54 protein-coding genes and 1 tRNA gene (2 of these 55 running past the window's edge) are annotated in these 57,671 nt (G+C 53.9%); 25 read left to right on the top strand and 30 right to left on the bottom strand.

All coding sequences use genetic code 11. The features are described from left to right. From larB to M0644_RS10970, 12 genes are all read right to left on the bottom strand, one after another. Positions 1-466, bottom strand: the 5' portion of a protein-coding gene (gene larB / locus M0644_RS11025; RefSeq protein WP_286625710.1) for a nickel pincer cofactor biosynthesis protein LarB. It extends 296 nt beyond the left edge of the window; only the first 466 of its 762 coding nucleotides appear in the window; the start codon lies at positions 464-466; its stop codon lies beyond the left edge, outside the window. Continuing rightward, entirely contained in the window at positions 467-1,933 is a 1,467-nt protein-coding gene (locus M0644_RS11020; RefSeq protein WP_286625709.1) for a site-2 protease family protein, read from the bottom strand. It lies immediately after the preceding gene. Positions 1,934-1,958: 25 nt separating this feature from the next. After that, complete coding sequence (gene htpG, locus M0644_RS11015) at positions 1,959-3,887, bottom strand: molecular chaperone HtpG (RefSeq protein ID WP_286625708.1); 1,929 nt, start codon at positions 3,885-3,887, stop codon at positions 1,959-1,961. Between the two features lie 37 nt (positions 3,888-3,924). Beyond that, positions 3,925-5,124: a radical SAM family heme chaperone HemW gene (gene hemW / locus M0644_RS11010; RefSeq protein ID WP_286625707.1), complete on the bottom strand. Its 1,200-nt coding sequence runs from the start codon at positions 5,122-5,124 to the stop codon at positions 3,925-3,927. Positions 5,125-5,131: 7 nt separating this feature from the next. Further along, the gene (locus M0644_RS11005) at positions 5,132-5,938 is read right to left on the bottom strand and encodes a hypothetical protein (protein ID WP_286625706.1); all 807 of its coding nucleotides are present in this window, start codon (positions 5,936-5,938) and stop codon (positions 5,132-5,134) included. A gap of 100 nt (positions 5,939-6,038) precedes the next feature. Continuing rightward, positions 6,039-7,121: a photosystem II q(b) protein gene (gene psbA / locus M0644_RS11000; protein WP_181495653.1), complete on the bottom strand. Its 1,083-nt coding sequence runs from the start codon at positions 7,119-7,121 to the stop codon at positions 6,039-6,041. 184 nt (positions 7,122-7,305) lie between these two features. Next, positions 7,306-8,568: a chloride channel protein gene (locus tag M0644_RS10995; protein ID WP_286625705.1), complete on the bottom strand. Its 1,263-nt coding sequence runs from the start codon at positions 8,566-8,568 to the stop codon at positions 7,306-7,308. A 10-nt stretch (positions 8,569-8,578) separates the two neighbouring features. After that, positions 8,579-10,120, bottom strand: coding sequence for a Gldg family protein (locus M0644_RS10990; protein ID WP_286625704.1), 1,542 nt, complete (start codon positions 10,118-10,120; stop codon positions 8,579-8,581). 12 nt (positions 10,121-10,132) lie between these two features. Next, positions 10,133-10,960, bottom strand: a complete 828-nt coding sequence (locus tag M0644_RS10985; protein WP_255521494.1) for an ABC transporter permease — start codon at positions 10,958-10,960, stop codon at positions 10,133-10,135. Beyond that, on the bottom strand, positions 10,953-11,912 hold the full coding sequence (locus M0644_RS10980; RefSeq protein ID WP_286625703.1) for an ABC transporter ATP-binding protein: 960 nt from the start codon (positions 11,910-11,912) through the stop codon (positions 10,953-10,955). The genes M0644_RS10985 and M0644_RS10980 overlap by 8 nt, the downstream gene beginning before the upstream one ends. 59 nt (positions 11,913-11,971) lie before the next feature. Beyond that, positions 11,972-12,721 carry an MBL fold metallo-hydrolase gene (locus tag M0644_RS10975; protein WP_190278075.1) on the bottom strand — a complete coding sequence of 250 codons (750 nt, stop codon included), beginning with the start codon at positions 12,719-12,721 and terminating at the stop codon, positions 11,972-11,974. 51 nt (positions 12,722-12,772) lie between these two features. Further along, entirely contained in the window at positions 12,773-13,375 is a 603-nt protein-coding gene (locus M0644_RS10970) for an aminodeoxychorismate/anthranilate synthase component II (RefSeq protein ID WP_286625701.1), read from the bottom strand. A gap of 66 nt (positions 13,376-13,441) precedes the next feature. Here M0644_RS10970 and M0644_RS10965 point away from each other — a divergent pair, with 66 nt between their 5' ends. After that, positions 13,442-14,185 carry an HAD family hydrolase gene (locus M0644_RS10965; RefSeq protein WP_286625700.1) on the top strand — a complete coding sequence of 248 codons (744 nt, stop codon included), beginning with the start codon at positions 13,442-13,444 and terminating at the stop codon, positions 14,183-14,185. Positions 14,186-14,229: 44 nt separating this feature from the next. On the opposite strand, the gene M0644_RS10960 is transcribed toward M0644_RS10965, so the two are convergent. Then, entirely contained in the window at positions 14,230-14,910 is a 681-nt protein-coding gene (locus tag M0644_RS10960; RefSeq protein ID WP_286625698.1) for a RibD family protein, read from the bottom strand. Further along, positions 14,907-15,263 (bottom strand): DUF1830 domain-containing protein, encoded by a 357-nt coding sequence (locus M0644_RS10955; protein ID WP_149820800.1) that lies wholly within the window; start codon positions 15,261-15,263, stop codon positions 14,907-14,909. Before M0644_RS10955 ends, M0644_RS10960 begins: the two co-directional genes overlap by 4 nt. A 213-nt stretch (positions 15,264-15,476) precedes the next feature. On the opposite strand from M0644_RS10955, the gene M0644_RS10950 reads away from it, so the two are divergent. The 6 genes from M0644_RS10950 (at position 15,477) to M0644_RS10925 (ending at position 21,856) form a co-directional block, all read left to right on the top strand. Then, positions 15,477-17,039 carry a photosystem II high light acclimation radical SAM protein gene (locus M0644_RS10950; RefSeq protein ID WP_286625696.1) on the top strand — a complete coding sequence of 521 codons (1,563 nt, stop codon included), beginning with the start codon at positions 15,477-15,479 and terminating at the stop codon, positions 17,037-17,039. 87 nt (positions 17,040-17,126) lie between these two features. Continuing rightward, on the top strand, positions 17,127-18,140 hold the full coding sequence (locus tag M0644_RS10945) for a type I glyceraldehyde-3-phosphate dehydrogenase (protein WP_149820796.1): 1,014 nt from the start codon (positions 17,127-17,129) through the stop codon (positions 18,138-18,140). Positions 18,141-18,174: 34 nt separating this feature from the next. Then, positions 18,175-19,329: an alanine--glyoxylate aminotransferase family protein gene (locus M0644_RS10940; RefSeq protein WP_149820794.1), complete on the top strand. Its 1,155-nt coding sequence runs from the start codon at positions 18,175-18,177 to the stop codon at positions 19,327-19,329. A gap of 3 nt (positions 19,330-19,332) precedes the next feature. After that, positions 19,333-19,797 carry an MEKHLA domain-containing protein gene (locus M0644_RS10935; protein WP_286625694.1) on the top strand — a complete coding sequence of 155 codons (465 nt, stop codon included), beginning with the start codon at positions 19,333-19,335 and terminating at the stop codon, positions 19,795-19,797. A gap of 45 nt (positions 19,798-19,842) precedes the next feature. Further along, the gene (locus M0644_RS10930; protein WP_286625693.1) at positions 19,843-20,853 is read left to right on the top strand and encodes a DUF389 domain-containing protein; all 1,011 of its coding nucleotides are present in this window, start codon (positions 19,843-19,845) and stop codon (positions 20,851-20,853) included. Between the two features lie 91 nt (positions 20,854-20,944). Beyond that, on the top strand, positions 20,945-21,856 hold the full coding sequence (locus tag M0644_RS10925) for a branched-chain amino acid transaminase (protein ID WP_149820790.1): 912 nt from the start codon (positions 20,945-20,947) through the stop codon (positions 21,854-21,856). Between the two features lie 20 nt (positions 21,857-21,876). Here the strand turns inward: M0644_RS10925 and M0644_RS10920 are convergent, their stop codons facing one another. The 3 genes from M0644_RS10920 to M0644_RS10910 all read right to left on the bottom strand — a co-directional run bounded on the left by M0644_RS10920 (position 21,877) and on the right by M0644_RS10910 (position 25,635). Further along, entirely contained in the window at positions 21,877-22,281 is a 405-nt protein-coding gene (locus M0644_RS10920) for an ATP-binding protein (RefSeq protein ID WP_226971953.1), read from the bottom strand. A 163-nt stretch (positions 22,282-22,444) separates the two neighbouring features. Next, complete coding sequence (locus M0644_RS10915; protein WP_286625691.1) at positions 22,445-25,063, bottom strand: AAA-like domain-containing protein; 2,619 nt, start codon at positions 25,061-25,063, stop codon at positions 22,445-22,447. A 188-nt stretch (positions 25,064-25,251) separates the two neighbouring features. Beyond that, complete coding sequence (locus M0644_RS10910; RefSeq protein WP_286625689.1) at positions 25,252-25,635, bottom strand: DUF4359 domain-containing protein; 384 nt, start codon at positions 25,633-25,635, stop codon at positions 25,252-25,254. A gap of 46 nt (positions 25,636-25,681) precedes the next feature. Here M0644_RS10910 and M0644_RS10905 point away from each other — a divergent pair. The 9 genes from M0644_RS10905 to M0644_RS10865 all read left to right on the top strand — a co-directional run bounded on the left by M0644_RS10905 (position 25,682) and on the right by M0644_RS10865 (position 33,291). Further along, positions 25,682-25,754: transfer RNA gene (locus M0644_RS10905), tRNA-His, on the top strand. A 14-nt stretch (positions 25,755-25,768) separates the two neighbouring features. Further along, the gene (locus M0644_RS10900; RefSeq protein WP_399373902.1) at positions 25,769-27,382 is read left to right on the top strand and encodes an ABC transporter substrate-binding protein; all 1,614 of its coding nucleotides are present in this window, start codon (positions 25,769-25,771) and stop codon (positions 27,380-27,382) included. Next, positions 27,379-28,173 (top strand): TlyA family RNA methyltransferase, encoded by a 795-nt coding sequence (locus tag M0644_RS10895; RefSeq protein WP_149820775.1) that lies wholly within the window; start codon positions 27,379-27,381, stop codon positions 28,171-28,173. The genes M0644_RS10900 and M0644_RS10895 overlap by 4 nt, the downstream gene beginning before the upstream one ends. A gap of 22 nt (positions 28,174-28,195) precedes the next feature. Beyond that, positions 28,196-29,041 carry an amino acid ABC transporter permease gene (locus tag M0644_RS10890; protein WP_149820773.1) on the top strand — a complete coding sequence of 282 codons (846 nt, stop codon included), beginning with the start codon at positions 28,196-28,198 and terminating at the stop codon, positions 29,039-29,041. A 95-nt stretch (positions 29,042-29,136) separates the two neighbouring features. Next, complete coding sequence (locus tag M0644_RS10885; protein ID WP_149820771.1) at positions 29,137-29,730, top strand: peroxiredoxin; 594 nt, start codon at positions 29,137-29,139, stop codon at positions 29,728-29,730. A gap of 131 nt (positions 29,731-29,861) precedes the next feature. After that, entirely contained in the window at positions 29,862-31,160 is a 1,299-nt protein-coding gene (locus M0644_RS10880) for a hypothetical protein (RefSeq protein WP_286625687.1), read from the top strand. Positions 31,161-31,163: 3 nt separating this feature from the next. Continuing rightward, positions 31,164-32,288, top strand: coding sequence for a hypothetical protein (locus M0644_RS10875; protein ID WP_286625686.1), 1,125 nt, complete (start codon positions 31,164-31,166; stop codon positions 32,286-32,288). An 80-nt stretch (positions 32,289-32,368) separates the two neighbouring features. Next, a complete protein-coding gene (bcp, locus tag M0644_RS10870; RefSeq protein ID WP_286625685.1) occupies positions 32,369-32,839 on the top strand; it encodes a thioredoxin-dependent thiol peroxidase in 471 nt (156 codons plus the stop codon). Then, positions 32,836-33,291 (top strand): NUDIX hydrolase, encoded by a 456-nt coding sequence (locus tag M0644_RS10865; RefSeq protein ID WP_286625684.1) that lies wholly within the window; start codon positions 32,836-32,838, stop codon positions 33,289-33,291. The genes bcp and M0644_RS10865 overlap by 4 nt, the downstream gene beginning before the upstream one ends. 435 nt (positions 33,292-33,726) lie before the next feature. Here M0644_RS10865 and M0644_RS10860 read toward each other — a convergent pair whose 3' ends face one another. From M0644_RS10860 to M0644_RS10830, 7 genes are read right to left on the bottom strand one after another with little or no spacing between them, the layout of a single operon-like run. Further along, positions 33,727-34,488: a precorrin-2 C(20)-methyltransferase gene (locus tag M0644_RS10860; RefSeq protein WP_286668710.1), complete on the bottom strand. Its 762-nt coding sequence runs from the start codon at positions 34,486-34,488 to the stop codon at positions 33,727-33,729. Beyond that, a complete protein-coding gene (gene feoB / locus M0644_RS10855) occupies positions 34,488-36,278 on the bottom strand; it encodes a ferrous iron transport protein B (RefSeq protein ID WP_149820759.1) in 1,791 nt (596 codons plus the stop codon). Before feoB ends, M0644_RS10860 begins: the two co-directional genes overlap by 1 nt. Beyond that, entirely contained in the window at positions 36,275-39,163 is a 2,889-nt protein-coding gene (locus M0644_RS10850) for a GAF domain-containing protein (protein WP_286625682.1), read from the bottom strand. The genes feoB and M0644_RS10850 overlap by 4 nt, the downstream gene beginning before the upstream one ends. Positions 39,164-39,193: 30 nt before the next feature. Next, positions 39,194-39,574, bottom strand: coding sequence for a DUF1818 family protein (locus M0644_RS10845; RefSeq protein WP_286625681.1), 381 nt, complete (start codon positions 39,572-39,574; stop codon positions 39,194-39,196). Positions 39,575-39,585: 11 nt separating this feature from the next. Next, complete coding sequence (locus tag M0644_RS10840; protein ID WP_399363245.1) at positions 39,586-40,380, bottom strand: MlaE family lipid ABC transporter permease subunit; 795 nt, start codon at positions 40,378-40,380, stop codon at positions 39,586-39,588. 18 nt (positions 40,381-40,398) lie between these two features. Beyond that, positions 40,399-40,950, bottom strand: coding sequence for a DUF3172 domain-containing protein (locus tag M0644_RS10835; protein WP_190278074.1), 552 nt, complete (start codon positions 40,948-40,950; stop codon positions 40,399-40,401). Between the two features lie 39 nt (positions 40,951-40,989). Continuing rightward, entirely contained in the window at positions 40,990-41,262 is a 273-nt protein-coding gene (locus M0644_RS10830; protein ID WP_149820749.1) for an RNA-binding protein, read from the bottom strand. Here M0644_RS10830 and M0644_RS10825 point away from each other — a divergent pair. From M0644_RS10825 to M0644_RS10815, 3 genes are all read left to right on the top strand, one after another. After that, positions 41,249-41,722, top strand: coding sequence for a hypothetical protein (locus M0644_RS10825; protein WP_149820747.1), 474 nt, complete (start codon positions 41,249-41,251; stop codon positions 41,720-41,722). The genes M0644_RS10830 and M0644_RS10825 overlap by 14 nt on opposite strands. Positions 41,723-42,046: 324 nt before the next feature. Then, entirely contained in the window at positions 42,047-42,487 is a 441-nt protein-coding gene (locus M0644_RS10820; RefSeq protein ID WP_149820745.1) for a hypothetical protein, read from the top strand. Positions 42,488-42,543: 56 nt separating this feature from the next. After that, the gene (locus tag M0644_RS10815) at positions 42,544-43,932 is read left to right on the top strand and encodes an NAD-dependent malic enzyme (RefSeq protein WP_149820743.1); all 1,389 of its coding nucleotides are present in this window, start codon (positions 42,544-42,546) and stop codon (positions 43,930-43,932) included. 3 nt (positions 43,933-43,935) lie between these two features. On the opposite strand, the gene M0644_RS10810 is transcribed toward M0644_RS10815, so the two are convergent. The 4 genes from M0644_RS10810 to M0644_RS10795 form a co-directional block, all read right to left on the bottom strand. Continuing rightward, complete coding sequence (locus M0644_RS10810; RefSeq protein ID WP_149820741.1) at positions 43,936-45,300, bottom strand: S-layer homology domain-containing protein; 1,365 nt, start codon at positions 45,298-45,300, stop codon at positions 43,936-43,938. A gap of 128 nt (positions 45,301-45,428) precedes the next feature. Next, positions 45,429-47,306 (bottom strand): sodium:proton antiporter, encoded by a 1,878-nt coding sequence (locus tag M0644_RS10805; protein ID WP_286625678.1) that lies wholly within the window; start codon positions 47,304-47,306, stop codon positions 45,429-45,431. 197 nt (positions 47,307-47,503) lie between these two features. Continuing rightward, positions 47,504-47,806, bottom strand: coding sequence for a DUF2499 domain-containing protein (locus M0644_RS10800; RefSeq protein WP_149820737.1), 303 nt, complete (start codon positions 47,804-47,806; stop codon positions 47,504-47,506). Next, on the bottom strand, positions 47,806-48,858 hold the full coding sequence (locus tag M0644_RS10795) for a zinc-dependent dehydrogenase (protein ID WP_286625677.1): 1,053 nt from the start codon (positions 48,856-48,858) through the stop codon (positions 47,806-47,808). The genes M0644_RS10800 and M0644_RS10795 overlap by 1 nt, the downstream gene beginning before the upstream one ends. 472 nt (positions 48,859-49,330) lie before the next feature. Between M0644_RS10795 and M0644_RS10790 the strand changes: the two genes are divergently transcribed. The 3 genes from M0644_RS10790 (at position 49,331) to pgsA (ending at position 53,339) form a co-directional block, all read left to right on the top strand. After that, entirely contained in the window at positions 49,331-51,565 is a 2,235-nt protein-coding gene (locus M0644_RS10790) for a glycoside hydrolase (RefSeq protein WP_286625675.1), read from the top strand. A 157-nt stretch (positions 51,566-51,722) separates the two neighbouring features. Continuing rightward, on the top strand, positions 51,723-52,766 hold the full coding sequence (gene glpX / locus M0644_RS10785) for a class II fructose-bisphosphatase (RefSeq protein ID WP_149820730.1): 1,044 nt from the start codon (positions 51,723-51,725) through the stop codon (positions 52,764-52,766). Positions 52,767-52,832: 66 nt separating this feature from the next. After that, positions 52,833-53,339 (top strand): CDP-diacylglycerol--glycerol-3-phosphate 3-phosphatidyltransferase, encoded by a 507-nt coding sequence (gene pgsA, locus M0644_RS10780; protein WP_286627189.1) that lies wholly within the window; start codon positions 52,833-52,835, stop codon positions 53,337-53,339. On the opposite strand, the gene M0644_RS10775 is transcribed toward pgsA, so the two are convergent. Then, positions 53,324-54,982 (bottom strand): alpha/beta hydrolase, encoded by a 1,659-nt coding sequence (locus tag M0644_RS10775; RefSeq protein WP_286625673.1) that lies wholly within the window; start codon positions 54,980-54,982, stop codon positions 53,324-53,326. The two genes, pgsA and M0644_RS10775, sit on opposite strands and share 16 nt — an antisense overlap. 169 nt (positions 54,983-55,151) lie before the next feature. On the opposite strand from M0644_RS10775, the gene rpiA reads away from it, so the two are divergent. The 3 genes from rpiA to M0644_RS10760 all read left to right on the top strand — a co-directional run bounded on the left by rpiA (position 55,152) and on the right by M0644_RS10760 (position 57,144). Then, entirely contained in the window at positions 55,152-55,859 is a 708-nt protein-coding gene (gene rpiA, locus M0644_RS10770) for a ribose-5-phosphate isomerase RpiA (protein WP_149820724.1), read from the top strand. Positions 55,860-55,994: 135 nt separating this feature from the next. Further along, positions 55,995-56,429: a hypothetical protein gene (locus M0644_RS10765; RefSeq protein ID WP_149820722.1), complete on the top strand. Its 435-nt coding sequence runs from the start codon at positions 55,995-55,997 to the stop codon at positions 56,427-56,429. A gap of 397 nt (positions 56,430-56,826) precedes the next feature. Beyond that, positions 56,827-57,144 carry a hypothetical protein gene (locus M0644_RS10760; protein WP_149820721.1) on the top strand — a complete coding sequence of 106 codons (318 nt, stop codon included), beginning with the start codon at positions 56,827-56,829 and terminating at the stop codon, positions 57,142-57,144. On the opposite strand, the gene M0644_RS10755 is transcribed toward M0644_RS10760, so the two are convergent. After that, positions 57,129-57,671 carry the 3' portion of a 5'-nucleotidase gene (locus tag M0644_RS10755; RefSeq protein ID WP_286625670.1) on the bottom strand. Its footprint extends 411 nt past the window's final position, so the window shows 543 of its 954 coding nt (coding positions 412-954); the start codon falls outside the window, past its right edge; the stop codon is at positions 57,129-57,131. The genes M0644_RS10760 and M0644_RS10755 overlap by 16 nt on opposite strands.

Here is a 57,671-nt window from a genome sequence, read left to right as displayed (position 1 = left end):
CCCCCACATCCCAAAATCGCTCAACCCCAAATCCTGACAGTTGCAACGTCACTGCTGCCTCTTCGGCCACGGGCAGATCCGCTGTGCCCGCACAGACCAAGCCCACCGGCAGGGGAAACTGCGGCGGCAAAATGGGGGCTGTACTGCAAATCCGTGCCTTTTCAAAATAGTGCAGTCCACCAACGCGCGATCGCAGGGCCTCAAACACCTCGGGAGAAATACGTGTGGCCATTACACAGGGATAGTGGGGACGCATCCGCTCCAAAATCTCGGCAATCTGCTGCGGGGTTTTGCCGGGTCCCCAAATCACCTCTGGAAAGCCGGTCCGCTGCTGCCGCTGGTGATCAATGCGTGCAAAATCGCCAATGGGTTCGTAGGACAGGTGTTGCAGTTGGCGATAGGCGGTCTCTACGCTCAGTTGCCCTTGGGCGATCGCCGCCAAAATCTGCCGCAGTGAATCGGGCATTTAGCCTCCAATTCCCAAGCGACCCGCTAGCCCCGGCGCCATCGGGATCAAGGTAGCGGCCATCAGGAACAATAGCAGCAGACCAAGACCAGCACGGGTATCATCGGGTTCGGTGATCTCATCGAGACTGGGCTGATCCATATCCCGCTGCAACAGCAGAATCACCAACGCCCAATACAAGGCCAAGGGGTTGACGATCGCCACCAAGCCCAAGACCACAAGGGTCATAATCGTCAGTCGTTTGGCGGTTTTGGTACCGTAAATGGCTTGAATAATCCGCCCCCCATCCAGTTGTCCTGCGGGCATCAAGTTTAAGGCCGTCATGATCAAGCCCAGCCAGCCCAGAATCACAAAGGGATGCACCATCACCACTTCACTTTGCAACTGCTGCCCCAAAAAGAGCTTGGCGATCGTCCCCACCAAAATCGAGCCTTGGAAAAAGAGGGTCGGCACCTCTAACCCCTGGCTCGTGGGCGAGAGAACAAGGCCAATGGCCAACAGCAGCAGCGAAACACTACCGGCGGCGATCGCCCCCGCTGCACCAATGTCAAAGAGTTGACTGCGATTGGCAAGGAAGGATTCAATGCGGGTCATGGCCCCAAAAGTCCCCAACTGCCACGCGGGTAAGAAAATGGGCGGCCCTAAGCGCGCTCGATAGCGGTTGGCCATTAGCCAGTGACCCCCTTCCCGTATAGCAGCAATGCCAAAGAGACCCAAGGCAAAGGGGAGCGATCGCTGGAAGAGGCCAGTGGTTGGATTTCCCAGTAAGCTAAACCCCTGCAGGATGGCACTGGTCTCGAGACAGGTTCCAAGGGTGGCCACCGCCAAGAAAACCGCTGCCAGCTTCTGAAGATTGCCCGAGCGAATCGGTTCGGTCGTCATCGGTAAAATCACGACCATCGGCTTGCCATCCCCATTGGCCACCATAAAGAGGCGATAGCGATCGGGCAAGGCGGCCTGTAGGCGTTCAGTGAGTTGCTGATGCACCACTTTGGCCTCTCCCCGCAGATTCCCCGGGCAGATCACGCCCCCTTTGTAGGGAATGTAGTCGGTGGCGAAGTAGGTATCAACGCTAAAGATATTTTGAATGGCTTGTAGGTCTTCAGCGGGAAGGCTGGGTCGTGCAGTAGGCTGGGCTGGGGTCGTCTGCTCTGTGGTGGCTTGCTCTAGTTCCGAACGGCCAGAGGGAGCAGAGGGTAGGGGCAATTCGGCGGTGGCCGCCAGCGATCGCAACCAACGGCCAAGGGCAACATAGGCCACAATCGAGAACACCAGCCCAAAGAGCACGGCAGCAAAGTTAATCACAATCCCAAAGCTGAGGCTGCCAAAAACCACTAGCCAAGGGAGCATCAGGACAAGGGTTTGCAACCAAGCCACAATCCCCAGCTTGCCGTAGGGCAGGTTGCGGTACAGTCCCCACGCCAGTAGGGCGATCGCCCCCGCCAATAGGCCTACCGTAATAATCATGCGTTACCTCCCGCGTTTGCAAACGTTAGCGCGTGGCCATCGTGGTCAGTTGGGTCAGAACTTGACTGGCACGCTCTGTAAATTGCTGCATACCATTGGCATCAAAGCCCCGCTGTGACAATAGAGCCAAATCGTAGATATACTGACACAGCTTTTCGACCAATGCACCCGTTTCTGAGGTGCCGCTGGTTTGAATAATCGTGCCTTGGTTGAGGCTGAGGAGATTTTGCACCAAGGGATGGGCGGTATTGACAACAAGGGTATGCTCCTCCGGCAACTGCGCATTAGGTTGCTGCTGCATCATTGCCATCATTTCCTGCATCCGCCGACTGGTTTCGGGCAACAGGATCATTGCCGGAGGGGCATCGGCCTTGAGGGCTTCGGTGCGAATGGTCAGTTTCGGCTTTTTCAGCACGGATTCAAAGAGGGATTTGATCTGCTCGCTGCGGGTCTTCTTCGTGGTGGGATCCACTAGTTCGCTCTCTTTGTTTTTGTCAATGAGCGTCTCATCGAGTTCTGCATCCACCCGCAGAAACTTGACATCGCTGTAGTTCTGCTCCAGCCACGGCACAAAGTGGGTATCAATGAAACTGTCCATAAACAGGACTTCAATCCCTTGGCTTTTAAGCAGTTGCACGTAGGTGGCTTGGCCGACCTCATCGGTGCAGTAATAGACGCGCTTGCCTTGGCGCTCTTGGTTGCGCTCGAGGTACTCCTTGAGGGTGGTGTAGGTTTTGCCATCCACTTGGATGCCCCCCTCACTGGCCCAGACATCTTCGCTTTCTTTAGAGGTTAGTTCAGCGGTGGTGCGGTAGATGAGAATGTCCTCCACCTGCTTTTTGAACTTCTCATCGTTGATGGAACCGAATTTGACAAAGGTGCCCAAGTCTTGCCACGAGCGTACGTAGGCCGCCGGGTCTTCGCGGTATAGCTCCTTCAGGCGATCGCCCACCTTTTTGGCAATGTAGTCGGCAATTTTGCGCACCGTGCGATCGTTTTGCAGGAAACTGCGGGACACATTCAGGGGAATGTCGCTGCTGTCAATGACCCCCCGCAAAGGCAGCAAAAAGCGCGGGATCACCTCTTCGCAGTTATCGCTGACAAAGACTTGGTTGCAGTAGAGCTTAATTTGCCCCTTAGTGACATCAATATCGGGGCGCAGCTTGGGAAAGTAGAGAATGCCATTGACCACAAAGGGATAGTCGGTATTGAGGTGAACCCAAAGCAGCGGGTCTTCTTGAAAGGGATAGAGATAGCGGTAAAACTCTAGGTAGTCCTCTTTGCTGAGGCTATTGGGGGCACTCTTCCAAGGGGCAATTTGCTTATTAATTTGCTCACCCCCTAGCTTAATTGGCACCGGCAAAAAGTCACAGTATTTGCGTACCAATTCGCGAATGCGGCCGGGTTCTAGGTACTCCAACTCACCCTCTTGCAGGGTTAGGGTGACGGTTGTACCAACACTGGTGCGCTGACCATCGGAGAGGGTAAATTCAGTGGAACCATCACAGGTCCAATGCACGGGGACGGCACCTTCGCGGTAGGAGAGGGTATCAATTTCCACCCGTTCTGAAACCATGAAGGCAGAGTAAAACCCCAGCCCAAAGTGACCAATGATTGCGTTTTCCCCTTCCCCTTTGTACTTTTGGACGAATTCCTCGGCACTGGAAAAGGCCACTTGGGTAATGTACTTTTTCACCTCCTCGGCGGTCATGCCAATGCCGTTGTCGGCGATCGCCAGCTTTTTATTTTCTTTGTCAATCGTGATCGTCACTTCCGGGTGATCCACATCGCCGCTATATTCCCCAGAGCGTGCCACCATCCGCAGTTTTTGAATGGCATCTACGGCGTTGGAGACCAGTTCCCGCAGGAAAATCTCATGATCGGAGTAGAGCCACTTTTTAATAATTGGAAAAATGTTCTCAGTATGGATTGAAATGGTTCCCTGTTCCAACATGATGCTTCCCGTGAGTGTATTCTTGGTCAGACAACCTCTAGTGTATCGGTAGGGGTTGCCCTTGCTGTTGGCGGAAAACCGATCTCTCCATCGCCTCCCAAAGAGTGACAATGACGGTATTGGCCATCAGAAATCCTTCTGGCTGGGTCAAGTGCAGGCGATCGCCCGTCAAAGAAAGCATCTCTGGAGACATGTTTGCCGCTGCTGCTTGTAGGGCTTCAACCCACGACATCGGAAATTCATCCGCTAGAGCAGCTAAAGAGAGGCCATCCCTGAGGCGCAAGCCCAGCATGAGGGTTTCCAACCAGCGATCCCACAGGGCATCTGGACTGACTTGATTGAGGCTCTCGGGTAAACTTTGCAGCCATTGATAGTATTCCCGGCGGGTACGCGGACGGCTGAGGCGACGATGCCCGAGATAACTGGTGGCGCCCATGCCAAAGCCATAGTAGGGTTGATTGCGCCAATAGACTTGATTGTGACGACAGGCAAACCCCGGTCGGGCATAATTGGAAATTTCATAGTGCTCATACCCTGCTGCTGTTAGCCTCTTGTGGGTAAGGCAGTAGGCGGCAGCGGCTTGCTCTTGAGTGGGTAGGGAGTCTGTTTCGGGTTGATAGCGTTTGCTAAAGACGGTTTTGGGTTCAATGATCAGGTCGTAGATGGATAGATGGGCAGGGTTGAGGGCGATCGCTTGCTCTAGGGAGCGTTGCCAACGCTGCAGGGATTGATTCGGTAGCCCCAAAATGAGATCCATGCTCCAATTTTTCACCCCAACCTCGTGAATCAGAGCCACTGCACGCTCAACATCGGTCACATCGTGACTACGGCCACATACCCGCAATAGCTCATCGTCAAAGGCCTGTACACCCAAGCTGACGCGATTTACCCCTACTTTGAGATAGCCCTGCAATTGTTTTAAGTCAAAGGTTCCCGGATCCATTTCCATAGAAATTTCTGCCCCTTGGGCAATGCCTATTTGGCGATCGAGGGCTTCCAGCAGTTGGCCAATGTATTGCGGCGGGACTAGAGACGGTGTTCCCCCCCCAAAAAAAATCGTTTGGAGCGGTAGCCGCTCAGCAGGGGTATGGGCAATTTCTTGACAGAGTGCAGCCACATACTCTTGGATAAGTGATTCTGCCAGTGTCGGAGAATCCCCCACTACCGTAATCGGAAAGTCACAGTAGAAGCAGCGGCGCCGACAAAAGGGTAGATGAATGTATGCGGCTCTAGTCATTGTTTTCTTAACTGGTTTGTGATGAAATCTGGCTAGGCAGCCGACCTTTGGCAACCAATAGCTCCCATGCCCGCAAAACAGCGACCAAATCAGAGGCAAGGCGGTATTCATTGGCTTCAGCAAAGCGCACCGTTGCGGTGGGGGTCGAGACGAGATGAATAGGCACCGGTCGTTCTACGGGTGTGGGTACAAAGTCAAAGCCATTGAAGCGCTCAAACCGGCGATCGCTCAACAATTGATTAAATTGACTGACTTGAGCAGGTGTCACTGTGCGTAGGGTGCGGCTGAGGGTTTCCCCGCGAGCATTGGTGGTTTGCTGCACAATCCGACCATCGTTATAGAGCAGTGTTGTTGTCGTTGAGGGTGAACGATTTCCAGAGGCATCACTTTGCCGAATCACGCGAAAACTTACACCCTCAGGAAGGGGGGGCGGCAACTCTTCTGGACTCAGGCGTTGGGGGCGCTGAATCAGGGTGCCGATCATTCGACTGCCAGCGGCATCCCAAAGAATCAGGGAACCACTTTGATTGGTGCGATAGACCCACTGTTGGGGATAGGGAGCATTGCGATTCGTCAGGGTAATTTCCCAACCGGGGGTTAAACGCTCAGCACAATCAACCCGCAATCCCCCCAAGCCCAAACAGCCATCGGACCAAACTTTGGGCTGAACTTGAACCACGCTAATTTGCTCTAGTTCCTCACCAAACTGCTCGGCAGCGATCGCGATCGCCCGCGTAATGATCTCTGGAGCTGGTGTTGCTGCTTGCACCACAAGAGGCACTGCCACTGCCAAGAGGGATGTCCAACCATTCATTAACAAAGTCTCTACCCTTTGACCATCATCATAAAAAAAGACCGCCCCCGATGAAGAGGCGGTTCCTTTAACTAAACGCTAGTTAGAGTTGCTCTAGGAATTAGCCGTTGATGCTAGGAGCAATCATGGCCACAGGAGCAGACTCAGCGCTGGCCAAGTCGAGGGGGAAGTTGTGAGCATTGCGCTCGTGCATCACTTCCATACCCAAGTTGGCACGGTTGATGATGTCAGCCCAAGTGTTGATCACGTTGCCTTGTGCATCCACAACGGAGTGGTTGAAGTTGAAACCGTTGAGGTTGAAGGCCATCGTGCTGATACCCAGAGCGGTGAACCAAATACCGATCACCGGCCAAGCGGCGAGGAAGAAGTGCAGCGCACGGCTGTTGTTGAAGCTGGCGTATTGGAAGATCAAGCGACCAAAGTAACCGTGGGCAGCCACGATGTTGTAGGTTTCTTCCTCTTGACCGAATTTGTAACCGTAGTTTTGAGACTCGGTTTCGGTGGTTTCACGGATCAGGCTGGAGGTCACCAGCGAACCGTGCATGGCGGAGAACAGAGCACCACCAAAGACACCAGCCACACCCAGTTGGTGGAAGGGGTGCATAAGGATGTTGTGCTCAGCTTGGAACACAAGCATGAAGTTGAAGGTACCAGAGATACCCAGGGGCATCCCGTCAGAGAAGCTGCCTTGACCAATGGGGTAGATCAAGAACACAGCGGTAGCGGCAGCCACAGGAGCGGAGTAGGCCACGCAGATCCAAGGACGCATACCGAGGCGGTAGCTGAGTTCCCACTCACGACCCATGTAGCAGAAGACACCGATCAAGAAGTGGAAGATGATCAGTTGGTAAGGGCCACCGTTGTAGAGCCACTCATCAAGGGAAGCAGCTTCCCAAATGGGGTAGAAGTGCAAGCCAATGGCGTTGCTGGAGGGGACAACCGCACCCGTGATGATGTTGTTGCCATAGATCAAGGAGCCAGCAACAGGCTCACGGATGCCATCGATGTCCACAGGGGGAGCAGCGATGAAAGCAATCACGAAGCAGATGGTAGCAGCGAGCAGAGTGGGGATCATCAACACACCGAACCAGCCCACATAGAGGCGGTTGTTGGTGCTGGTAACCCAGCTACAAAATTGCTCCCACAGGTTCAGTTGCTCGCGACGTTGTAAAACAGTCGTCATAGTGATAAGTCCTGTTGAACAAGATGAATGAATGTTACAAACCGTTTACAATCCCAAATCGAGTCCCTGAGAGACCTCAGGCGCACCCGCTGGTGTTGTGCAACGGAATGTAACCTTATATTAATCAATCTCTTAGGAAAATGTAAAGGGTTGTGTCTGAATTTTATATTCTGTTAATGATTTCTCAGGGATCAGGGGTGTCCTCGCGCGATCGCTGGCTGGGAATCCAAGTAATGGGTAAGGTCAATAGATAACTGGTTAAGGTGGCGATCGTAATCAAGGGCAGCATTGATGTATGGGAAATCACCGTCAGAATCACCGCCAGCCCCAAAGGTGTTTTGGTCACCACCACCGTGATTGCCGCCATCATGCCAGCCAAGGCCACACTCAAGGGTGTATTCGGGAGTGCCTCATGTACGGCCATGCCCACACAAGCACCTACAAAAAATAGGGGAAAGACGACCCCCCCACGGAAGCCCCCCCGCAGACAGAGACTCAGGGCAACCAGCTTAAAGAAAGCGACGCTCAGCAGAATGCCAATGCTGTAGCGGTTGACCACTTGGATGACTTGTTCAATTTGCCGCTCACCGTAGAACAGGGTGATCGGATGCATCAGGGCAATCAAACCAATCAGAAAACCCACCGCCACAATTAAGACAAGAGGATATTGTCGATAGGGGTTCAGCCAGCGTTGAATCTGCCGATCTACAAGGATAAAGAGCGTTCCCACCGCCGCACCAATGATGCCGAGCAACACTGCAAAGCCAATATCCTCAGGACGCAGCGTATCGTAGGCAGGGAACCGATAAATGTCACCAATGGTTGTGCCTGTAATGACCCGAAAAAGGGTAAACCCAGCAGCCGCAGAAATCAGGGCTGGAATGATTGCCTCATAAAACTCCACACTGCGGCGATGGGGGACTTCCAAAACAAACAGTGTGGCGCCGAGGGGGGACTCAAAAAACACGCCCATGCCCGCTGCCATACCGCAGAGGGTGAGAATACGGGTGCTCTTTGGGGGTAGATGCAAACGCTCCGCGAACCAACTGCCCAAGCCGCCATTGATATCAATCATGGGACTTTCAGGGCCAGCACTACTGCCAAACAGCAAAGATAGGCTAGAAGCCAATGCCATACCCGGTAGAAAGCGATAACTTAACCGACCCTCGTGGTGTAACTCTGCGATCGCATCCGCGAGTCCCTCCGTTGCCCCAAAGAATTTGACCGATAAGCCCACCAACAAGCCACCAAAGGCCGTCAAAAGCGGCATGTAAGGATAGAGGTGCGCCCACGTGCCAATGCTCACTTGGCTAGGATCAGTCCCCCACAACAGCGCAAACCCCAGCTTAAGAGCGAGATAAAAGGCCGTGGCCACGCAGCCACCAAACAGACCAACGATTAGGGCATACAGGAGCAAACAAGGGTAAGGGCAGGAGGCTCTGGCCATAGAAGAAGAGTTAGCGGCGCCGCCACCAGACAAAAACGGCTGAGCCAAACCCGACAAGGGGCAGCAGAAAGACACTGATAATCTCTAGCCAACGACTGGTGGTGACATTGAGTTGAAGGCGGCGATTGGTGGTTTCACGCGGACGAATGGAGAGTGCTTTTTGGTCGCGATCGCCCAACCAGAGCACGGAATTGACAAAGAGATCACTATTAATCCCTTGGTAGGCAATCACGCCATCGGTGGCAAACTCCGAATCCCCAAAGACCACCAAGCGGGCTTCCTTCGGTGGGTTATCACTCAACTGACGGGTAATCGCTACACCAATCGGCAGCGGCCCTTTGGTATCTACACCTTCAGTGAATTCAAGGTTGCCCGACTGCCAGTCGGTTTCCGCCCAAGTTTGCGGGCCCGAGAGGGCAATTTCCACAATGTCATCATCCTTCACAGGATCAATGCGAATGGCTTGCGCGCGGGGAAAGACACTCGGACCTTGGGCAAAGCGTTGAGTAATCGGGTGATTGCCATAGGTGGTGACAATAATCGTATCGGGACCGAGTCCCACCTGTTGACCCACACCAGAGCCGTCAATCACCCAGCGATTATCGAGGGTGAGTCCCCAGTTTTTCAGTAAATCATCTAGACCGGCGTTGACATCAACATCGAGCATTAGCAACAGGCTACCACCCCGATTCAGGTACGCCTTGAGCAGATCCTGCTCCAGACGCAAAAAGGGTTGCCGCGGTCCAGCGACCACAATGACATTGGCATCTTCGGGAATTTTGCCCTTCTCCAGCAAATTCAGGGGCAGGAGTTCCACATCTCGCTGCTCAAGAAGTTTAGCCACTTCACTGAGACTGGCGGAGCCACCTGTGAGGGGAAGTTCATTGTGCCCCGTGGTGAAATAGGCACGGATCGTGCGATCGCTGGTCACACGAATCAGGGCAGGGGTGAGGTTACTTTCGGAAAGGTCTTCATCAATGCGCTGCGTTTTCTCGCCCGCCACAACAATCACTTGCCCCACTTGCGTCACGTTGTACTTTTTAGCAAGGGCGGGTTGCTCTTGGGGGTCAATGAACTCGAAGGAAAATTGGTTATTGGCCTGACGGCGGTACTGTTCCAACAGCAGGCGATCGCGACTGGCGGCATTGGCATCAAACACCAATACCCGCACCGGCTGCTCCAGAGTTTGCAGAACATCACGGGTTTCCGCTGCTAAGGTAAAGGCACGGTTTTCGGTGAGATCGATTTCAACACTGTAGCGATCGGCCAAAAAATTGACGATGCCCAATAGAGCAATCACCGCAATCACAGTCAGGATGGCATTCGTACTGGTTTGGGTAGAACGCCGCCCCCAAAACCCTGTGGAGACACGACTTTGCTGGATCAGCCACAGCAGTAGGGCAATCCCCCCCAAAGCTAAAAGGCTCAAGGGTAACCAATTCCAGCGATTCGTGACGATGCCAGCACTCAAGCCAGCAATGATCAAAAGTGGCGCCGCCCACAGCAATACCGTGGTCAATCGTTCAGGTGAGCCTAGGGCAAAGCGTTTCATGACCGGTACCCCCTAATTGCGCTGGTAACGAAAGGCATCAATGGACTGTGCCGTGAGGAAAATGCCGAGGAAAATATAACTACCAAAGACAACAAGACTACTGCTGCGGAAAATTCCCCGTGTCAGGTTGGTAAAGTGCTCTAGGGGTGAGACGTAGGTGAGGATATCACTGAGATTCCCGCCGGTATTTTTAGCCAAGACATCGAGTACCCAGAGAATCAGCAACACCGCAAACCCCAAAATGGCCGCTAGGATCGTGCTATCGGTCAAGGATGAGAGAAACATCCCCAAGGAGAGAATGGCTGCTGCTAAAAGAATCAATCCGCCATTGCCCGCAAGAATTAGCCAAGGGGAGAGGGGGGGCGTACTCTGTTGGAGCGCCACAAACTGATAGACAATCACAGGCAGCAACAGCGTGGTATAAAACGTCAGCACTGCCAAGAGTTTACCCGTTGCCACACACCAGTTCGTAATCGGTGAGGTGGCTAAAAGTTCGAGGGTGCCGCGTTTGCGCTCTTCGGTGTAGAGTCCCATCGAGAGCATGGGCAAAATGACTTGGGAAATGGAGCCGAGGAGTCCAAGGAAACTTTCGAGGATGAGCTTGGGAACGTCAATGGCTTGGCTCGGCGCCCCAAACTGTTGTTGCAGCAAATCCTGCTGAGCTACTTGGCTAATAATTGTCGTCATCACAACGAGGAAAAACAGGCCGCTGAGCAGCCAGAACACCCCGGCAATCACATAGTAGAAGGGGGCACTAAAGTAACTCTGGAGTTCGCGGCGATAGATGGCAAGAATGTTAGCAAGGAGGACACGCAGCCCGTGGAGGGAAACGCTAAGCATGGGCTTCTTCGGTGGTATCGCTGGGTTCATCGGTCGTTAGCTTCAAGAACACCTCCTCTAGGTTGGCACGGGAGCGGCGCATTTCAAAGAGTTGCACCCCATTTTGGACAAGGAGACTGGCGAGATCGGCACCGATTTCTGAAGGACTGCTGACCTGAAGTTGCTGTCGCCCTTGGGGAGTGCTATTGCCCCATGTGATCTGTTGCAGAGCAGGCAACTGTTGGAGGAGGGATTCAATAGCGGCGCGATCGCCCAAGAGTTCGAGGTCATAGGTGTAGCTACCGCTGAGGCGTTGCAGCAGTTCATCCAGTTTGCCAATGCCCGCCACTTCGCCTTTATTGATAATCACGGCGCGATCGCAGGTCATGCTCACTTCCGCCAAAATATGGGTGGAAAGAATCACTGTATGCTGTCCCGCCAAGTTTTTAATCAGGTTGCGCACCTCAATAATTTGACGCGGATCGAGACCCACCGTGGGTTCATCCAGAATGATGGCTGGCGGATCGTGAACGATCGCTTGGGCAATGCCGACCCGCTGCCGATAGCCCTTCGAGAGTTTGCGAATAATGGTCTGTTGCCGATCCCAGAGGCCGCAGCTTTTGAGAGCATATTCCACCCGCTGGGGGCGATCGCCCGCACTGACGCCCTTGATGCGAGCCACAAAGTGCAAATAGCCCGCCACCGTCATTTCCGTATAGAGGGGGGGATTTTCTGGCAGATAGCCAATGCGCTGCCGCACCGCCATCGGATTCGTGTGGACTTCATAGCCTGCAATAGATGCTGTGCCACTCGTTGCCGGTAGATACCCCGCCAAAATCCGCATTGTGGTGGTTTTGCCTGCGCCATTGGGGCCGAGGAGACCGAGAATCTCACCACTGGCCGCTGAAAAGCTGACATCCCGCAGCGCGACGGTTGTACCGTAAACCTTGGTCAGGTGTTCGACCTGAATCATGGCGTTTCCTCAACTCGTTCTACGGGAAACATTGACACACAATGTAGCCGTTTTCCTCATCAAATACTGAGGACTTGGATAGTGGTATTTTGGGGCAGATTGGCTGCCGATAGACTGAGGGAGGCACCCCCACTGCGGCGAACCGGGGTTCCCTCCATAACTTTCAAAAAGTCCTCTAGCCCTGTCAGATCACAATTATTGGGGTCAGCCGCTGCCGTCCGATAGTGGGAAGGAATGACCAAACGGGGTTGCAAAACTTCAACGGCTGCCTTGGCCTCCTCAGCCCTATAGGCTTTGTCACTTCCTCCCACTGGCACAATCATCACATCAGGCCGTCCCATGAGAATGCGTTGTTCAATCGTGATCGGCATGGCAATGCCGCCCATGTGCAGGAGATTGATGCCCCCCTGCTGCCAGCGCCAAACCACGTTGACGCCAAAGCGAAAGCCACCGACGCGATCATGACTGGTGCGGATGCCCTGAATACTCAAACCATTGACTTTATAGGAACCGGGTTGAAAAAGCAGTTTAGGCCGACCGGGTAAGCCTTCGATGTAGCCCTCGTCTAGGAGGCGACTACTGATCATGACAATATCCGCAGTGACACGGGGAGGCCGCAATCCTTTGGTGCAACCAATGGGACGGAAGGGATTCACCAGTACCCGCTGACCACTGCCGGTGAAGAGAAAGCAGGTGTGGCCAAACCATTGCAGAGAGAGACCCCCCCCTTGGGCATGGGCTGCCCAGTGTCCACTCAGGCTGGCGATCGCCCCAACTTGAGCCAAACGCAAGAACTGCCGCCGTTCCATTTTCTCTCCCCACACTCCTATTCCAGCTCAGTGTACCGAAAAGTGGCTGGCTCACAACGATGGACTGGACAGCCGTCGCAAAAAGTTCCGTAGCAGGTCTTTGCCGCAGGTGGTGAGAATGCTCTCCGGATGGAATTGCACCCCTTCCAGCGTCGGATATTGGCGGTGGCGCACCCCCATAATCAGGCCATCCTCTGTCCAAGCCGTAATTTCCAATACATCAGGGCAACTGTCACGATCAATAACAAGGCTGTGGTAGCGGGTTGCGGTAAAGGGTTGGGGCAAATTTTGGAACACCCCCACACCACTGTGGTAAATTTCTGACGTTTTGCCGTGCATGAGGGTTGGTGCGAGCGTCACCGTGCCGCCGAAAACTTCACCAATCGCTTGATGTCCCAAGCAAACCCCCAAGATGGGTAGTGTGCCAGCATAGGTGCGGATCAGGGCTTCGGAAATCCCCGCATCGGCAGGGCGACCCGGGCCGGGGGAAATCACAATACCCGCAGGGGCGAGGGCAGCGATCTCATCGAGGGTGATCTTGTCGTTGCGAAAGACCCGCAGATCCGCAGCAACTGGGAACTCCTGCGCTAGCTCTCCTAGGTACTGGACAAGGTTGTAGGTGAAGCTGTCGTAGTTATCAATAACGATAATCAAGGGAGAGGTGTCCTCATCATCTTCGATGCTTTGTGTTTTGATCCTACTACCCAAGGGGTTGAGGCAATGGTGCAACTATGGTGTCAGGGACGCTGTTTTCCCTCGGTAGCAGCGGTGATCTTTGATAAAGATGGCACATTAGCAGATGTTGCCCATTACCTGCGGTGGGTGGCGATCGCCCGCGCTGTGAAAATTGCTGAACACTTTCCCAATCTCAAAGCGTTGCTACTTCAGGCCTTTGGGGTGATCGGCGACCATCTCGATCCCACTGGATTACAAGCGGTGGGGACACGGCAGGAGAACCAAATTGCCGCTGCAGCCTTTGTGGCCACACAGGGAATTCCTTGGATTGCTGCCTTAGAACAGGCAAATGCCGCCTTTACTGCCGCAGAGCGAGAATTTACTGCCAAAGCAGCGTTTACACCACCCCTGCCGGGGGTCATTGAACTCGTGCAACGGCTCCATGGGCAAGGATGCGCGTTGGCGATTATCTCTAGCGATCGCAGGTCGGAAATCGAGGCTTTTTTAGACACCTATCACCTGAAGCCCTTTTTCCAATGCTGGCAGGGGGGAGATGAGCCACCCACGAAGCCCGATCCGCAGGTACTCCTGAGGGTGTGCGATCGCCTTGGGGTGCGACCCAATCAAACCGTGGTTATTGGCGATGCCGATAGTGATGGCCTCATGGCACAGCGGGGGGGTGCAGCGGGCAGCATTGGTGTTACGTGGGGTTGGCATCGGCCACCAGTGCTCAATTACTGTGATTGCATCCTTGCCTCACCCTTGGAGATGCAGATTAGTGCTGACTGAGAACTAATTAGACTCAGTGGTGATTGAGGGTTACTCGCAATGAGTCAAGCATAATTAAGGCGGTAGTGGAGATAAACCTCATTGCCCACGGGCAAGACATTCAGGAGCATCAACCTCCCTGAGAAGGCAATCTCCTCTGGATAGAGGCTAGGCGCTACCGACCCTAGGAGGAGGGGGCAGAGGGTCAACCACAACTCGTCAATGGCAGCCATCTGCAACAGGGAGGCGAAAAGCTGTCCTCCTCCCAACACGGCCAAGGTTTGCACACCAGCCTCTTGAATGTGCCTAAACGCCTGCGGCCAGTCAATCTCCGCCACCCCAGCAGACCAACAGTGATCAAAGGCAGTGGATCCTTGCCAGCGGCTGGCGCCTTTCTCGGTGGTCAGTAAGGCACGGTGAATCGGCTGGCGAAAGAAAGGGAGATTGAGATCGAATTCACCACTAGCGGAGCAGACAATTTGCAGCGGTTGGGGCGATTGCCCTTGGTGCTCACGCTCAGCAATCAGATGGGGAGACTGAAGGCGCATCGCTGTCCCCCCCAAACGCAATGTTGTCGCCCCAAAGAGTACGGCATCCACCTGTGCCACCTGCTGTTCAAGGTGCTGAAAGTCATAGGCCGAGGCAATGCGCTGACCCAAAGCATCGGCGCGAGCAAGGCGGCCATCTAAACTACTGGCCAAAACTGCAATTGTGTAGGGGCGAGAAATCGGCTGGAGCTGGCTCAAGGGATCATGACTTTTTCAGTCGCTGGCGCAGGCGTCTCATTGAGCAATTCTAGCCGTTGCTGGCTGACGGGATCACTGGGAAAAAAATTATCTCTCCCCTCTTGCACCAGTAGCTCCGTACAGGGGATCATGTCGGAGAGAATTGCACTTGCCATCATGCCGCTGTGAACTTCCAGTTGTCCTGCCCGTGGCGATTCAAATACCAGTCGCTGCCCCGGAAAAACAACCCGCTCGAAATACCAGTTGGCAATATTTGTAATCCGCACCACCTGAATTTTGCTGGTGGCGTTGACATAACAGCAGAGGATGCGATCGCAACTATCGCTAGGGACAGGATCAAAGATTTGCGGCATAGGAAGTAATGGTTTGTTATAGGACGTGTCTTTACCCTTGTTAGCCTAACATTGCCAATTCGATCCAGTTGTAAACTCAACTACAGGATGGACAGTTCATCCTTTCCTTGAGTTCCGGTGATCCCCTGTTGGAAAGGCGCAAATGTGTTAAAACCTAAACAGCGATAGAGATTTATTAAGAATTTAGCGTTTCCATAGATCTTGGGCTAGCCTATGTCCCCGCGTGTCCTTTACGTCCGTCTCCCCTGCAATCCCATTTTTCCCATTGGCGTGGTTTATCTGGCTGACTACATCCACAAGCAACTGCCAAGCATTGAGCAGCGGATTTTTGATCTGGGGACGGTACCGCCCTTGGATTTTCGTCGTGCCCTTGCCCAAGTCATTGATGAATTTCAACCCACGCATCTGGTTTTTTCTTGGCGGGATATTCAAATCTATGCCCCTGTGGGGGGACGGGGCGGCAATCCACTGCAACATGCCTTTGAGGTCTATTACGCCCGCAATCCCTTGGTGAAGCTACGGGGGGCGATCGGGGGTCTGCGGGTGATGAGTGCCTACTATGGTGAACTCTGGCGAAACCTCAATTTAATCCGTTTGGGACTCCACCATGCCAAGCGTCACCATCCGCAAGTCACGACCATTGTCGGTGGCGGTGCCGTCAGTGTTTTTTATGAACAATTGGGGTCTCAATTGCCCAAAGGCACCATTGTTTCCGTTGGTGAAGGGGAAACGCTGCTGCACAAAGTCCTAACGAGCCAGCCAATTGCCGGGGAGCGTTGCTACATTGCGGGTGTTGAAAAGCCCCGCGATCGCCTCATCCACGAATGGCCAACCCCCATCGAAAAAACCGCCTGCAACTACGACTACATCGAGACGATTTGGCCAGAATTTGAGTATTACCTTCAGGGAGGCGACTTTTATATTGGGGTGCAAACCAAGCGCGGCTGTCCCCACAACTGCTGCTACTGCGTCTATACCGTGGTTGAAGGCAAACAGGTGCGCATTAACCCCGCTGAAGAAGTCGTCGCCGAAATGCGCCAGCTCTACGATCGCGGTGTGCGCAACTTTTGGTTTACCGATGCCCAGTTTATCCCCGCTCGCAAATTTATCCCCGACGCGATCGCCCTGTTGCGGGAAATCCTCAAAGCCGGCATGAATGATATTCACTGGGCGGCCTACATCCGTGCCGACAACCTCACCCCCGAACTGTGTGAGCTAATGGTGCAAACGGGGATGAACTACTTTGAAATCGGCATTACCAGTGGCTCCCAAGAACTGGTGCGGAAAATGCGCATGGGCTACAACCTGCGAACGGTGCTGCAAAACTGTCGTGATTTGAAAGCCGCCGGGTTCAACGCCCTCGTTTCTGTGAATTACTCCTTCAATGTCATTGACGAACGCCCTGAAACGATTGCCCAGACCATTGCCTACCACCGCGAACTGGAACGCATTTTTGGTGCAGATAACGTTGAGCCAGCCATTTTCTTTATTGGCCTGCAACCCCATACCCACCTTGAGGAGTACGCTCTCGAGCAGGGCATTTTGCGCCCCGGCTACAACCCCATGAGCCTCATGCCTTGGACTGCTAAGAAATTGCTTTGGAACCCCGAACCGATGGGATCCGTCTTTGGGGAAGTGTGCCTTGCGGCTTGGCGCCTCAATCCCAATGACTTTGGCCGCACCGTCATGGATCTACTGGAGGAGCGCTTTGGCTGTGCCCCCTTGGCGGAGGCCTTGTCTGCGCCTCTTGAGGAACGCCCTTTGGTGCATCGTTAAAAAAAGCGCGATAAAATGACCATTCCCCCTTAGAATGTTTCCTAGATCATTTCTGGCAATGAGTTAGTAAACAGAGGAAGGGATCAGGTGGTTAGAGTCGCTATCAATGGTTTTGGGCGCATCGGTCGGAACTTCATGCGTTGCTGGTTACAGCGGAAAGCCAATAGCAAGCTAGAGATTGTAGGCATCAACGATACCTCCGATCCCCGCACCAATGCCCATTTGCTGAAGTATGACTCAATGTTGGGCATTTTCCACGATGCCGAAATCAGTGCTGACGACGACTGCATCTATGCCGGTGGCCATGCGGTCAAATGTGTGTCCGATCGCAACCCTGAAAATCTGCCCTGGAGCTCGTGGGGAATTGACCTCGTTATTGAGGCCACGGGGGTCTTTACCAGCCGCGAGGGCGCGAGCAAACACTTAAGTGCAGGGGCAAAAAAAGTTCTGATTACCGCGCCCGGCAAAGGCAATATCCCCACCTATGTGGTCGGGGTGAATCACCACACCTACAATCCCAGTGAAGACATCGTCAGCAATGCCAGTTGCACCACTAACTGCTTGGCGCCGATTGTCAAGGTGCTCCATGAAACCTTTGGCATTCAGCAGGGGATGATGACGACGACCCACAGCTACACGGGGGATCAACGCCTACTCGATGCCAGTCACCGCGATCTGCGGCGGGCACGGGCAGCAGCGATGAACATTGTGCCCACCTCTACGGGGGCTGCTAAGGCAGTCGGATTGGTGATTCCCGAGTTGCAAGGTAAGCTGAACGGGATTGCCCTGCGGGTACCCACCCCCAATGTTTCTGTAGTGGACTTTGTTGCTCAGGTGGAAAAACCCACCATTGCTGAGCAGGTGAACCAAGTGATCAAAGAAGCCTCTGAAACCACCATGAAGGGGATTATCCACTACAGTGAATTGGAACTGGTGTCTTCCGACTATCGGGGTCACAACGCCTCCTCGATTTTGGATGCGTCCCTCACGATGGTGATGGGGGGCAATCTAGTGAAAGTGGTGGCTTGGTACGATAACGAGTGGGGCTATAGCCAGCGGGTTCTGGACTTGGCAGAGCACATGGCCGCTCACTGGGCTTAGTCGTTTCATTTTAAGGATTGGTTCGCAACTCACGATGCAAGATAAATCGATGTTAATGATTCCGGGTCCGACGCCGGTACCGGAGTCAGTTCTTCTGTCCCTCAGCAAACATCCCATTGGCCATCGCAGCGGTGACTTTAGCGAGATCATGGCGGCGGTGACGGCAGGGTTGAAATGGCTGCATCAGACTACGAACGATGTGCTGATTTTGACCGCCAGTGGCACAGGGGCAATGGAGGCCGGGATCATTAACTTTCTCAGTGCGGGCGATCGCGTCCTTGTGGGCTGTAACGGTAAGTTTGGCGATCGCTGGGGGGAAGTGTGCGATGCCTACGGCCTCAAAACCGAGCGCATTAGCGCCCCTTGGGGACAACCCCTCAACCCCGATGACTTCAAAGCCGCCCTTGAGGCGGACAGTGCCAAAACGATTAAGGCGGTCATCATTACCCACAGTGAAACCTCCACAGGGGTGATCAACGACTTAGAGGCGATCAACCGCCATGTCAAAGCCCACGGCCAAGCCCTGATCATTGTGGATGCCGTCACCAGCCTAGGAGCAGTCAATGTCCCCGTTGATGAGTGGGGGTTGGATGTAGTTGGCTCTGGCTCCCAAAAGGGCTATATGATTCCGCCGGGGTTAGCCTTTGTTAGTGTGAGTGCCAAGGCATGGGAAGCCTACAAAACTGCTACACTACCGAAGTTCTATCTTGACCTTGGCAAATACCGCAAAGATGCCGCCAAGAACACAACCCCCTTTACGCCACCGGTGAATCTCTTCTTTGCCCTGAAGACCGCACTGGAGATGATGCAAGCGGAGGGCTTAGAGAATATCTTTGCCCGTCACCAGCGCTTGATGCAGGCCACCCGCGCCGCCATGAAGGCGCTCAACTTGCCCCTCTATGCGCCAGATCACTGTGCCAGTCCCGCGATTACGGCGGTGGCACCCCAAGGGGTGGAGGCCGAAAAGATTCGCAGCCTGATGAAAAAACGCTTTGACATTGCCCTAGCTGGCGGTCAAGATCATCTCAAGGGGCAAATTTTCCGAGTCGGTCACTTGGGCTTTGTCAGCGATCGCGATATTTTGGCAGCCATCAGTGCTCTTGAAGCCGTGCTTGGCGAATTGGGGTACAGCAACTTTAGCCCCGGCGCTGGGGTAGCCGCCGCCAGTCGTGTATTGACCACGGCCTAAGTGATGGAGCCTTGGTTACAACCACTGGCCGTCCAGCAGGCACGACGCATTTGCGCCAGTTTTCAACAGTGGACAGGGCGATCGCTCCTGCCGCAGCCTGCTGAGGATGATTTGGGTTTGGCGCAACAGTTGTTCCACTGGTCACAACCAGTGCTGTCCCACGGCTGTGAGACGGATCCCGTTCTCAACTATGGCAACCACGCCGCTCTCACCCTGTGGGAACTCTCTTGGCCAGAACTGGTGCAACTGCCTTCGCGGTTGACGGCGGAACCCATGGCTCAAGAAGAACGCGCGAGACTTCTTGCTGCAGCAGCCCGCCAAGGCTATGCCAACAACTACAGTGGTGTTCGCATTTCTCGTTCTGGGCGGCGGTTTCGCATTGAAAATGCTTGGATTTGGACGGTTTTGGATGAGACGGGCAATCCCATAGGACAAGCAGCAACGTTTAATCAATGGCAGTTCCTGTAGCATTGATCTAACCACTCGCGTGTAAGTTGCTGTACAAGGTTGTCCATGAAAGAACTCCTTGCCCATTGGTTGCATCAGGTTCAAGCCTTCCGCTATCATCGCCGCACGACGGAAAGCCTCAATCAATTGATTCAGATACTGTATGCTGAATCCCATTTGAGCGTTCCCTATGTGGTCTTGATTGTTACGTCCTGCGCAATCGCCACCTTTGGTTTGCTCGCCAACAGTGCCGCTGTGATTATTGGGGCGATGGTGATTGCACCGCTGATGCTGCCGATTCGCGGATTGGCCTTAGCCGCTCTCATTGGCGACTTCAAGATGTTTCGTGAGGCAGGGATTGCCTTGATTGTCGGCACCCTCATGGCCATTGGCATGTCTTGGACGATTGGTGTCATGGTGGGTCTTGAGATCTATGGCAGTGAGATCATGGCCCGCTCCCAACCTAATCTGCTGGACTTGGGCATTGCGGTGGCCGCAGGTGCCGTGAGTGCCTATGCGGTGGCGGAACCCCGTATTTCAAACACCTTGGCGGGGACAGCGATCGCCGTTGCGCTCATGCCGCCCGTTTGCACCGTTGGCCTTGGGATAGCGCAGTTGAATACGAGTCTGAGTGTAGGTGCAACGCTGTTATATTTCACAAACCTGTTAGGAATTACGCTGGCCTGCATGGTAGTTTTTGTCATTGTGGGCTATATCCCTCTGCACCAAGGGCACCGTCCCCTCACCATTGCCGCTGCCCTCACCGGTCTGTTGGTGATTCCCCTTGCCATTAGCTTCAGTCGGCTCATTGAACAAGCGCGGTTGCAACAGCAAGTACGAGAGGCGCTCATTCGCGGAACGCTGACATTTCAACGCCTCGATCTGTTGGGCATGGAGACGAATTGGGTCAGTAACCCACCCGTGATTCGGGTCAATGTGCGTGCCCGCGAGCCGGTCACCCCAAAACAAGTGGCACTCATGGAAGAGTTTATCCAACAGCGGATGAATCGCTCTTTTCGTTTAGTCCTACAGGTGTCTAGCATTGAAGAGGTCACCTCAGGGGAGCCGTTGCCCTAATTTTTTGAGCGTTAAGCCAAAATGTTAGACTATTGAGATTGCAGCTGATCTTTGGTTGCATCTGTCTTTTGTCAACGCTTTCCATTGACGCATGAGTGACTTTCTCCCCTACGCCTATCTCAACGGTCAGTTTGTTCCCTTTGCAGAGGCCAAAATTTCTGTGGCCACCCATGCCCTCCACTACGGAACAGCCGCCCTAGGAGGCTTGCGCGGTCTCCCCAATCCGGCCAATTCCAAGGAAATTCTCCTCTTTCGGCTGGAGGATCACTGTCGTCGCCTCAGTCGCAGTGCCCACTATTTGGGCTATGAATTGCCCACCAGCGAGATTAAGTCGAAAATTGTTGCATGGGTGCAAAAAAACCAACCCAGCGTGCCCTTCTATATTCGGCCTTTGGTCTATACCTCTGGGCTAGGCATTGCGCCACGGCTCCATGACATTGAGAAGGATTTTCTTATTTACGGCATGCCCCTTGGCGATTACCTGTCAGCTGCAGGCGTTACCTGTCGCATTAGTTCATGGCAGCGGCAGTGCGATCGCTCCTTCCCGTTGCGGGGCAAGCTGACCACCTCCTATATTGTCTCGGCACTAGCAAAAACAGAGGCTGTTTCCTCTGGCTTTGATGAGGCGATTCTCCTCAACGATCAAGGGAAAGTCTGTGAAGCGTCGGGGATGAATCTCTTCTTGGTGCGGGATGGGCAATTGATTACGCCGAGCGTGGATCAGGATATTCTGGAGGGGATTACGCGCCGCAGTGTGATTGAACTAGGGCAAGCAGCCGGTGTCAAGGTGATTGAGCGGCCTGTGGATCGTACGGAACTGTTGATCGCCGATGAGGTCTTTTTGACCGGCACGGCTGCGCGAATTGTGCCCGTCAGTCGGATTGAGACCTACACGCTGCCGAGCGATCGCCCCCTGACACGCCAACTGCAAAAACAATTACAGGCCATTGTTGAAGGCCGGGAGCCACAGTATCGCCACTGGGTTGATGTCATTCCCCTCTAGCTCAAAGGTTCGTAATCCGCTTAGGTGAGGTACTTACACAGACTTAATTCAGTTCCTTTCGGGTTCCAATAGACCTCATCAAAGATGGCATAGATCAAAAATAAGCCCCGACCACATTCACAGTCGGCGGCTGGCAACAACTCATCAGCGGTCTCAGAAACATTACTAGGAGGAGAGAAACCATCCCCCTGATCTGTAATCACCCACCAGCATTGATCGGGAGAAAAGGTATAACGGACAGACACCAGCTTTTCGGGATTGAGTTGATTGCCGTGGCGAGCCGCATTGACGAGGGCTTCTTGGAGACCTAGCCTAATTTCATCTTTGTACTGGGGGGGAAGATCACTGAGTAGAATCTCTAGGATGGGTTGGAGAAAAAGTGTCGAGGGAAATGCTAGGGTTTGCCACTGAGGCGCAACGTACATTAACGTCATAGACGGCATAACCCGCGAAGGATAACTGGGCAGCGGGATACAGTTCCGAGACTGACGAGAGTCATTGGCGGATAACCGAACCCCTCTTCCTCTAGCTTAGCAAGGGAGTTGTTGCTCGCACAACCGCTGCCTGTCCTGCCAATGATTCAGTCCACTAGTGCAGGCGATCGCCAAAATAGCGGCGGTAAAGATCACAGCGCACCTTAGCTAAATTTCCCTCTAGGGTAATCAGTCCCAAACTGTGGAGCTTAAAGCCAACAGTGCTGTCCACGACACTGCCACTCTCCACTTGCAAAATATTCCTAAAAGCAGGCACCAGTTCCGCCTGCTGCTGGAGATGCCACCACTGCCGCCGCAGGTGATCTCGATATAACCCCGTTTCTGAGGCCGCATTGGCTATTAACGCCTGCCATGTCAAGTCTTGGCGAGCAAGATGGTAAAGGCTCAGGCGAATCAGATAGGGATGCCCCCCCACCAAGTGCTGAAGTTCTTGGATCTGCGCCTCTGAAAGGGTCAAACCATGGAGGCGACACAACTCGGCGATTTGTTCTTGATTAAATTCGGGCAGGTCAACGGCTAAGCCAACGTTAAAGGGGGACTGGTTGATGTCAAGGGGAATATAAACCTCGGTGCCATGAACCACAATTAAGCGCAGGTTGCGCCAAATATCGCGGTTTTTGCCCTCCTCATGCCACGCCCGCAATAGGCCAAAGAAGTCACTGGCCACCTCTGGGTATTCAAACACCCGATCCACTTCATCGAGACCCAAGACAAGGGGACGACCCTCAAACTGTGTCCCCGCTTTTTGGCAATTGGGTAAGAGATACTCCTCAAAGTAGGCGGTACAGTTGTATTTACTGCCAAAAATGTCATCCCAATACTCATTGAGGCGGTTTTCTAGCCCTAATCGCCGCCCCACACTGGCACAGAGCCAGCGCAGGAGTTTTTCCAAATCACTGAAGACTTGGGCATCCGCCAGCTGAAAACTGAGGGGAACAATGCCATAGCCCTCTTGGGTCGCGCGGTACAGCAGCCGTGCCATGAGTGAGGTTTTGCCCATTTGACGGGGGGCTTTGATGCGAATCAGGGAGCCGGGTTGCAAGAGGGTTTCACGACAGCGTTGCTCGATGGGGGGGCGCTCAATATAAAACGCCGAGGCCACTTCCACCTGCCCTTCTGGGAGTTCTGGCTCAGCCACGGGAACAGGCGCACCATCACCCACCAATGTGCCAATTTGCGCAGATTCAGCAATGGTTTCTTGGGCGGCATCGCTACTGGTGGCTACAGGGGCAGTAGTCGCATTCACCAAGTCGAGAATCTCTTGCAGCAGGGTGTCGGTGTCCGCTGGCGATCGCCAGAAGCGCTGTTGTAGGCGATGCAGGTAGCCCCGCAACTCATAGTTCAAGGGCATATCTAGCGGAAAATTGACCCGTACCGGCAGAATAAAGGGACGGCGATCGCTCCGTTGGGCTTGCAACTGCTTGACCGTGCGGACTTCCTCAAGCACCATTTCACTTTGCGCCGCCGTTTGTGAGAGCAACAGAACAAAGAAATCACACCGCTTTAGCTCCTGATCAATCCGCTGTGCCCATGCCTCCCCAAGGCGGATACTTTGGCTGGCCATAAAGGGTTGGTGACCCGCTTTTTGCAACACCTCTTGGAGGGCACTGGCCAACTGCAAATCGGTGCCGTCACTGGAGTGACTGATAAAAACATGGCGACCTTGGTTGGAAAGGGCGGCGGTGGCTGCCGCTGGAGAGGACACTGGTTTCGGTTCGGTGACTTGTGGCGGCAGCGGGGAAACAGCGGGTAGTGGACGGGGCGGCACTGTAGAAGCACCCTGATCCTCCCTTGGCGATCGCGCAGCGCGCCCTTCGGGCGATCGCCAGAGGTCTTGAACAGGAGTTTTGAGAAATTTGCCAAGGCGAAACCAAAAGGATTTGGGCACCTCCACCTGTTGCAGGCTGGCAAGGGCATCGGTAGCCGTGGCAAAGCGCTCGTAGGGAGAAGGGTGAATTAGTTTATTGACAAACTGCACTAGGCGATCGCTCACTGGTTCAGCAGCTTGCCAACACCAACAACCGTAGGGGTCTTGGGTGAGTTGCAGAGGACTCAACCCCGTCAATGCCTGTACCGCCACCATCCCCAAGGCATAGAGATCGCTGGCCGGACGCGGACGCCCTTGGGCTTGCTCTGGGGCCATATACCCTGGTGTGCCAATGGCAATTGTCTGTGGATTGGTCTCTCCCACCAAGGTACCGCCACCAATGGAGACCCCCATCTCCTTCACTGCCCCAAAATCAATGAGCACTAAGCGGTGATCCGATTGGCGACGAATCAGATTATCGGGTTTAATATCGCGGTGGATAACACCACATTGATGCACAAAGGCCAAAACCCGCAGGGCATCTTGGAGCAACGCCATCACCCGTGCCTCTGACCACGCACAGCCCGGCAACAATTCGTGCCGTAGGACTTGACCCTCAATGAAGTCTTGGACAAGGTAAAATTCTTTGTCTTCCTCAAAGTAGGCAAGGAGGCGGGGGATTTGCTCGTGACTGCCCAGCCGCTCTAGAATTTGTGCCTCCCGCTGAAAGAGCGATCGCGCCAAAGGGAGAAAGGCCGCATCCGTACGGGCGGGGCGCAGGTACTTAACCACACACTTGGCACGAATAGGACGGTGAATATCCTCAGCGAGAAACGTTTGGCCAAAGTTCCCAGCCCCTAAAACTCGAATCAATTTGTAGCGCCCGCCAAGGGTTTTCCCAATCATGGTAATTACGTTTTACTGGTTTCTGTGGTTGTTGATATATTTTGGCATAGTCTTTCCCGCCCCCTGCCGAAGGCTCACTAGCTGGCGAACGCCACTGGTTCTAAAAGCAACCCTGCTGCCAAGCAGAGGTCTGGGGAAATGGGTATTTGCATTTTGCACCTGCTGCTGAAATCAGGGAGAGAGGAAGCTTACAGTCTGAGGGGAATGATTTGACCAAAGAGGCCGAGGCTCCAGACGGTGTCAATGGGCAACTCTGTCACAAAGAGGGTGGCAACGCCAAGGTTATAGGATTGGGTGTTGTAGGCGATGTAGCGTTCAATGTCTTCTGCTGGGCGGGATTCCAGTTGATCGCAGACTTCCAAAGCCACTTGGGCGATCGCGCTATCGCGATTGATGATCTCTGGACACACTTGAGTCAAAAGGAAGGTGTTCATTTCCGCTGCGGCGCGGCGTTGATAGTCGGCAGGGGTGGGATTAGTGAGACAGGCCGCAATAATCCCCAAGAGCAAGAAGGCGCCACCGCCCCACCAAAGAGGGCGTGCCACGACTTGGGAAAGGAGAGGCACTTTCATAAGAGAGTTCTCTATGCTATGCTAGAAGACTAGCTCAGGAAGCATGGCGAGCGTAGCCAAGTGGTTAAGGCAGTGGATTGTGGTTCCACCATTCGTGGGTTCGAGTCCCATCGCTCGCCCTTTATTCTAGTGGATGATGTACCGAGCGGGTGTATCCGTGACACGACGGTTACTGTGGGGATGTCTGGTACTGTTGTTGAGCCTGCTGCTGGTTGCCTGTGGCGGTGATCAGCCTCGCCAAGGGGATGACAGTATTGTCATTGGTACCACGGCTCGCCTGCGCACCCTAGACCCCGCTGATGCCTACGAAAATTTGGCGGGACTGCTGCTGTTGAATTTGGGCGATCGCCTCTATAGCTACGAAGGCAAAGACCTCATTCCCCAACTGGCCACAGCGCTACCTGAAGTGAGCGAGGATGGCCTGACTTACCGCATTCCCCTGCGGCGGGGGGTTCGCTTCCACGATGGCACACCGTTTAATGCAGCCGCCATGGCCTTTTCCCTTGAGCGATTTATGAATAGTGGTGGCCAACCCGCCTCCCTCTTGGCCGGGCGCGTTAAGGAAATTCAGGCGATCGCGGAGGACTTACTGGAAATTCGCCTCAAGGAACCCTTTGTGGCTTTTCCCCATTTGTTGGCCTTTAGCGGCTTGTGTGCCGTTTCGCCGACGGCCTATGGTGCAGCGGGCGATGGCTTTTTGCCGACGCAGTTTGTGGGCACAGGCCCTTACCGTTTAGCGGCCTACAGTACCGATGGGGTACGCCTTGAACCCTTTGCCGACTATTGGGGAACCAAGCCCCAAAATACGGGGATTCGCCTGCAAATCTTTTCCAGTAGCGCTAATCTCTACAATGCCTTTCGCACGGGGGCAGTCGATGTGGCGATCGGTGCGCTCGATCCCAATCAAATTCGCGCCCTCAAGACTCAAGCAGCAACAAAGCACTGGCAGGTCATTACCGGGGCAGGTAATGCTGTCACCGTCTTAAGCATTAATTTGCGCCAGCCCCCTTGGGATCAATTGGCGGCGCGGCAGGTGTTGGCCGCCAGTGTCAATCGTCAACGCCTCGCGGAACGGGTCTTTTTGGGGGAAGCAGAACCCCTGTACTCCCTGGTGCCCAGTTTATTTCCTGAGAGTGAGCCTGTTTTTCGCGATCGCTATGGAGACGGCGATTCGAGCCAAATAGACCACTGGTTGGAGAACACGACCATTTCACCACAGCAGCCCTTGGTGGTCAACCTTTGGTACCGTGCCAATGTTCCCAGTAATGTCTTGGCGGCAACGGTTCTTAAAGCCTCATTAGAGCGGGATTTGGGCGATCGCGTGCAGGTGCAATTGGACAGCGCTGACTCGGCTACGATCTACCGCAATTTAGACAGTGGGGCTTACCCCTTGGTCTTGCTCGATTGGTATGGTGATTTTTACGATGCTGATAACTACCTTGAACCCTTCCTGAGTTGCGATCGCGGTTCTGTGGAAACAGGCTGCGACAGTGGTGCCAGTGCGGCGTGGGGATCCTTTTTCTACAGTCCTGAGGCCAATGACCTCATTGTTGCCAGTCGCCGTGAGGTCAATCCCCAACGCCGTGGACAGCTCTTGCGCCAGCTTCAGGAACTCAATGCCGCGGCAGTTGCTTTTATACCCCTGTGGCAGAGTGAAACCACCCTCTTTGCTCAAGGGAACTTGCACGGTTTAACACTGGATGTCAACCAACTCTTTGCCTTTGCGCCCCTTCGGAAAAACCTATGAGTCCCCGCAAACAACGCTTGGATAGTCTCCTTGTGGAGCGGCACCTGTGTGAGAGCCGCCAACAGGCACAACGCTGGATTCGCGCTGGGGAAGTGCAGGTCAACCATGTCCCCATTGATAAGCCGGGCACACTGGTGGCAGTGGATGCCACGATTCAGGTGAAGGCAAAAGCCGCCTATGTTTCGCGGGGGGGTGAAAAACTTGCCCATGCCCTAGGGGTCTTTCCTGTGGTGGTGCGCGATCGCGTGTGTTTAGATGGCGGTATTTCCACGGGCGGCTTTACGGATTGTCTGCTGCAAGCGGGCGCCAAACGGGTCTATGGCATTGATGTCGGCTATGGCCAAGTGGATTGGAAACTGCGCCAAGACCCCCGCGTTATCCTCAGGGAACGCACCAACCTGCGCTATTTAACCCCCGCTGATCTCTACACTGACGATGCGCCCCGCCCCGATCTCGGCGTGGTGGATCTCTCTTTTATTTCCCTGACTAAAGTTTTACCCGCCCTATGGGAATTACTGCTGCCGCCGCGAGAGCTAATTGCCTTAATTAAGCCGCAATTTGAAGTGGGGCGCGATCGCCTCGGCAAACATGGTGTGGTGCGCGATGCCAAGGCGCGTCAAGAAGCCGTGGATCAGGTGATTGCCGCCGCCGAAGCGTTGGGGTGGCAGTGCCACGGTGTGACTCCCTCGCCGATTTTAGGGCCTGCGGGCAATCAAGAGTTCCTCGCCTATTTTTTCTGTCGTGCTGTGGAAAATGCTTCCCTAGAGAACGAGATGGTATCATCATCCTGACAAAAATGATGGCTTTTCGAGAATGCAGCAAGTGGCACCGTTTATTCCTCCTTGGGCAAAATGGCTCAATGGCATCTTTTTGGTGTGCCTAGGACTGGGCATTCTTGCCTTTTGTGGCTACCTTTATTACTTTCATGAGACGTTGATACTGTACGCGCCGTTTCTCCTGCAGGCGGCAATTACGACGTTTTTGATCTCAGTCTTTAGTTTGCTGTTGGCGGTCATCTTGGGGGCGATCGCCACCTGGGCGAGGTTGCATCCTGTCCCGCCATTGCGCTGGCTGAGTACGGTTTACATTGAATTTGTGCGCGGTACCCCAACCTTGGTGCAACTGCTGGTGTGGGGCTTTGGCATTGGTGGGCTCTTGAGTCAATGGGGTTTTGATCCTCGGCAAATTGCCTTTGATGTCATGACCGTGCTGCAAAGCAACCGCTTGGTGTCACCGCTTTTTAACTACATTTTCTACGGCATTCTTGGCTTGGGCTTTAACTATGGTGCCTATTTGAGTGAGGTCTTTCGCAGTGGCCTAGAGGGGGTTCCCAAGGGACAAACAGAAGCCAGCCTCAGCCTTGGCCTCTCGGGTCGGCAAACCCTATGGCGGATTATTCTGCCCCAAGCCATTTTGATTATCCTGCCCCCCTTTACCAATAACTTCATTACGCTGATGCAGGACTGCGCCCTCCTGGTGGTGATTGGTGTGCCCGAACTGCAAAACATGACGAGCACCTTTGCCAATCCCATTACCGATCCGCAGCGGAAGCTCTTTATCTATGTCTTGGGTGCGATGTTCTACTTTGCCCTCTGTTTTCCTCTGTCACGGCTCTCCCGCTTCCTTGAGCAACGGTGGCAGCGATCAGCTATTTCATAATCAAAACCGTTATGAGTATGATATAGTAAGCATAGCTGTTAAAAAATGTGAACAGCTCTATTCAACCTGTCGTAGTTAGGAGTACGAGGTTTTCTATGTCTGACTGTCTGCGTGTTGGTCAGCCCGCCCCGGATTTTGAAGCGGTTGCTGTTTATGACCAAGAGTTCAAAACCGTCAAGCTCTCGGACTATCGCGGTAAGTACGTTGTTTTGTTCTTCTATCCTTTGGACTTCACGTTTGTTTGCCCCACAGAAATTGTCGCTTTTAGCGATCGCTACGATGAATTCGCCAAACTGAACACCGAAATCCTTGGCGTGTCTGTGGATAGCCAGTTCTCCCACTTGGCGTGGACGCAAACCGATCGCAAAGCTGGTGGTGTTGGCGATCTCAAATATCCCCTCGTGTCTGATCTGAAAAAAGAAATCAGCACCGCCTACAACGTGCTGACCGAGGAAGGGGTGGCACTGCGCGGTCTCTTCATCATTGACAAAGAAGGGATTATCCAACACGCAACGATCAATAACCTGGCCTTTGGCCGCAGCGTCGATGAGACCCTGCGGGTGCTACAAGCGATTCAATACGTCCAAGCTCACCCCGACGAAGTCTGCCCTGCGGGCTGGCAACCCGGCGACAAAACGATGAACCCTGACCCTGTCAAATCCAAAGTCTATTTTGAAGCGGTGGGCTAATTGCCCCTCTGTCTCAGACTGATCCGTGCTGTGAACCTGCCCTTGGGGTGGGTTCTTTTTTTGTCTCGCCAAGACCTGTGGGAAAACGTTAGGGTGGAACAGGAGGCCTTTTACCGAAGAGGGAGGCAAACATGACGGTCGATCGCCGCCTAATGCAAGCTGTAGAAACACTGGGGTACCGAGTGACCGCAGGGGATGTGGCGGGTACGGTGGGATTACCACTGCAAACGGCTGAAAAAGGATTAATGGCCTTGGCTGCCGATGTTGGCGGCACGCTACAAGTGGCCGAAAGCGGCGATATTGCCTACGTCTTCCCGAGAAATTTTCGCAGTATCCTGCAAGCAAAATACTGGCAACTGCGACTGCGGGCGGTGGCGCAGCGGGTTTGGGGTGTTGTTTTCTATCTGATTCGCATTTCCTTTGGTATTTTTCTCATTGTTTCGATAGTTCTGATTTTTCTGGCGATCGCCATCATTTTGATTGCCCTTTCCAGTCAAGGGCGAGACGGTGACGATCGCGGCCAAGGCGGCTCTTGGGGGGGCGGTGGCATCAATTTTTGGGTCTTTCCCGACTTTTGGTATTTCTTTGGCGATCCCTCTCCCCAGCGATCGCGCCCCCGGTCACAGGACAATGACGAGGAAATGAACTTCTTTGAGGGGGTCTATTCTTTCCTCTTTGGCGATGGCAATCCCAATGCCGACCTCGAAGAACGCCGCTGGCAACTCATTGGCCAAGTGATCCGCAACAATGGCGGGGCAGTCACGGCAGAGCAAATTGCCCCCTATCTCGATTTAGAAACAGATCCGGGGGACGATGAGTGGTATATGCTGCCGGTGCTCACCCACTTTAACGGTCGCCCCGAAGTCACAGAGACAGGGCAGATTATCTATCGCTTTCCTGAGTTACAAACGACGGCTCAAACTCGCAAAGGTCAACGGCAGACGCTTCCCCCCATCTTGGAAGAGCACCGCTGGCGCTTTAGTCGGGCACCCGCTTGGCAAATTATGGTGGCCATTGGCTTGGGCTGTGTCAATCTGATCGGGGCGCTGATGCTGTGGTACCTCTTGGGAGATGGGGCGATCGCCCAAGAACTGGGGGGGCTGGTGGCCTTTGTGGCCTCCATCTTTTGGATTTTGCTGGGCTATGGTATTGGCTTTTTGGGTATTCCCTTGGGGCGGTACTACTGGTTACTGTGGCAAAATCAACGCATTCGCGATCGCAATGCCCGCCGCTACCACTACGCCAATATTCTGACCAATCCCACACCGCAGTTGCGTGCCAAATTACGGGCAGCTCAAGCCTATGCCCAGCAGCGGCAAATCCGTGAACAGGATGTTATCTATCGCTCAGATCAGGATTTAGTGGAGCAGGAACTCGCCCAATCGGAAGCCATCGATCGCGAATGGTTACGCCGACTGGAATCGGAGTAGATCATGACCCGCTCCTCCCTGCGCCCAGCGGCTGCCACTGGAGATCTCAAGGCCATTCAAGCCCTCCTAGAAGCGGCTCTTGCTCCCAAGGGGATAACCGTCACGGTGAGCCAGCGGCGCGAATGTCTCTTGTTGCACCTCCAGTGTCCAACGAGTGTCCCAGCTGCAATTGTGCTAACGCTACTCGCTCGCGAACTGATCCACTGGCCAAGCTATGCCCACAGCAGCATCCTGATCACGGCCTGCCAAGACAGCCATGAACTCTGGGAAGAGGTGCTTGATCTCACCAGTCGCCATGAGTTACAACGCCTTGCCAAGGGGGAGCATCTACGTCAGACTCTCTCCCTCCCTTCTCCTCCTCGCAAGGAAGAGTTCGGCATTCCTGTCCAACCCCTCAGCACCAAAGATTGGCAAGTGATCGCGGCGGGGTTGGGTCTATCGCTCCTTCTTCTTACATCAGAGCAGGTGACGTTTTTGCTCAGTCCGCTGATTACCCTTGTTCACGAGGTGGGGCATACGGTGATGGCGTGGCTCTTTGGCTATCCAGCGGTTCCCGCCTTTGATTTTCGCTACGGTGGTGGTGTCACTCTCCATGGCGATCGCGCGGGTGGCATCGTCCTGCTCATTTATACGGGATTGCTGGCCTTGGTCTATTTCTACCGTCACAATCGGCTGACCCTTATTTGCCTTGGGGTCTTTACGCTGCTTTATACCCTTGTGGCCTTTAGTCCAGTCCATGAAATGCTCTTTGTAGCGATGGGGCATGGCTTTGAACTCATTTTTGCCGTCATTTTTCTCTACCGTGCCCTCAGTGGTTGGGGCTGCCGCTATCCCATTGAACGTCCCCTCTACGGTATGGTGGGGTTTTTCATTGTGTTTTTTAATATGCGCTTTGCCTGGCAGTTGCAGTTTAATCCTGTGTTTCGGGAGATGTACCTGATGGGCAAAGGGGGCATTGATCACGATTTTGTGCGTCTGGCTCGCGACTTTTTTCACACGGACTTAGCCACCGTGGTGGGGCTGTACGGCTTTTTTGTGGTTCTGACACCGGCGATCACCTTCCTGCTCTATCGTTATCGCCAGCTCATGCTGTACCTGTTCATTCGCCTCTTTATCTCTGAGGGCTAAAGGCTACACCCCTTGGCCACCACAGCAGGAGCCAAACTGGGGGAAGATAGATATGGCCAACCATTGGAAATTGCTCAGAAATGTCCCTGACCGTTGGGGCGATCGCCCCTTCCTTTGAACTGGCGGATGCTACGGGTGAGCGGGTGCGTTTGGCTGACTTTCAAGGTCAGTGGGTGATTCTCTACTTTTATCCCCGTGACAATACCCCCGGCTGCACCAAAGAAGCCTGTGCTTACCGCGATGTCAGTGCCACCTTGGGCGATCGCAACGTCGTTATCCTAGGCATTAGCCCCGATAGTGTCGCCTCCCACGCCAAATTTCAGCAAAAGCTTAACTTGCCCTTTCGTCTGCTGGCCGATGTGGACACCAGCGTTGCCCAAGCCTACGGCAGCTATGGTCCGAAAAAGTTCATGGGCAAGGAGTATCTCGGTGTTTATCGGGATACATTTCTCATCGATCCCACGGGCAAAATTGCGGCTATTTATCGGCGGGTGAAGCCCGATGCCCATGTGGCACAAGTGCTGGCGGATCTGGAGCAGCTGCAAGCGTGAATTGGTTCTGGCGAGTTGTCCGTTTTTTCCTGAAGCGATTCTGGCGGCACCCCTTTGTGGCAGTGTCGGTGATTGCCTTGACAGCGGGCGATCGCCTAATTTTGGTTCAACGCCGCGATACCGGCCAATGGTCACTGCCGGGGGGCATGATGGACTGGGGAGAAACGATTCTTGATACGGGTGCCCGCGAACTGGCGGAAGAAACAGGGCTGCGCCTCAAGAGCTTTGAAGGCCTAGTGGGGGTTTACTCTGACCCGAAGCGAGATCCCCGTGTCCATGCCGTGTGTATCGCGATCGCTGCCCGCGTTGTCGGTGAGCCGCAGGTTTTGGATGTCAAGGAAGTGCGTGCAGTACAAGCCTTTCCCCTCAGTGACCTCCCCTTAGCCGATCTCGCCCACGACCATGCCCAACAGTTACAGGACTATTTGAGTGGACATCTAGGATTGTCATGAACACCAAAGCTAGGTTGTTAAGTCTTATTTAACGATATCGCACTTTCGTTTAGTGGAACAAACGGCTACTAATGCAGTGGAAACAGCTAAGCGACTGTTTATCCTCTTTCAAAAAGATGAACAGAAGATTCACGCCGTTGGCCGCAGCGCTTCCACAAGCTTGAGGGTATTTCGTGTCATGTGTCGTCGTCCTCTACTGAACCTTAAACACGTCTGCCATCATACAGGGCTTTCTTTTCCAGCGGCAACCAAAGCCATGCAATCCCTAGAAAAACTTGACTTAGTGCGTGAGATAACGGGGCAGGAACGTAACCGTGTGTTCGCTTATCATAGTTACCTAAACATATTAAATGAAGGTACAGAGACACGCTAAGAGAATTCACACCACTTGATCTATCGTGAGGAGACGCCCACCCCCGTGGAACCGATAAAGAATCATTGGGTACTGTTGTACGTAGGATTGACTTCAGCACTCGCGAAATTCTGCAAGATGGGGCGCCGCTGCCAAACAATGAGCAGCGAAAAGTAGGGCAGGGTTAACTCTGGATAGTTCGTCAGGGGGGTGTAGATTTGCTGTTGAGGGGTTGTTGCCCAGCTCACCACTGCCGCCTGTTCCAAGAGGTGGTGTTCCTTGAGCCAATGCCAGACGTGGCCATAGACCGATCGCACCTTCATTAAAACCACCACCTCCGCCCATGCCCATACCCGCGTCAAGTCCTCCACGTGGTACATTGCTGGCAAAATCGCTAGGCGATCGCTCCCCAAGGTCAGGGGCACCCCTAAGCTAGCCGCTGCGGCCAAAGGCGAGCAAATTCCCGGAATCACTTCAATCGCAATATGGGGGTCAAGGCTCTGGACGGCTGCCGCTAGATAGGAAAACGTACTGTAGAAACTGACATCCCCCTCAGAGACAAAGACCACATCAATGCCCTGAGCGAGGTAGGCATAGACTTGCTCTGCCGCCTTTTGCCATGCCTGTTCTAGAACATCTTCTGCAAGGACATAGGGGAATTCGAGGGGCAGATAAATTTGCTGGGGTTCTTTGTAGGGGGAAATGATCTCCTCGGCAATGCCGCGCCGTCTTTGTAGTCCCGCCGGAAAGGCAATCACCCTTGCTTGCTGTAAGCGTCGCCAACCCTTGAGGGTAATGAGTTCGGGATCGCCGGGGCCTACGCCAATGCCACAAAGGGTGGCCATTAGCCCCATCCCCACCAGTGCCCCAGTTGATAGACACTGCCACTCACCACCCACGCCATCACCAAGGCATAGAGGGTCGCAAAAATCGTAAACTGCCCGCGTTTCGATTCACTCCAGAGGGTGGCAAGGGTGCTCAAGCAGGGGGTGTACAGGAGAGTAAAAAGCATAAAGCTGTAGGCCTGTAGGGGCGTTAAATCTTGGGCGATCGCCTGCTGTAACGAGGTACCCGAAAGGTGATAGATTACCGCCAACGCGCCAATCACAATCTCCTTGGCCACAAAGCCGACAATCAGGGCGATCGTCAGGGCAGGTGTAATGCCCACCGGTGCCAAAAGCGGCTGTAGCGCTATCCCCAGTTGACCCGCCCACGTTTCTGGACTTGAGGGCGTTGCATTCAGGGGTAAATGGGTCAATGCCCACACCACCAAGACACCTATCATAATGAAGCCCGCGGCTCGCGAGAGAAAATGCCGCACCTCCCCCCACGCCCGCAGAATCACCTGTCGCCCCGTCGGCCAGCGATAGGGGGGCAACTCCAGCAAAAAGGGATCCGTATTCGGGAAATAGCCCTGGAAACAGAGGGCAGTAAGCAAGGCCGCCAGAATACTCCAGCCATAGAGAGACAGCAGGACGACTGCCCCCCACTGCGGGGGAAACAAACAGGCAATGAGAAAGACAAACACCTGTAGCCGCGCTGAGCAGAGGGAAAAGGGAATGATCAGCATCGTCAGTAGCCGCAGCCCCGGCGAGCGAATAATGCGGGTGGCCATCAGGGCGGGGACATTGCAGCCAAAGCCCATCAAGCTGAGGACGAAACTGCGTCCATCTAAACCCAAGCGTGCCATCAGGCCATCCATCAGGTAGGCGGCACGGGCAAGGTAGCCACTGTCCTCAACGATCGCCATCACAATAAAGAAGATGGTGACTAAGGGCACAAACGCTGCCACCGTGGTCATACCGCCATAGATGCCCTCAATGAGCAAACTGCTGAGCAAGGGGGGCAGCCCCGCAAGGAATGGCTCCAGCACCTGTCCCTGAAAGGCTTCAAACGCATCACTAAGCCAGCCTTGAACCCCCAGCCCTAGCACCCATACCACTTGAAAGACAAGGTATAGCCCTACAAAAAAGAGGGGCAGTCCCCACAAAGGGTGTAGCAACCAGTGATCCAACTGTTCTGTTAGTCTGCGAACGGTGCGACTGGGGAAAGTAACGGTGCCCGCCAATAGGGGCGCGATCGCCCCCGGTTCAATTTCTGGCAACGTTGGCTTGAAGAGCGGGGCTTGGGGAATCGGTGCTTCCTTGAGGGCATGGCAAATCGTTTCGTAGGCCTCCCAATAACCACCACCATATTTGGCACTCAGAGCCACCACCGGCACCCCAAGGCGATCGCTCAATTTCTCGGTATCAATCTGAATCCCCAGTTGCCGCGCTTCATCGGCCATATTCAGGAGCACCACCATTGGTAGTCCCCAAGCCTTCACCTGAAGGGCTAAGCGCAATTGATGCTGAATCTGACTGGCATTGAGAATAACCAACACCAGCCGCACCGGCACCCGTTGGAAAAACTCACGCACAAGGGTTTCATCGGCAGCCGTCCCCGCCAGATCGTAGATGCCCGGCAAATCCACCAGTTTAACCATTTCACCATTGAGGGAAATCTCGGCTTCTGCTAAGTCCACCGTAATCCCCGGCCAGTTGCCTACATGGGCACGGGCAGCGGCAATGCGATTGAAAAATGTGGATTTACCAGTGTTCGGGAGGCCAAGAAGGGCGATCGTGCTTAGGGTCATTGGCGCGGCTGTGAGGATTGCAATTCAAAGGTACCCGTGTCGCCACTATTCAGGGGAATGAGCAGACGACTCAGGAAGCGGCCATCCTCTAATTTATACATATCGAGGTTATAGCCTAGGCGTTGACACAGGTTAAAGCAGACTTTGAGGTGTCGTCCGGGGGGCTGATCAAGGCTGGAGGGAGCAAGCCAGTCGAGATGTTCGAGTTGGTGCAGTTTAATGAGTAACTGTGGCTCTATTTCCCCATTGTCGGTGATTGACAGTTCCAGCCAAGACTGCATTTTGCCCCCCTGACCCATGCCTTCAATTTGTTGGCACCAGATGTCAATGCGGCCTTGGGAGGGCGATCGCTGGCAGGCAAAAAGCAACAACTCGTAAAGGATTAACTCCAGCTTGCTAATGTCACCATTGAGGGTGAGGACAGGTTGATTGTGAACTTGAATCCACAGTTGTTTGCGCTGCTTCCAATTTTCGATGCGATCCATCACTCGCTTGAGGAGCACCGCTAGGCCTGCTGTGTCAGTCGTTTTGTCCAGTTGCCATACCTCATGACTCAAGAGGGGATGGAGGGATTCCAACTGGGTTTGCAGGAGTGTGCCCAACCGCCGCAGCAGGGGAGCCGCCTCAGGGTGTTGCTGAACCCATTGCGTCAACTGATTGCAGAGACTCGCAAGTTGACTATAGACCTGTTCAAGGCGACGGTGCTTGTACCAGTTGAGGGTTTCAAGGGTTTGCCAGCCTTGGGTGAGCATTTGAATGAGGGAAGTACTGCGGTGTGCCCAAGCCAAATGGTTGACAAGGGTAAGGAAGGCCTCTAGGTGCAAGGTTGACCACCGGCGATCGCGGCGATCGGCGACAATGAGAACCCCAGAGGGTTCGTATTCCGGATCAGTGCGCAGGGCGATCGCCAAAATTTGGCCAATGTCTGGTCCTGAGAGCCATTCCCGCGTACGCGGATCCAGTTCTAGGGCTGTGGTTTGAATTAACCAAGCGTAGGGATTGCTGGTGACATCGGCTTGGGAGGCCATCAGGGCACTGTGGATCAGCGGATCCTCATAGAGGGCAATCTCAGCATCGTTGTGAATGGCAAATTTGGGATGGCCGGGGGGCGGCGCCACAATCGAACCAACCGTCTGACCGGGTCGCCAAGTCACTAAGGCCACAAGGGGCACCTGCATCAAGTTCATCAGTTGCTGCAAGCCCGTCAGTTCAATGCGCTCGAGGTTTTGGGTGCGTTGCAGTGCCGTAAAACCCGCCAACATCGCTGATCGCACCTGCTCCTGCTGCGTATTGGTGGTTTGCAGTTGCCACTGATGGCTAATGAGGCCAAGGGTGCGCGCCACCTCTTGGATCAGGGTTTGCTGACTTTTGCTCCAAACTGTGGGTTCAGTGCGCCCCACTAACAGCAGTGCTTCCAAAGAATGGCCGGGGGTGGTGGTTGCCACTAGAAGGGACTGAATATGCAGCTTGCCGAGAACCTCTTTCCAAGAGTAGAGGCGCAGTTCATGGCTGTAGTCCTCAAGGGCAATGGCTGTGGTTGCTGTTTCCAGAAGTTGCCAATCCATTTTTTGTAATGGCGGGAAGGGCGGATGGCGATCGCGCCCCCGGGGCGCTGGATACTGAAATAGGACATCAAACGCTTGGGTCAGGGAGTTGTAGCTTAACAAAAAGACCCACTGTGCCCCTAAATCTGCCGCTAACCTTTCGCCCGCATGCTGGAGCACCCGCTTCCAGTCCTGCTCATCACAAATCGCTTGCGCCAACTCACTCACCAAGCTTTGGGCATGCTGGGTCTGTGCTAGGAGGTGCTCGAGGCGTTCAGTGGGGGCGGCTAGGGCCAATAGCTCTGCGGTGACTTGGAGGAGTTTCTTCTCGTTGTCATTCCAAGGGTAAGGCTCACTGCGCTCGAATGTGAGAAAGCCCACGACATCCGTGCCCACCACAATCGGGGTCGCCACTAGGGCACGGCAATTCAGCATTTGCATTAACCGTAAGGGTGCGGTAGCACTGACCACACTTTGACTATCGCTGACACTCACGGTTTGGCCGCTGGCAAGGGCAGTATAACAACCTGCTAACTCCTGCTGCGTAATCGCTAAGGGTTGCCGCTGGCTCTCGCGGCTCTGGAGTTTACCAACGGTGTAACTGCGCCGCCGATAGAGGGGTTGCTCCAAATCTCGCCAAAAAAGGCTGGTACGTTGAGGTTGACAGAATTGGTGCACTGCCAGCAACAGGGCTTCAATGCGTTGACCCAAGCTAGGCGCACGGCTGGCCGCCTGAAGCAGATGGCGTACGGGGTCATCACTAGTAATTGTGGGAGCAGCCGCTTGCTTTGCTTCTGGTGCTGCTTTCGTTGCTGGCGTGGCTGTTAGGTGTTCCAGTTCGGCGCCAAGGGCACTCACCAAAAGGCTCATGTGGGCCAAATCATCCCCCCGCAGGGTATCGCCCCATGTGGTGGAACCGATCATGAGAATGCCGAGGGGTTGACGATGGCGGATAATGGGATAGATGGCCGTGCCTTGAATGCCCAAACGGGTAGCGGCTTCCCGTAACTCTGCTAGACGTGCTTCCTCCTTGAGACTGGGCAAACTAATCGGCTTGCGGTTCATCAACACCTGATCGAGAAGGCTGCCGGCAGCAAGGGTCAGTTTCTGCTTGAGGAAGGGATGATCACCAACGGGCGTGGTTCCCCCTTGGCCAATGAGTTGTTTGGCGGCTTCATTGTATAGTCCCAGCCAGACAAAGGACATGCCGAGGGTTTCTTGGACAAAGCTGACCAAGGGAGCAATGAGTCCGCCAATTTGCTCTTGCTGTTGCAGTTGCTTAATGGTGTTAACCAGTGCCGCCAAAGCGGGGCTGACCTTCGAGGATTTGGCAGAGGTCATAGGGGCGATCGCAACCGAGAAGGATGTCTTCTATTCTAAACTTTGCCCCTCCGCAATCCTGTGCTGCAACTCACAGCAGGCAAGGAGAAAGTCTGGGGGCACAGGGGCAGGCCATGTCCCCTCAACTCGGCGATCGCCCAACACAATTAGATGCAGGCTATAGGCATGGGGATAGCCCTCCAATTCCAAATGCACAGCATCGTTGCTGCCACTGAGGGTAATCATTTCCTCTGCCATCAATTCGGGGGTGATCGCCTGAAGCTGCCCGTGAAGTTGGCAAAATAAATCCACAAATGCCTTGAATTCTACTGCGGTGAGTTCCGTGGCCCAATCCTCAGCGCCCACCAGAGCGGCATAGAATTGATCATTGCGCCAGCCCACCCGCCAGCCTTCCCCCACCCGCAGTTCCACAGACTAGCTCTCTAAAACGTGGGTACGAGGCTACTGCTGCCGCCAAAGAGAGCCCAAGACAGGAAAAAGTTGAGAATAAAGATCGCCAATAGCGAAATCACCACAGCCGCCGTAGTGGATTGACCGACCCCCTTGGCGCCCCCTGTGGTTGTAATGCCCCAATTGCAGCCAATGATGGCCACCACACCGCCAAAAATGCCTGACTTGATAATTGAACTCCACAGATCCCAAGTTTGCAGAAAGTTCTGAATGGACTCAATATAGACCCCACGGGGAATGCCGTAGAGATAATCGGCAATCATCAAGCCCCCCCACAGCCCCGTTACGAGTGCCAAGATATTGAGAATGGGCAACATCAGCACACAGGCAATAAACCGTGGCACCACCAGATAATCTACAGGATCCGTGCCCAACATATAGAGGGCGTCAATTTGCTCAGTGACTTTCATGGTGCCAATTTCAGCCGCAAAGGCAGAGCCAACTCGCCCGGCGAGTACCACCGCTGTCAGTACTGGCCCTAGTTCCCGCGCTAGGGCGATCGCCAGTACGCCACCCACCGCAGAGGTGGCACCAAAGGTAATAAATTCACGGGCGACCTGAATCGTAAACACCATACCCACGAAGGCCGCTGTAATCAGGGCAACACTAAGGGAGGCAGGCCCCACCAAAGCCATTTGCTCAATTGAGTTGCGCAGCGCAATTCGCCCCCGCACCAGATAAAAGATCACCTGACCCGCCAAGAGAAAGGCTGTACCCAAGCGTTGTACACCCTGACTTGCACGCCAGCGCAGCCGTGGCCACTTCATCGCCTTCATTGTTGCGTCCTAGAAATTACCGGTTTCACCCGCAGCACCATTGCCCAAGCCTGAGAGTTTGAGGAAGAGGTTTTTATCTGTTGTGCTCTGATAGACACAGCTTATTTCCGGGTTACTCTCCAAGTTGCCCACATAGCCAAAGGTATTCAGCCGTTGCCGACAACTGCGCAATTGCTCACCCGTAATGAGTTGTCGCTGTTCTAAGAGGGCGACGTTATTGGCGCGAATCACACAGCCCGGTTGCATCACAGGTTGGGAAACAAAGACCGAGAAGGGGTTAAAGGTGACAAAAATCCGCGTATCCACCGCGATCGCGCTCGCGCCAAATTGCACACAAATATCGGGATTGGGCGCCGCCTGATCAATAAACTGCGTTGAAGCCACGTTATCAGGATTGAGGGTGGTCGTTTTGCTAAAGGTGACACCCACACCGACGCCAATAATAAAGACCCCTCCCAACACCGCCAGAGTGCGGGTATTCACCGCTGACTTTGATTCTGGCTGTGGGGGACGACGAGTTTGAGGACGGGGACGCGGTGGCGATGGCGAACGTCGAGGCATAGCAGGAAGAGTGAACAGCACTTCCCTACCAGTATGCCCTTAGAAGGCAGGGTTTGACTGCCCCCCCGCTTGTTTGGGCTTCGCCTTGTTGACCTTGAGCACCCGTCCTAGCCATGTTGCACCGTCGAGATCATCAATGGCAGCGGCCTCCTGAGTTTCATCCACCAGTTCAACAAAAGCAAAGCCACGCCGTTTGCCTGTTTCTCGATCCACCGGCAACACAATCCGGCGAATAGCACCATATTTTTCAAAAACTTCGCGAAGATCGTTTTCTGTCGCCTCATAGGAGAGGTTGCCGATGTACAGTGTCATAACCCGAACTCAGAAGCAATTTGACAATCATCATAGCCTCTCGCTTTCCCTTATCCATGCGATCCAGACTACAGACCCCAACACCTTGCAAAGAAAATTAACGTTTTCTATCAGCCCAAAATATACCAAGGTTAAAAAGAAATTAATTCCTCCCTTGATGTCACCTACAGCCCTTTGCACAGGGTTTGAGCCGCGTCCGACAGATTCAGCAAATTGCCGCCAAGCCCATTCTCTCGTGGAATCCACCGGAGTCTCTCTAGGAGAGGATTTGAGTATTTTCAGTGGCCTTGTAGAAAATAATTTCACCCCCCTCGCAAGGGATCCCTCGGAACAGGGGGTTGCAATCCGCTCTGGGAGAGGCTATGTTGAAGGTGCTCTTGCTTCTCTTCGGGGAAGTGGATTAAATGAGAATTCTGACAGTTTATCAATCAAAAACAGTAGTTGTTCTTTTGTTCTTTAGTTATTGGTAGTGTTAAGATATCGCCTCTTGTCGCTTGAACTCTGTTCATCCAGCGAACTCAAACAATCTGCCATCTTCTACTGCTCAGCAAATAATGGTATAAACTCCCTTCCCTTCAAGGCAGTGGACTAAATGGGAACGCTAGCAAGGACTATCCTCTTTAGGGGTCAATTTGTGCCTGTGCCACTACTGGCATAGTTCCAACGAAAAACGGCTATTCACCTGTCAGGATCAAAGTATCAGCGTAACGACACCGCCCTTCGCTACGGTTGAGGCTTCAAAACGCTGGTTTAGGCCACTTCGCGTTTCAGGTAGGGAAATAGAATGATTTCGTTGGCACGTTTGGGTTGGTCACTTTCAGTTGTATTGGGAGTTGTTACCCTTGGGTTCACCAATGGGCTGGCGATCGCTCAACCGCTCTTGGCCCGACAAAATCAATCTCCATTGGTCAATGGCCTGTATCTCCTTGGCGAGTCGCCCCAACCCCAACAGGTGGGTCATAGCTATATTGTCTTTGAAGTCAAAGATCAGAAGGTCTATGGGGCGTTTTACATGCCCAATTCCTCCTTTGATTGTTTTCGGGGTACCGTGGGGGATCGCCAGTTGCAGGTGACGGTTCTACCCACCTATGAGGAGGAACCCTACCAAGCAGAAATTGATTTACCCAGTTTCTATAGTTTGCGTCGTATTAGTGCTAGCGATCGCGCCATTTTGGCCGCCTGCAAAGCCGAGTCCCTGCCCATTGCCACCCAAACCGGAAGCTAGGCAGAGGTGCTATCATCAGACGGTACCTTTTGCCGTTAACTTTTGGTTAAGTCTGAATGGTTAAGCTGACCCCGACGCCTGCCTATAGTCTGACGCTGCGATTGAAGACTTCCTTAGATCCAACGGAATTAGGAACCGTTCTCCAGATCATTGGTGGGCAACAGGGGCAAGTGGGTTCCATCACCCTGATCGAGAAAACCGCTAATAAAATCCTACGGGAACTGGTGGTGGTGGCTGCCAGCCGCGATCATGCTGCGGCCATTGTCAATGCTGTGAAATCTGACACCCAAGCCACGGTGCTAGAGGTGAGCGATCGCACCTTTCGGCTCCATGAGGGCGGCAAAATCACCGTTAGAAGCAAGCATCCCCTTCAGGAGTACGACGATCTGGCGATGGCCTATACACCGGGCGTCGGTCGGGTGTCCCAGGCGATCGCTGACGATCCTCAATTGGTGCACAAACTGACGATCAAAAGCCATACGGTGGCCATTGTCAGTGATGGCAGTGCGGTCTTGGGATTGGGCAATATCGGCCCAGAGGCTGCTCTACCGGTGATGGAGGGCAAGGCTATGCTCTTTCAGGAATTTGCCGGTCTGGACGCCTTTCCCATCTGCTTGAGCACGCAGGAGGTGGATGAAATTGTTGCCACCGTGAAGCACATCGCCCCCGTCTTTGGTGGCATCAATCTAGAGGATATTAGCGCCCCCCGCTGCTTTGAAATCGAAGCCCGTCTGCAAGCGGAATTGGATATCCCTGTGTTTCACGATGACCAGCACGGCACGGCCATTGTCACCCTTGCCGCCCTTAAAAATGCCCTGCAACTAGTGGCTAAATCCTTAGATACGGTGCGCATTGTCATTAACGGTGCGGGGGCAGCCGGCATCGCCGTGGCTAGGCTCCTGCGCAAAGCCGGCGCCCACCATCTAACTCTCTGCAACCGCCAAGGCATCCTCTCAAAAGACAAAGCACAAACACCAGCACAGCAGGAATTTGCCGTCGCTGAAACAGGAACGCTGGCTGATGCTCTAGAGGGTGCCGATGTCTTTATTGGCTTGAGTGCCCCCGGCGTCCTGACATTGGAAATGGTGCAGCGCATGGCCCCAAAAGCGATTGTTTTTGCGATGGCCAATCCCGTTCCGGAAATCCAACCCGAACTTATTTATGACCATGTGGCGGTGGTGGCCACTGGCCGCAGTGACTATCCCAATCAAATCAACAATGTGCTCGCTTTTCCGGGGGTGTTTAAGGGTACCCTTGCCTGTCGGGCACCCCGCATGACGGAGGAGATGTTCCTCGCGGCGGCAGCAGCGATCGCGGCCTTGGTCAGTCCCTCGGAACTGCACTCAGCCTATATTATCCCCTCAGTGTTTGATCCACGGGTGGCACCGGCAGTGGCCAAGGCTGTCGAGGACTGCGCGCGATCGCTGGGGTTAGCGCGTGCCTAGTCTCTATTGCGAGACAGTAAAGGGTTGAGTCAGGGTCAAGCCCAAATCCGTATTGGCATCAATCACCACTAGTCGCTGCACGGCTGGATCAATCGCACCACCAATGGTGGCACCGGCGGCTGCACCGGTAATCACTTTTTCGGGCGTAATCTTGCGATCGCCAATCACTGCAGAAGCACCCGTGGCCAAAGCGGCACCAATCAGCGTATCGCGAATAATGGAGGTAGCAGGCCGTCCTTGGTTGGTTTCAATGGCTGTACCGGTCAGGGTTCCTGTGAGAACCTTCAGGGGCGTAATCCTGCGGTCTCCCGCCAAGCCAGAAATCCCCGCAGCAACAGCGGAACCAATGGCCGCATTACGGAAAATATTGCCAATGTTGGGATCACGGGCATCGCGAATCGTACGAATGACTTGGGAATTGGCGGCGATCGGCAGCTGTCGGTTATTGATCACCACCGTGTTGGCGACAAATTGCGCCCCCCCTTGGGCCGGCTGAATCTGACCAAAAACTTCACTGCCTAGGGGAATGACAACCCGCCCTTGGCCATCGCGCACATCCGCCGCCGTCACCAAGCGAATCGCCACGGTTTCATTGGGACTGACGACAATCCGCTCTGCATCGGGGAAGCGAGCCGGAATTTGCTGACCGGCGGGTAGAGCAAGGGGTGACGGGGAAGCGGTGGCTGCACCAGCAATGTACTGGCTGGGAACCAGCGCTTGGGCAGCGGGGGCACGGGTTGCTTGACAAAGGAAAGCCGCAATATCGGCACGGGTAGCCAGTTGGTTCGGCGCAAAGAACTGCACATTGGGATAGTTCACCACCACTTGTTTAGCGGTGGCAGCGGCCACACCGGCACGTCCATAGGCGGGAATTGCCGCCGCATCATTGAACTGGGCTAAGACCCCCTCCACAGAAGGCGGTGTGGGATATTGCAAGCCACTGGCCAAGGCCACGATCGCCTGAACACGCGGAATATTTTGATTGGGCTGAAAAACATTGCCGGGGTAACCACTCAAGAAGCCGGTACGGGTGGCATTTTGAATCGCACTCGCTGCCCAAAATGTGCTGGGGACATCGTTAAACGTACTGGGGGTACGCACCACTGGGGCATTGGGAAACGCCTTCCCCAGCATGGCCGCATATTCAGCCCGAGTGACGGGGGCAAAGGGGCGAAAGGTGCCATCGGGATAGCCGCTGATAATGTTGCGACTGGCAAGGTGGTCAATACAGGCCTGTGCCCAGATGCCTTGGGTATCGGTAAAACGGGATTGGGCTTGGACCGGAACAGCCGCTACAAGGGCAAGGGTACCAGAACTCATTAAACCGCAGCTCAAAACAGCCAAGCTGCGCTGTGCGAGGCTTTGCATAGCAAATCTCTCCAAGTAAGAGGGTATTCAAGTTATCTGAGAGGGTTTTGGATACCCCTCAGCAATTTTGATTGGGAAAACACGTCAATCGTTGACTCTGCTGATGCCTATGGACGCAGTGCCGGAGATTAGGTTCCCTTGGGCGTAGGGGTTTCACTGGGGACAAGAACCGATTCTACTTGGGTATTCATTTGCCAGCCCGAAATTAAGGCGGCGGGTAGGGTATGGGGTTTGGGGCTGTGGAGCAGGTAAATCAGGCGATCGCCCACTTGCCACTCTTCATTGGCTCGCACCACCCGCAATCCCTCTGGCCGTTCCACAAGCAGGGGAAGCACTTTCCCAGAGCGGATCAAGGCGTCAAGGTGCTGGCGTTGCAATTGCGATCGCTCCTCCTCAATCACCAGTTCCCCCAAACGAACCGCCTCAGTGTTGATATATTGGTTCCATTTTTTGATGGACAGTTGCCGAGCAAAGGCTGGACTCAGACCTAGGGGACAATCCTCTACCTCAAGGGCGGCCAAGACCCGTGGCGGGTGAAATTCTTCGAGGACGCGCTGTGCCAGCACCGCATTCACCTCAGTATTACTAGTCACAGCCAGATAGGTGCCCAATTGAGTAATGCCGGCCTCCTGCAAAATATTCAGGTCAAGGGCACTACTGAGATAGACGGGTAGGTGTTCACGGCGGGCTTGTTCAACGGCCTCAGGATCGGTGTCAATCATCACCACCTCTTCGCCGCGATCGCGCAAGATCCGCGCCAACAAACGACCCAAGGGCGTACAGCCAGCAATCATCACCCCTGAAGCCCCTTGGGCACGCACATTCAGTTGGGTTGCCACCCAGCGCGCCGTTAGGCCTTGGCCGAAAACCGTCATCAAAATCGTCAGGAACACTTGTCCTTTAATGGCATCCCCCCCACTAATTCCCGCATTGGTGAGGGTAATCGAAAATAGCGAAGCCACTGAAGCCGCAACAATTCCCCGCGGCGCAATCCAACTGAGGAAGGCTTTTTGTTGCCAACTGAGATCACTGCCCCATGTACATAGGACAACGCCGAGGGGACGAATCAGGAACATTAAGCACAACACCGTGAACACCCCCGACCAACCTAGCTCCAATAGACCAGCGATCGAGAGATCCGCAGCCAGCAGCACAAACAAGACCGAGATCGAGAGCGTACTCAGTTGCCCCTTAAAACGCCGCAGTAGCCGCCCCCCCGGCACATCCGACCAGCGCAGTACCAAGCCAAGCACCACCGCCATCATTAGACCCGATTCACTGACCACTTGATCCGACAGCCAAAACAGGCCCCAGAGGACGGCCAACACCAACAAGTTGCGCAGATCATCCCCCAGAAACCAAGCGCGACGCAGGAAGCGGCTGAGAAACCAGCCACCGATACCGCCCATCAAGGTACCAACGGCCAAGCGCTGGACAATCCCTAGGGCGATCGCCCCCATGCCGAGGTCTTGATTGAGAACTACGTTCAGCACCATCACCGCCAAAATGGCACCAATGGGGTCAATCAGTACCCCTTCCCCTTCGAGGATGACCGCTAGCTTGTGCTCTACCCCCACTTGCCGCAGCAGCGGTCCAACAACCGTAGGCCCGGTCACCACCACGAGGGAGGCATAGAGAAAAGCCAGTTGCCACGGAAATTCGCCAATCCAATGGGCAGCCATGGCGCCAGCCACAAACGTCACCAATCCCCCCAGCGTCACTAACTTCCAGAGGCTACCCGTAATATCTTGGTCAGCGCGGCTCAGGTCTAAGCTCAAGCCCCCCTCAAAGAGAATCAAGGCCACACACAGGGGCACTAACACCTCTAGGCCTTCGCCTAAAACTTCCGGATGGACTAGCCCCAAGCCACTGGGGCCTGAAAGAATACCCGCCAGTAACAACAGGACAATACTCGGCAGCCGTAACCAATGGGCAGTCACTTGGGCACCAATGCCTAGGACAACGGTGATGACGAACAAGGCGGTGAGTTCGGCACTACTTTCCATCGCAGCCTCCACAGAGGTTTAGGCGTTTAGGGCTAGACTGACGGGCAAGCGTTCCTCCTTGTTCTACGTCAAAGTTCAGTATTGGACTGTTGCATTTGTCACACCCTATTGCGGGGGAACCTGATTACAGGATACTGGAAGTCCTTGAGCACTGCCAATTTCAATCAATCTTGTTAAGCTTTACTTCAAGAGGGCAGCTACAGTGCGCTTTGCGATCGCCACCACAGCCATGCTGCTGCACCACAGAGGGTACAGTTGCCAATGAACGTGAGCAGCGCTTGCAGATCCACCAACCAAGCCAGTGTCACTGCATTATCGAAGTAATGCCACGTACAGGCACACATGGCACTCACCAACGCTGGTAGCATTGCCCACGCCAACCACCGCCATCCCTGCTGCGGACAGCGGCGATCCAGTTGTGCCACAAACCAAATGGCTGCCATCCACTCCAGCACACTGGAAATATGCACCATCCACGTGGGAATTGATAGGGCGTGCATTAGGATTCTGGATAAATGAGGATTTTATAGGTTTCCGGCGTCGGCTGTACTGCCTGCTCCACCGCTTCAGCCAGCTTTGATAGGGGATAGCGATCGCTGATCAGGGCTTTGACATCAATGCGGCGGTTAAAGATAATGTCGCAGGCAAGCGACTGTAAGCGGTAGGAGGAACTATAGCTCCCCATGAGATCAATCTCACGGCGATAGAGAATGTTGGGATTGAGGGGAATTTCCACTTCATCGGGAAACTCGGCAAAGAAGAGAATTTTGCCCCCCTTGCGCGTACACTCTAGGGCTTGGAAAAAGGCTTTTTCACTGGGAACCGCTAAAAGACTGACATCCACCCCCAAGCCATGGGTCAGGGCTTGCACCTTGGCACTGAGATCGGGATCGCGGGCATCAAAAGCGGCAGCGGCGCCCACTTCTTTGGCTTTGGCGATTCGGGAGGGCAGTAGATCGGTGGCGATCGCCCGTGCCCCAAAGAGATTCACCAACATAATAAACATCAGGCCAATAGGCCCTGCCCCAGTGATCAGCACTGTTTGACCGGCAGTAATGCCCGCCTTCTTGACTGCCTTCAGACAACAGTTGGTGGGTTCAACGAAGCTGGCTTCTTCATCGCTAATCTCATCGGGAATCGGAATCAGACCGCCATGCTGCACAATGTGCCCCGGTACTTTCACATACTCGGCAAAGCCCCCACCACTGGGAATAAACCCCGCCGTGGTTGTAACGGTTTTATACACATGGCACATTGAATAGTTTTCATTCAAGCAGTAGGCGCAGTGCATACAGGGAATATGGTGCATGACCACCACCCGCTGACCCACCTGCCAACCCGTCACGGCCTCACCCACCGCCGCAATTTCACCCGCCGTTTCATGGCCAAAAATACGAGGCGGCTCATAGAGGGGATAGCGAATTTTTTTGATGTCCGATTGGCACAACCCAACCACCCTGACCCGCACTAGCACTTCATCGGCAGCAATCTCAGGGATGGGAATGTCCTCGTAGCTGAGTTGATTCACCCCTCGGAACACTTGGGCTTTCATTGAGACCTTTGCAAACTCGTCACCCCTAAGATAATTGCCCGTCGCACCGAGGGCAAGTCTTGATGAAAGACCTAGTTTGAGCAGCCAGCAAAATTTGCCAAAGGCGATCCAAATCTTTGGGGGCCATTCCTTGGCGATCGCCCTCCATCAATTCATCCTGATAGGCGCTTTCCTGAGGGATGATGGTTGTGGCTTCCTGCCTAGGATCATCAAACCTTTCCCAATGGCTCTTTTATCCTAACTAGGTTGTTCTTCCCAACGCACCACAGGATTGCCTGATCACTAGCCCCAGTTCCCCAATTCACGGGAAGCCCACTGCCGATCGGGCGATATGGACGAGAGAGGGAACCCCCTGATTGGGTATTAAGATTCTTGCGGCGTTTGAGATGTTGTGTAACAAAGTGGTACCACACCAAACTCCTCTGAAATACTGGAGAAAGCGTCTGTCCTAAGTCATGGAGGCAAATTGGTTGTGGCCTATCCCTTGCACGTTGCCTTCATTTGGCACCAGCACCAACCCCTCTACAAAAGTTGTCGCACCGGTCAATACCTGCTCCCTTGGGTACGGCTCCACGGCACGAAGGACTACTTAGATCTGATCTTAGTCCTCGCCAAATATCCCCGCCTCAAGCAAACCGTCAACCTTGTCCCCTCCCTGTTGCTGCAAATTCAGGATTATGTCAACGGTACGGCCCTTGATCCCTATCTGACAGCCACACTGACCCCGGTGGAGCAGCTCACCGATCAGCAGCGCTGGTTTATCATTGAGCATTTCTTTGATGCCCACCACCGCACGATGATTGACCCCCATCCCCGCTATCGCGAACTCTACGAGCAGCGGCAAACCCAGGGGAAAACTTGGTGTTGGCAACACTGGCAGCCCCAAGACTATGGGGATCTGTTGGCGTGGCACAATTTAGCTTGGATCGATCCCCTCTACTGGGATGAGCCAGAGATTGCCCAATGGTTGTCCCAAGGGCGGGATTTTAGCCTCAGCGATCGCCAGCGGATCATTGCCAAACAGCGGGAAATTCTTGGCCAAATCATTCCCCAGCATCGCGCCCTTCAAGAGGCGGGTCAAATTGAAGTCACCACAACCCCCTATACCCACCCGATTTTGCCCCTCTTGGTGGATACCGATGCCGCCAAAGTAGCGGTTCCCAACATTGCCCTGCCCCAACAGCGGTTTCAATATCCCGAAGATGTTCCTCGGCATTTGCGGCGGGCGCGAGTTCTTTATGAACAATTCTTTGGGCGATCGCCCCGCGGACTGTGGCCGTCAGAGCAATCCGTAAGTCCAGCCATTCTTGAACCCATTGTCGAGCAGGGATTTGAGTGGATTTGCTCCGATGAAGCAATCTTGGGCTGGACAACGGGAACCTATTTTCACCGCAACGAAGCGGGGGTTGTCCAACAGGCCAATGTTCTTTACCAACCCTACCGCCTGACCACGGCCAAAGGGGATCTCAACATTGTCTTTCGCGATCACCGTCTCTCGGATTTGATTGGCTTTACCTACAGTGCCATGGCTCCCGAAGCAGCGGCAGCGGATCTGCTCAAGCAGCTTGAGGGTATTCGCCAGCAACTCATTGCCTATGAAGGGACTGGCCAATCCAGTTTGGCACAACCATGGCTTGTGACCATTGCCCTCGATGGTGAAAACTGCTGGGAGTACTATCCCCGCGACGGCCTGCCCTTCTTAGAAAGGCTTTACCAAGGCCTGAGCGAGAACGAGCACTTTGCCTGTGTTTCTGTGGCGCAGTATCTGCAACAATATCCCCCACGTGCGGTGATTTCGGGTTCTGCTCTCCACAGCGGCTCTTGGATTGATGGCAATTTCTGTACATGGATTGGCGATCCGGTAAAAAACAAAGCTTGGGACTATCTAGGGGCTGCCCGCCAAACCCTTGAACGCCACTCCGAAGCGACAGAAACAAACAATCCAGCGGCATGGCAAGCCCTTTTGGCGGCTGAAGGCTCTGACTGGTTTTGGTGGTTTGGTGAAGGCCACTCCTCGAACCACGATGCCATGTTTGATCAGCTTTTCCGTGAGCATTTGATGGCGCTCTACACAGCATTGGGGGAGCCAATTCCTGAGGTTCTCAATGATCCCTTAGAAGTCCACGAAGCCAAGGATACCTACCCGCCCCAAGGCTTTATTCACCCTGAGATTGATGGGCGCGGTGATGAGCAGGACTGGAACTTTGCTGGCCGGATTCAAATCGGTGGCAGCCGCGGGACGATGCACCGCCAAACGCTGATCAGTCGCCTCTGGTATGGGGTGGATCACCTAAATATCTATCTGCGTCTTGATGCTCCGAACCAGAAACAGCCCTTTGGGAATGACATCAGCACCCTGCACTTTTGCTGGTACTACCCCAACATGGTGACGTACAATAGCCCCCTCTCTGATCTGCGAGATTGCCCCGACGAAGCCCCCCTCAACTACCTGTACCACCATCAATTGGTGATTGACTTTGAAAAGCAACAGATTGCCTTCAAGGAGGCGATCGCCAACTACCAGTGGAAAGAGCGACCCAGCCATGCCCGCTATGCCTTGGGCATCTGCCTAGAAGTGGCCATTCCTTGGGCAGATCTGCACCTGTATCCCGATTGTGGCCTGCGTCTGTTGATCGTGCTGGCTCAAGAGGGCTATTACCTTGACCATCTGCCCCCAGAGCAACTGCTCTTTTTGACTACCCCCTAGTCCTTGAGCGTCTTTTCCACGGCCAAAGGATATCCGACAACCCCTTGGCGGTAGGAGCAAATAATTTGCAACGAGAAATTATTTTCTAGATCCCAAAGTTCTGTAAGCTCAGATAGGAAACCTCTGCGGGATCAACTTGTGCAGTTAGGAGGGTTGTGTGGATAACGTCATTGGCTTAGAGATTATTGAAGTTGTCGAGCAGGCGGCGATCGCCTCAGCGCGGTGGATGGGCAAGGGCGACAAACACATGGCCGATCAGGTCGCCGTGGATGCCATGCGCAACCGCATGAATCAAATCCATATGCGCGGTCGTATTGTGATTGGCGAAGGGGAACGGGATGAAGCCCCCATGCTCTACATTGGCGAAGAAGTGGGTATCTGCACCCGTCCCGATGCTGCCCAATACTGTAACCCCGAAGAACTCATTGAAATTGACATTGCCGTTGACCCCTGTGAAGGGACCAATCTCTGCGCCTATGGCCAACCGGGATCGATGGCTGTGCTGGCCATTTCGGAAAAAGGGGGGTTGTTTGCGGCTCCCGACTTTTATATGAAGAAATTGGCGGCGCCCCCCGCTGCCAAGGGCAAGGTGGATATTCGCAACTCCGCCACCGAAAACTTGAAAATTCTCTCGGAATGCCTTGACCGCGCCATTGATGAGTTAGTGGTGGTGGTAATGAAGCGCGATCGCCACAATGACTTGATTCAAGAAATTCGCGATGCGGGTGCCCGCGTCCAACTGATCTCCGATGGCGATGTCTCGGCAGCGCTCTGCTGTGCCTTTTCGGGAACCAACATTCATGCCCTGATGGGAATTGGTGCTGCGCCGGAAGGGGTGATTTCTGCTGCTGCCATGCGCGCCTTAGGGGGGCACTTCCAAGGGCAACTGGTCTATGATCCCGCTGTGGTCATGACCAAGGAATGGGCGAATCGCACCCGCGAAGGCAACCTCGAAGAACTCAAAAAAGCCGGCATCACTGATCCCGACAAGGTCTATGAAGCGGAGGAATTGGCCTCCGGCGAAACCGTTCTCTTTGCTGCCTGTGGAATTACCCCCGGTATACTCATGAAAGGGGTGCGTTTCTTTAGGGGGGGTGCCCGTACCCAATCTCTGGTCATTTCCACCCAGTCGAAGACAGCGCGCTTTGTGGACACTATCCACATGTTCGATAAGCAGTTGAAGTCGCTCCAGTTGTACTAAGCACTGACTGCGATAAAAGATAATGAACTCCCTCTGCGTGAGGGGGTTTTCTTTTGCATGAGTGCTATGCCTGTGAACCTCGCCACTACGATTACCCTTGCTCGCCTGTTGATTGTGCCAGTGATCCTAGGCTTGCTCTCCTTCAATCATGGAGTGGTCTATCGCTGGTGGGGGGTGGGTTTATTTTTGGTGGCAGCCCTGACGGATTGGCTGGATGGCTACATTGCCCGCCGTTTTAATCAGGTCACGGATCTGGGTAAAGTGCTGGATCCGCTCGTGGATAAGTTGCTAATTCTTGCACCCCTGCTCCTGTGCATTGAATGGGGAGAGGTGCCTGCATGGTCAGTGGCGTTGATCCTCTTTCGGGAACTCGGAATTGCCAGTTGGCGGGTGCAGCAATCTCAAATTCAGGGGGCAAACCTTTGGGGCAAAGCCAAAACCGTTAGCCAGATTATGGCCGTAGCATTACTTCTCGCTCCCTTACCACCCAGTTGGCAGGGGGGAATACTCATTGTTTATGGGGGGGCGATCGCCCTCACACTGATTTCTGGGGCACTTTATCTTCGTGGTTGAGTGCCAATGCGCCCCGCGAGCACCTCCTGCAACTGCTGGGGATTGATGCGATCCAGCCAATAGGCTTGAAAAGTGGGCTGGGTCACCTGATTGACAAAGGTTTGACTCAGGAATGGACGCAAGGACTCATTTTTTTGATTAAAGACGCCAAAGAAAGCCCCCGCCAGTCCCTTGAAAAAGGGCTGTGCCAACTGTGGGTTCGGGCCAATGAGATCATTGGGAACCGGTAATACTCCCGCTTCACTGACCCCCACTGCTGAGAAGTGGGTACCGGGCACGAGCATGGCAAGATACTTGGGCTGCGCCTGCAACCATGTAAAAGGCCAGATCTGCTCCTCTAACGGGGGCGCAAAGACATCCTTGCTACTGGAAATAATCAGCGTCGGCACCTTGATATTGGCCATGCCCCGTTCACCAATGAGAATACTACTCACTGGATTGACAGCAATCACAGACTTGACCCGTGGATCCGCCAGTGTAGAGGGCCCATCGGCAAGACCGAGACTACGACATTGCAGGGGCACTGAGATATTAAAGATAAAGAGATCCCTAGCGGCTGCTAGACAGCGTTGTTTCACTGCATTCCAGTCAACGGTACCCCCAGCCGCTGCCAGTACGGTAAAGCCCCCCATGGAGTGGCCAAATAGCCCCACATTATTGGTGTCAATTTTCAGGGCTGGATTTTTCTGAACTAACGCCGCTACAGCATCCACACCAAATTTCAAGTCGAGGGGACGCTGCGCCCAATCCTTTGGCAAGTTCTCGTAGTCGAGGGGTGTCCCGGAGAGAAAACTACTGACCCGGCTGGCATCGGAACCGGGGTGAGTGACTGCTAAAACCGCTAGGCCATAACTAGCCAAGTGCTCTGCTAAGTAGGCAAATGTCGTGCGGTCTGAGGCTAAACCGTGGGAAATGACAATGAGAGGGGCCGGCGCCGTAATTCCTGTGGGGACATAGAGATCTGCGGGAATGGAGCCTGTGGTGCGATTGGGATTAGTAAATTCAATTTTTTGCTTTTGCCACTGGAAGGGTCCTTTTTGGGCAGGATTAAGGCTACTGGCAGGCAGTGGCGTTCTTGGTTGGAGTTGCGCCAAGCGTTCGATAAAGTCTTGCGCCCGTTGTTCTTGATTCACGGCACGGGTAAAGGCACCCACTGCCTTCAGACCGAGTTCACCATTGACTTTAACACTCTTGCCGGGAAAGGCCTGTAGTACTGAGAGTAGGGTAATGCCTGCGGGGGAACTGGCGGCGGTTTTCAGGGCTTCCCCAAGGGCTGGGCCACCATTGACATCATTATCTGCACGAATGACTTGGCCAATACGCTCCAGAAAGGCTTGACCGATGGGGCTGTTGACAAACTGGCTAACGGTTGTGGGTGCTAGGTCCATACGGGTGGTTAAGCTCTCCCGCAGGTTTGGCTGTTGATCATTGGGGAGCAACCGAATTAAAAACCCTAGCTCTGGGCTGGTATTACCCGTTTTGGCAAAGCTGGCAAGGTCACTCACTTGGATGTTGAAGGTGCCAAAGGGCGGATACACAAGGCTAATTTGTTCAGCCGCCAGTCCCGTCTGTGCCCAAACGGTTGCTGCTGCGCCCAACAGGGAGAACCACTGCCATTTTTTCCTTGCGCGCGCGATCGCCATCCCTGAGATACCCTCACTTAATCACTAGCATTATCGTTGTTTGCAACGTCACCTGCAACTCATTTCCAAGGACTGGCAGCCTGAGGCCTAGGTTCCGACTCTCTGAAAAGGGCTGTAAAGGGCGGCCGCTGTGGTATGGTGCTTTTGGAAAAAATGAGGGAATTCGCCCATGAGTGATGATGCAGTCAAGCAAATGAAGCAGGCTGTTGCCAAAGCTGCTGCCGATCGCGTGCAGTCTGGAATGATTGTCGGCTTGGGCACTGGGTCAACCACCGCCTTTGTCATCCAATTTTTGGGCGATCGCTTGCGCAACGGAGAACTGAGCAACATCGCTGGTGTGCCCACCTCGTTTCAGGCCTCTGTCCTTGCTAAAAAGTATGGCATTCCCCTAGTCACCCTCGATGATGTGGAGAAATTAGACATTGCCATTGACGGTGCCGATGAAGTGGATCCCGCCAAAAACCTGATCAAGGGGGGTGGGGCAGCTCATACCCGTGAAAAAATTGTTGACTCCCTTGCGGATCAGTTCTTGGTCGTGGTGGACAGCAGCAAACTGGTGCAGAAATTGGGTGCCACTTTCCCTGTGCCCGTGGAAGTGTTACCCTTTGCCGTGGCTCCCGTCACTCGTGCCCTGCAAGCTCTTGGGGGGCAGCCTGAACTGCGCATGGGGGTGAAAAAAGATGGCCCAGTGGTGACAGATCAAGGCAACCTTGTCCTTGATGTCAAATTTGATGACATTTCTAACCCCGCCGAACTAGAGAAAACGATGAACAACATCCCCGGCGTTGTCGAAAATGGCCTGTTTGTCAACGTGGCCGATGTCATCCTCATTGGTGAGATTGTGGATGGCCAGCCCCGTGTGCGTGAAATGGCCTAGCAGTTTTTCCATTTCCTGCGAGGAAGCAACAGTTACTTTCCGGTGATCAATCTCTCAACCCATCAGTGATTGAGGTCTCAGGCGGCGACAGGATTGCCATCAATAATTGGGGTATCCACTCCATAGGAGCCTCCAATGTCTCTCCACTCCTTCACCCATCGGTTGATCACCCTAAGCAGTATTGTGGTTTCAGGTGTTGTGGTTGCTACTACGGCAGCACAGGCAAACCCACCGATTATCGTCAACTGCAACAGCAGTGGCCAAGTTTGCGATCAAATGGCGCGTTACAACTTCCGCTCTGAAAGTCCGTATTGGGATTATGCCCTCCAAGTCACTGCGCCTGCTACCCACTGCTCGGAAGTGAAATATTTCACCACCAATCGTCAGGGACAGCGGGTCGAAACGGAGTTCCTTGGCCCCAACCGTTCAGCCTTTTTGCCCATTGGTGGCAATTGGGAGCGGGGGAATCACACGATTCAAATTGGGGCGATTGGACGGCAAGGTGGCTGTAATGTAGGCACGCTCAGTTCATGGGGCATCCAAGTGCAGCCTGCCGTTGTTCCCCGTTAATGAGGAATAAACTCCTAGAAACTTAACTCGTCTTCATCTATTCAAGGGTCGGTGGCAACGACACTGACCTTTTTTTGTGCTTATTTTTAGCGTACTTTACCAATTTTCATTTATTTTACTTCCGCGAAGGAAAGCAAGCGCATCTTTAATATAGCCTCTCCCTGAGCGGATTGCAGCCCCCTGTTCCGAGGGATCCCCTGCGAGGGGTGTCAAATTATTTTCTACAAAGCTACTAAAAATACTCAAAGCCTCCTATAGAGAGACTCCGAGGGATTCAACGCCAAAATCAGACTTTAGGAAATTTGAATAGATCCGTCGGCAGAGAAAACTTAATTGAACTCTTGGGGGCGATCGCTCGTCAAATTATTGGGAAACCTTCTACTTGAGGATTTGTGCCATGGGATTGCGTTGGTTGGTATTGGCATTAGGAGTGGCAGGAATGTTGATCACAGGAGCGATCGCCAGCCGTGCTGGTAAGGAGGTGCCCGCCACGCTTACGGGTCAAATTACGGCGGTTGTTGATGATGATGAAGTCTTAATTGAGGCCAATAACCAACGCTACAAGCTCGATCTACCGGATGCCTGCAAACCTGCCCTGCGCAATGGCGTTCTTAGGGTGGGCGGCGTTGTTACTGCCAGTGGCAAACTTGAACTTGATGATCGCGAGCTAGATGTTTCCATTGTTCAGATGAATGGGCGTCAGGTCTGCCCATAATAAATGCCACAAATGTCACAGTTGCGCACGCCAAAGGGGACATGCACTGAGGGAATCGAACCCGCTGCTGATTCTAGATGAGTCAGTTGATCATCAAAGAAAATATGCGGTTTGAGTTGCTTGAGAACCCGTACCTTCTCCATACCGCCAAGGAAAAAGGTTTCATCCGGCATGACGCCCCAACTATTGAGGGTAGTTACCACCCGTTCACTAGCAAGGATATTGCGTGCCGTCACAATCGCAATCCGTAACAGCCGCCGATAGCTGGCATCCTGCTGTTCTTTGGCCATCTCTAACTGTTGAAAGGCTGCCAGTTTTCTAAACAGGTCACTCAGGGGGCCTGGGTTGTGGGGAATGTTGGCCTTTTGCAGTTCATGGGCTTGAAATTGCTCGAGATCCCCTTGGCGAAAGACGGCTTCCGCTTCATCATCCGCTAGCACACCATCAAAGTCAAAGGCAATGCGCAACTCGGCATCCTCTTCCTGATCGGTAATGGGCGATCGAATCACCATGCCCGCTGGATACCC

The organism is Thermosynechococcus sp. B1, assembly GCF_030322985.1.
Lineage (GTDB): Bacteria > Cyanobacteriota > Cyanobacteriia > Thermosynechococcales > Thermosynechococcaceae > Thermosynechococcus.
The sequence above is the reverse complement of the archived record's forward strand: the minus strand, read 5'-3'. Positions and strand labels throughout refer to the sequence as shown.

Coding starts and splice junctions, on each gene's coding strand:
- M0644_RS10860 (WP_286668710.1), bottom strand. CDS start 34,488: ATGGCCACCCTTTGTGGCATTGGCGTAGGCCCCGGCGATCCCGAACTC.
- M0644_RS10935 (WP_286625694.1), top strand. CDS start 19,333: ATGGAGCCTTGGTTACAACCACTGGCCGTCCAGCAGGCACGACGCATT.
- M0644_RS10775 (WP_286625673.1), bottom strand. CDS start 54,982: ATGGCGATCGCGCGCGCAAGGAAAAAATGGCAGTGGTTCTCCCTGTTG.
- M0644_RS10915 (WP_286625691.1), bottom strand. CDS start 25,063: ATGATTGGGAAAACCCTTGGCGGGCGCTACAAATTGATTCGAGTTTTA.
- M0644_RS10760 (WP_149820721.1), top strand. CDS start 56,827: ATGGGATTGCGTTGGTTGGTATTGGCATTAGGAGTGGCAGGAATGTTG.
- rpiA (WP_149820724.1), top strand. CDS start 55,152: ATGAGTGATGATGCAGTCAAGCAAATGAAGCAGGCTGTTGCCAAAGCT.
- M0644_RS10910 (WP_286625689.1), bottom strand. CDS start 25,635: ATGAAAGTGCCTCTCCTTTCCCAAGTCGTGGCACGCCCTCTTTGGTGG.
- M0644_RS10835 (WP_190278074.1), bottom strand. CDS start 40,950: ATGCCTCGACGTTCGCCATCGCCACCGCGTCCCCGTCCTCAAACTCGT.
- M0644_RS11020 (WP_286625709.1), bottom strand. CDS start 1,933: ATGATTATTACGGTAGGCCTATTGGCGGGGGCGATCGCCCTACTGGCG.
- M0644_RS10885 (WP_149820771.1), top strand. CDS start 29,137: ATGTCTGACTGTCTGCGTGTTGGTCAGCCCGCCCCGGATTTTGAAGCG.
- M0644_RS10930 (WP_286625693.1), top strand. CDS start 19,843: ATGAAAGAACTCCTTGCCCATTGGTTGCATCAGGTTCAAGCCTTCCGC.
- M0644_RS10975 (WP_190278075.1), bottom strand. CDS start 12,721: ATGGAACGGCGGCAGTTCTTGCGTTTGGCTCAAGTTGGGGCGATCGCC.
- M0644_RS10925 (WP_149820790.1), top strand. CDS start 20,945: ATGAGTGACTTTCTCCCCTACGCCTATCTCAACGGTCAGTTTGTTCCC.
- M0644_RS10830 (WP_149820749.1), bottom strand. CDS start 41,262: ATGACACTGTACATCGGCAACCTCTCCTATGAGGCGACAGAAAACGAT.
- M0644_RS10875 (WP_286625686.1), top strand. CDS start 31,164: ATGACCCGCTCCTCCCTGCGCCCAGCGGCTGCCACTGGAGATCTCAAG.
- feoB (WP_149820759.1), bottom strand. CDS start 36,278: ATGACCCTAAGCACGATCGCCCTTCTTGGCCTCCCGAACACTGGTAAA.
- M0644_RS10990 (WP_286625704.1), bottom strand. CDS start 10,120: ATGAAACGCTTTGCCCTAGGCTCACCTGAACGATTGACCACGGTATTG.
- M0644_RS10950 (WP_286625696.1), top strand. CDS start 15,477: ATGTCCCCGCGTGTCCTTTACGTCCGTCTCCCCTGCAATCCCATTTTT.
- M0644_RS10995 (WP_286625705.1), bottom strand. CDS start 8,568: ATGGCCAGAGCCTCCTGCCCTTACCCTTGTTTGCTCCTGTATGCCCTA.
- psbA (WP_181495653.1), bottom strand. CDS start 7,121: ATGACGACTGTTTTACAACGTCGCGAGCAACTGAACCTGTGGGAGCAA.
- M0644_RS10840 (WP_399363245.1), bottom strand. CDS start 40,380: ATGAAGTGGCCACGGCTGCGCTGGCGTGCAAGTCAGGGTGTACAACGC.
- M0644_RS10815 (WP_149820743.1), top strand. CDS start 42,544: ATGGTTAAGCTGACCCCGACGCCTGCCTATAGTCTGACGCTGCGATTG.
- M0644_RS10980 (WP_286625703.1), bottom strand. CDS start 11,912: ATGATTCAGGTCGAACACCTGACCAAGGTTTACGGTACAACCGTCGCG.
- M0644_RS10890 (WP_149820773.1), top strand. CDS start 28,196: ATGCAGCAAGTGGCACCGTTTATTCCTCCTTGGGCAAAATGGCTCAAT.
- M0644_RS10795 (WP_286625677.1), bottom strand. CDS start 48,858: ATGAAAGCCCAAGTGTTCCGAGGGGTGAATCAACTCAGCTACGAGGAC.
- M0644_RS10765 (WP_149820722.1), top strand. CDS start 55,995: ATGTCTCTCCACTCCTTCACCCATCGGTTGATCACCCTAAGCAGTATT.
- M0644_RS10825 (WP_149820747.1), top strand. CDS start 41,249: ATGTACAGTGTCATAACCCGAACTCAGAAGCAATTTGACAATCATCAT.
- M0644_RS10800 (WP_149820737.1), bottom strand. CDS start 47,806: ATGCACGCCCTATCAATTCCCACGTGGATGGTGCATATTTCCAGTGTG.
- M0644_RS10895 (WP_149820775.1), top strand. CDS start 27,379: ATGAGTCCCCGCAAACAACGCTTGGATAGTCTCCTTGTGGAGCGGCAC.
- M0644_RS10940 (WP_149820794.1), top strand. CDS start 18,175: ATGCAAGATAAATCGATGTTAATGATTCCGGGTCCGACGCCGGTACCG.
- htpG (WP_286625708.1), bottom strand. CDS start 3,887: ATGTTGGAACAGGGAACCATTTCAATCCATACTGAGAACATTTTTCCA.
- M0644_RS10880 (WP_286625687.1), top strand. CDS start 29,862: ATGACGGTCGATCGCCGCCTAATGCAAGCTGTAGAAACACTGGGGTAC.
- M0644_RS10900 (WP_399373902.1), top strand. CDS start 25,769: ATGATGTACCGAGCGGGTGTATCCGTGACACGACGGTTACTGTGGGGA.
- M0644_RS10955 (WP_149820800.1), bottom strand. CDS start 15,263: ATGCCGCAAATCTTTGATCCTGTCCCTAGCGATAGTTGCGATCGCATC.
- hemW (WP_286625707.1), bottom strand. CDS start 5,124: ATGACTAGAGCCGCATACATTCATCTACCCTTTTGTCGGCGCCGCTGC.
- M0644_RS10985 (WP_255521494.1), bottom strand. CDS start 10,960: ATGCTTAGCGTTTCCCTCCACGGGCTGCGTGTCCTCCTTGCTAACATT.
- M0644_RS10850 (WP_286625682.1), bottom strand. CDS start 39,163: ATGACCTCTGCCAAATCCTCGAAGGTCAGCCCCGCTTTGGCGGCACTG.
- bcp (WP_286625685.1), top strand. CDS start 32,369: ATGTCCCTGACCGTTGGGGCGATCGCCCCTTCCTTTGAACTGGCGGAT.
- M0644_RS10810 (WP_149820741.1), bottom strand. CDS start 45,300: ATGCAAAGCCTCGCACAGCGCAGCTTGGCTGTTTTGAGCTGCGGTTTA.
- M0644_RS10920 (WP_226971953.1), bottom strand. CDS start 22,281: ATGTACGTTGCGCCTCAGTGGCAAACCCTAGCATTTCCCTCGACACTT.
- M0644_RS10820 (WP_149820745.1), top strand. CDS start 42,047: ATGATTTCGTTGGCACGTTTGGGTTGGTCACTTTCAGTTGTATTGGGA.
- M0644_RS10805 (WP_286625678.1), bottom strand. CDS start 47,306: ATGGAAAGTAGTGCCGAACTCACCGCCTTGTTCGTCATCACCGTTGTC.
- pgsA (WP_286627189.1), top strand. CDS start 52,833: ATGCCTGTGAACCTCGCCACTACGATTACCCTTGCTCGCCTGTTGATT.
- M0644_RS10965 (WP_286625700.1), top strand. CDS start 13,442: ATGGTGCAACTATGGTGTCAGGGACGCTGTTTTCCCTCGGTAGCAGCG.
- M0644_RS11005 (WP_286625706.1), bottom strand. CDS start 5,938: ATGAATGGTTGGACATCCCTCTTGGCAGTGGCAGTGCCTCTTGTGGTG.